The organism is Pseudomonas asiatica (assembly GCF_009932335.1).
In the GTDB taxonomy this organism is placed as follows: Bacteria; Pseudomonadota; Gammaproteobacteria; order Pseudomonadales; family Pseudomonadaceae; genus Aquipseudomonas; species Aquipseudomonas asiatica.
The window spans coordinates 2887513-2945183 of sequence record NZ_BLJF01000001.1 but is presented as its reverse complement, the minus strand read 5'-3'; the positions used below and the strand labels follow the sequence as shown (position 1 = coordinate 2945183).

Below are 57671 nucleotides of genomic sequence, written 5' to 3'. Positions count from 1 at the left end.
TGGGCAGTTTCCCCCTGCTGGCGGAGGGTCGCGCAATTGTTGTTGTCCACTGCAGACAGAAGCTCTTCGGCTTCCTTGCTCAACTGGCGGGACGAATCGGCAATGCGTCCGACTATTGCCCGGGTCTCGGCTTCGAGCATTTGCAGGGTGAAATCGATCTGGCCAAACTGGTCGCGGCGGCCGCTGTAGAGAATCTGGCTCAGCGGATTGTCGGCGATATTCCTGGCTTTTCGGGCAAGGGCGTCGAGGGGGCGCAGGCTGAAGCGCAACACGCCGCCAAGCAGCAAGCTCGATAGCGTCATGGAGAAAGCGGCATGGCTCCAGGACAACGCACCCAGCAAGCCCAAGGCAGCAAAGCACAGCAGGTTCACGCCAGTGCTGGCAAGTGCCAGACGCATGCCGACGGACAGCCGTGACATACGCAGGCAGTTGGTCTTTTTACCACTACGCAACTGTGCATAGAGATGTTCAGCAGCCTCCACCAGCGCTTTGGCCGGTAGCGTGCGAACCGATTGGTATTCCACTGTTTCGCCATTGCGCTGCATCGGCGTGACGTAGGCGCTGACCCAATAGTGGTCACCGTTCTTGCAGCGATTTTTTACCAGCCCCATCCACGAGCGCCCATCCTTGAGTGTCTGCCACATATGCGCAAAAGCTTCTGGCGGCATGTCCGGGTGGCGCACGATGTTGTGATTGACGCCGAGCAATTCGGATTCACTGAATCCGCTGATGTTGATGAAGTCGGGATTGACGTAAGTGATGGCGCCCTTTGGGTTGGTTGTTGAAAGAATGTTCGCGTTTGCGCTGAATTCGACGGCACGACCACTGACCGGAAGATTGGTTTTCATTGTTTTTCTCCTGAACTGACAGGTACGCGCCGCGTAACTGCGCTTCCTTCGAAACGGTCTTCTGTGCTGAGCAGGTGTTGTATCTGAGCGGCGGGTTGTGGCCGGCTGAACCAGTAGCCTTGGGCGTAGTGGCAGCCTTCACCGACCACGAATTCGAGTTGCGCCGAACTCTCGATGCCTTCGGCCACTACTTCCAGGCCGAGGCTACGGCCGAGAACGATGATCGCCTGGCTGATCGCGCTCTGTTTGTTCTCGTAAGGAACGCCGGTGATGAAGCTCTTGTCGAGCTTGAGGATGTGCAGCGGAAAGCGCGTGAGGTAGCCGAGCGAGGAGTAACCCGTGCCAAAATCGTCCAGCGCCAGCAGAACACCAAGGCTGGTCAGCTCATGCAGACAGGCCAGCGTGTCCATGTCGTCATGCATCAGTTGGCTTTCGGTGATCTCCAGGATCAGGCTGGCGGGAGGCAGGCCGCTTTCTTGCAGGATATCGATCAGCCGGAGGGTGAAGTCGGCTTGTTGCAATTGCGTGCTGGAAATGTTCACCGAGCAGCGCAGGCGCTCATGCCCGGCCAGTTGCCAGGCCCGGGCCTGCTGACAGGCCTGGCGCAGTACCCATTCGCCGACGCGGATGATCTCTCCCGATTCCTCCAGCGCAGGGATGAACTCCAGTGGCGAGATCAGACGTTCGCCATGGCGCCACCGCAACAGCGCTTCGACCCCGGTCACCAGAGGTGTCCCTTGGTCCAGGTGATAGATCGGTTGGTAGTACAGTTCGAATTCATTCTGTTGCAGTGCCTGGCCTAGCGCGGATTCCAGTTCCAGATGCTGCTGCGCGGTATCTTGCAATGTTTCGTCGTAGTGGGCGTACCGCGCCTTGCCGGCAGACTTGGCTCGGTAGAGGGCAAGGTCGGCAGCCTGCAGCACATCCAGGGCTTTGCCATTGTCGTGCAACGGAGCGATGCCGATGCTGGCGCTGACCACCAGGGTTCGACCGTCCATGTGCAGCGGTTGGTGCAGGTTGTCGAGGATGCGTTGGGATATCTGCTCGGCGTCGCGGTCGCAGGTGAGGTCGTGAAGCAAAACGATGAATTCGTCTCCGCCGAAGCGGAACAGTTGGTCAGTGGGGCGCAGCGACTCTTTCAAGCGCCTTGCCACTTCCACCAGCACGCGATCACCGACGTTGTGGCCGAGGCTATCGTTGATCAACTTGAAGCGGTCCAGATCGATGAACAGCAGCGCTTCGTAGTCACCGCCCTTGCGCTGCTTCCTGAAGGTCTTCTGCATTTGCTCGTCAAGCCGGATGCGGTTGGCCAGGCCGGTCAACGGGTCATGCTGGGCGGTATGCTGGAGGCGCTGCTCGGCATCCTTGCGTGCACTGATATCAGACTGCGAGCCAGCCATGCGTAGCTCGCCAGGGTTGGTCATTTCGGCGACCCCCCGCACGAGGACCCAGATGTAGTCGCCGTTGTGCTTGCGGATACGGTACTCGTGGTGAACGGATGATGTCTGCCCTTGAAGATGGGCATCGATGGCATGGCGAAAATCCGGCAGGTCGTCCGGGTGCACGCGACCGAACCAACTGGAACTGCTCTCGCCGATGCTGTCGCGGCTGAGACCGAGCATGCTGGCCCAACGCTCTGAAACGTAAAGCCGGTCCTGATCGACATGCCAGTCCCACAGCCCGTCGTTGGCACCGCGCAGCGCGCGGGCGAAGCGAGCCTCACTATCTTCCAGCGCCTTGTGCTGAGCCGCACTGTAGGTATCGATGGCCAGCGTCATGTCGAAGAACACCGCCTTCAACAGGCTTGAATAGAGCGTGGCATCCGGGCTGTCGCCGAACACGCTTTCAAGCATGTCGTCGAGGTAAAGCCGATAGCTGCCGAGATACCACTTCAGCTCCAGCCCGATCTGCTGATGGATTACACCGATGCGCAGGCGGCCGTTGACGTAGGTTTCATCGTAGGGGCCGCTCCACAAGCGCTGGTAATACTCAGCCTGGCTCTGCTTCAAACGGGCGGTGACTTCCGGCGTGCGAAGCAACGCGGACGGCGTGGAAAATTCCGCCAGGTGACGGTACAGATGGTCGACGAAAGCTTGCTGGGACGGGGCCATGTACTGAGCTGCTACGCCTAGTCGTCTGGCATCTTCGGCGCTCCAGTCGAGAAAGCGAAAGCGTTCGACAATCTCCGCATGGTCGAGACGGATACGCTTGAGTAATTCCTCGAGGTCTTTTGTCACCTTCATTCACATCCCCCGGTGTTGGAGAAGATTCCTTTTTGCTGAACAAAAAAAAGCGCCGTGGCAACAAGTTCTGCTCAAGAACTTGTTGCCACGGCGCTTCGTCTTTCAGGCCTATTATCCTGCTCGGCAAAGCCGGTTCCCGCAGGGCGGAACCTGGTGATGGCACATTCACATCACTGGGGATCTTCCGACAATTTATCCAGCAATGCAACCAGGCGTCGCCGCAGCAGCCCCAGTTCGCGGGATTTGAAGGCGTGTCGGGTCTGTTCGAGAACCTCGGTGGCATCCAGCAAGGCAGCCTGTATCTGCCCAGCCGAGCCTAACTGGGTTTCACCGAGCCAGCGGCAAAGCGGGGCGACGCTGCAATTGCCAGGCGTACTCAGCACCTCGCAATCGGGTGCTACAGGCGCCAACAACTGGCGCAATTGATCGGCCAGTTCAAGATTGTTGCAGATAATTCTGGTTGCCGGGTTGGACTCGCTCATCAAACTGCATTCCCATATGTTTGGTGTGCTGTTTACAACACCGCCTATGGCGTTTGATTGATTCAGGTCAATGCTGAAACCTTTCCACTTACCCTGTTAGGGTGATGTTGCTGTGTGCTGTCATGCACGGCAGGCCTGGTATTCCGGTGTTTGGCGGACTAGTCAACATGGGAACACCACGTTCGTGCGCGATGCCGCGTTGCGGATATGCTCCTGCATTGCACGCTGTGCTCCGGCCTGGTTGCCACGGGCAAGCTGGCGCAGGATCTTGCGGTGTTCCTGCCAGGTCTCCATGGCGCGTTCAGGGCGAATGAAAGGCAGCTTCTGGCTCTCCAGGAAAATGTCCTGGCTGGTGGTGATCACCTGCAGCATGGCGTGGTTGCCACTCGCTTCCAGCAGGCGGCGGTGAAAGGCGAAGTCCAGGCGCGCTGCGGCCTCGAAATTGCCGGCGCGCAGCTCCTGGCGCAGCGACTCGACATTGGCTTCGAGCGCATCGATGTCCGCTGCCGTCAGGTACAGCGCCGCCAAGCCGGCGGCGAACCCTTCGAGTGCATAGCGCAGTTGGAAGGTATCGACGGCGGATACCTGTTCGGCATAGGGCCAGGAGAAGCCGGTGGCGGATGGCGGCGCCTGGACGAATACCCCCTTGCCCGGTTGTACGCTCACCAGCCCCAAGGCGCTCAAGGAGGACAGCGCCTCGCGCAGGGAGGCGCGGCTTACACCCAACTGCTCTGCCAGGTCACGTTGGGAGGGCAGGGCATCACCGGGCTGGTAGTCGCCTTCCTGGATCAGTTTGCGGATAGCCTGCAAGGCGATTTCCGGAACTGCGCGGGGGAGTGTGTCGAGCATCTGTTCAGACCAGCTGGCAAGGGGTCTGCGCTTTTTAAAGGCTTTACTGGTTGCCTGGCAAGTATCGCCCCATGCTGACGCAGCGGGGCAGGTGGCTGCACGAAAGGGGGGCGATGGCAGAGGGTAGGCGCTAGCTGTTCAGACCAGTAAGACCGCGCGATGCCAAGGGGCGAAAGCGTATTCCGGGGCTGCCGGGCAACACTGGCACGGCCTGTGCTTTTCGGGCTAGGCAACTTCTTCGCATGCACCCGAGGCATTTTCCATGAAAAACATCCGTTCCTTGCTTCTGGCCGCCCTGGTTTGTGGCGGCGTCATGAGCGTTTCCCACGCCCAGGCCGATGCGCTGGCCGACATCACTGCCCGGGGCGTGCTCAAGGTAGCCGTACCCCAGGACTTCCCTCCCTTCGGCTCGGTGGGGCCGGACCTCAAACCTCGCGGCCTGGACATCGACACCGCGCAGCTACTGGCTGACAGGCTCGGCGTCAAGCTGGCGCTGACCCCGGTCAACAGCACCAACCGCATTCCGTTCCTCACTACCGGCAAGGTCGACCTGGTGATTTCCAGCCTGGGCAAGAACCCGGAGCGGGAAGCGGTGATCGATTTTTCCCGCCCCTACGCACCGTTCTACCTGGCAGTGTTCGGGCCGGCCGAGACGTCGATCGACAATATCGGTGCCGTTGCCGGCAAGACCATCAGTGTCACACGTGGCTCGATCGAGGACATGGAGTTATCCGCGGTCGCCCCTCAGGGTGCGGTCATCAAGCGCTTCGAGGACAACAACTCGACCATCGCCGCTTACCTGTCGGGCCAGGTCGAGCTGATCGCCAGCGGCAGCGTGGTAATGGCTGTCATTGCCGAGAAGAACCCGAACAAGGTGCCGGTCATGAAGGTCAAGCTCAAGGACTCGCCAGTATACGTGGGGCTGGCCAAGCAGGAGCCGGCCTTGCTCGAGAAGGTCAACGCCACTCTGAATGCGGCCAAGGCCGACGGCAGCCTCGACCGCAATGCCGAAAAGTGGCTGAAGCAGCCATTGCCGGCCGACCTTTGAACGGCCCTGGAGTCGCCGACCCATGGCCTATCAATTTGACTTTTCCCCTGTGCTGGCCCAAGGCGGCCTGCTGCTCGAAGGGGCTGTGTTCACGCTTGAGCTGACGTTGATCGGCACCCTGTTCGGGGTGGCTATCGGTGTGCTTGGTGCGGTGGTGCGCGCCTGGCGACTACGGCCGTTCGATGCGCTGTTCGGCCTTTACGTGGAACTGATCCGCAACACGCCCTTCATCGTCCAGTTGTTCTTCATCTTCTTCGGCCTGCCCTCGCTTGGCGTTCGGTTGACGGAATGGCAGGCGGCGGTACTGGCCATGGTGATCAACCTTGGGGCCTATTCCACCGAAATCATTCGGGCGGGTATCCAGGCCATTCCCAGAGGGCAACTGGAGGCTGCGGCGGCATTGGCCATGAGTCGTTTCGAGGCTTTTCGCCATGTGGTGCTGCAACCTGCACTGGCCAAGGTCTGGCCGGCCCTGTCGAGCCAGATCGTGATCGTAATGCTCGGGTCGGCGGTGTGCTCGCAGATCGCCACAGAAGAACTGTCGTTCGCCGCCAACTTCATCCAGTCGCGCAACTTCCGGGCTTTCGAGACATATCTGCTGACCACGGCTCTGTACCTGGTCATGGCTATCCTGGTGCGCCAACTGCTGGCATGGATCGGCCGGCGCGCTTTGACGGGGAGACGCTGAATGGATTTCACCTTGTGGGACATCGTGCGCAACCTGCTCGCAGGTTTGCAATGGACCTTGCTGCTGTCGCTGGTGGCGTTCGTCTGCGGTGGTATTGCCGGGCTGTTGCTGCTGTTGGCGCGAATCTCCGATAGCCGGATGCTGCGTGGCGCGGCCAGGAGCTACATCGAGCTGTTCCAGGGGACGCCGCTGCTGATGCAGCTGTTCATGGTGTTTTTCGGCATCGCCCTGTTCGGCATCGATGTTTCGGCCTGGATGGCGGCGGCCATCGCCTTGACGTTGTTCACCAGTGCCTTTCTCGCCGAGATCTGGCGAGGCTGCGTCGAGTCCATACCACATGGCCAGTGGGAGGCCTCCGGCAGCCTGGCCATGAGCCGTCTGGAGCAGTTGCGCCACGTGATCCTGCCCCAGGCCCTGCGCATTGCCGTCGCGCCGACCGTCGGGTTCTCGGTGCAGGTGGTCAAGGGCACGGCGGTGACCTCGATCATCGGTTTCACCGAGCTGACCAAGACCGGCGGCATGTTGGCCAACGCCACTTTCGAACCGTTCCTGATCTACGGTCTGGTGGCCGTGGGTTACTTCGTCCTTTGCTACCCGCTCTCGCTGAGCGCCCGTTACCTGGAGAGGAGGCTGCATGCCCCTGCTTAGAGTGTCCGCATTGCACAAGTACTACGGCGACAATCATGTGCTCAAGGGTGTCGACCTGGCGATCGAGGAGGGCGAGGTGGTCGCCATCATCGGCCGTAGCGGTTCCGGCAAGAGTACCTTCCTGCGTACCCTCAACGGCCTGGAGTCGATCAGCGATGGGGTGATCGAGGTGGATGGCGAATACCTGGATGCCGGCCGCGCCGACTTGCGCTCGCTGCGGCAGAAGGTTGGCATGGTGTTCCAGCAGTTCAACCTCTTCCCTCACCTGACAGTGGGCCAGAACGTGATGCTTGCACCCCAGGTGGTGAAGAAGGCCGGCAAGGCCGAGGCCCGCCAGTTGGCCGAGCAGATGCTCGCCAGGGTTGGACTGGGTGACAAGTTCGACGCCTACCCGGACCGCCTTTCCGGCGGCCAGCAGCAGCGGGTGGCGATTGCCCGGGCGCTTGCCATGTCGCCAAAGGTGTTGCTGTGCGACGAGATCACCTCGGCGCTCGACCCCGAGTTGGTCAACGAAGTGCTCGGTGTGGTGCGCCAACTGGCCAGTGAAGGCATGACCCTGATCATGGTCACCCACGAAATGCGTTTTGCCCGGGAAGTCGGTGACAAGCTGGTCTTCATGCATCAAGGCAAGGTCCACGAGACTGGCCATCCACGCGAGGTTTTTGCGGCGCCCCGAACAGCTGAGCTGGCGAATTTCATCGGTAGCGTGGCAGGAGGTTAGGTAGCGTCTGCAGGTTTCGTCGCCCCAAGAAAAATGCTCCGTATCGAATGTTACGGAGCATTTCTCATCATTGCCTGGATCCCAAGGGCCGCGGTGTGCCTCTGCCATGGGCCAGGTATCCATCACGCTTGCATCCGCCGCGCTTCAGGTTTGACCCACGGCTACGGTCAAAGCCATGCCTTGATCTGCCTCGATACAGCGTCAGTGGAGATCCCGTATCGGTCATGCAAAGTCGGCAGTGCCCCTGCATCGAGAAACGCATCCGGTAGCGCGATCTGGCGGAAGGTTGGTGTGACCCCGTTGCGCAGCAGTACGCCGGCCACAGCTTCCCCCAGGCCCCCTATGATCGAGTGGTTTTCCGCAGTGACCACCAGGCGACCAGGCTTGCGTGCCTCGGCGAGGATGGTCTGTTCATCGAGCGGTTTGATGGTAGGCACGTGCAGTACCGACACGTCCACTCCGTCCTTTTGCAACTGCTCGGCAGCCTCCAGCGCGCGCATGGTCATGAGGCCGCTGGCTATCAACAGCACGTCCCGGCCACCGCGCAGCACCTGTGCCTTGCCCAGCTGGAACTGGTAATCGTAGCGATCGAGCACCAAGGGTACGTTGCCGCGCAGCAGCCTCATGTAGACCGGCCCCTGATGGGCGGCGATCGCTGGCACAGCCTGCTCGATCTCCAGCGCATCACAGGGGTCGACGATCATCAGGTTGGGCATCGCCCGGAAGATGGCCAGGTCATCCGTGGCCTGGTGGCTAGGACCATAACCGGTGGTCAGGCCAGGCAGCCCACAGACGATCTTGACGTTGAGGTTCTCTTCTGCGATTGCCATGCAGATGAAGTCATAGGCCCGACGGGAAGCGAACACCGCATAGGTGGTGGCAAAGGGGGTCATGCCTTCTCGTGCCATGCCGGCAGCGGCGCTCATCAGCAATTGTTCGGCCATGCCCATTTGATAGAAGCGCTCGGGGTGGGCTTTGGCGAATATGTGCAGGTCGGTGTACTTGGACAGATCGGCACTTAGGCCAACTATATCCTGACGTTGCTCGGCAAGGCTTGCCAGGGCATGGCCGAACGGGGCAGGGCGGGTCGGCTGGCCGTCGGCGGCAATCGAGGCGATCATGGCCGAGGTGGTCAGGCGTTTCTTGGGTGAGTTCACAGTGCTCATGCTTGGCTCCCGGCGTCCAGCGCTTTCAGGGCGAGGTCCCATTCGTTTTCATCGACGCGAATGAAGTGCGTCTTGTCGCGGTTTTCCAGGAAAGGCACGCCTTTGCCCATGCGGGTATCGCAGATGATCACGCGCGGTTGCGCCCCGGCGTGGGCACGGGCCTGGTCGAAGGCGCCGACCAGCGCATCCAGGTCATTGCCGTCCACGCGTTGAACGAACCAGCCAAAGGCTTGCCAGCGGTCGACGATTGGCTCGAAGGCCAGTACTTCGCTGGAATGGCCATCCGCCTGCTGGTTGTTCACATCGATGATGGCGATCAGGTTGTCCAGGCGCCAATGGCTGGCCGACATGGCGGCCTCCCAGGTCGAGCCCTCGTTGAGCTCGCCATCGGACAGCAGGTTGTACACCCAGCTGTCCGACCCCTTGCGTTTGAGCCCGAGGCAGGCGCCGACGGCGATGCCCAAGCCGTGGCCGAGCGAGCCACCGGTGATCTCCATGCCTGGGGTATAGGCAGCCATACCAGACATGGGCAAGCGGCTATCGTCGCTACCGTAGGTTTCAAGCTCATACTCTGGGATTACGCCGGCCTCGATCAGTGCGGCATAGAGGGCAATCGCGTAGTGCCCGATGGACAGGTAGAAACGGTCGCGCTGCTCCCATTCGGGGTTGCCGGGGTCGAGGCGCAGCGCATGGAAATACGCGACCGCCAGCAGGTCGGCGGCGCCCAGCGCCTGGCCGACATAGCCCTGGCCCTGGACTTGCCCCATGCGCAATGCGTGGCGGCGGATATTGCGAGCGCGCACAGCCAGCGGCAGCGCCTCGGTGTAGGTAGGCACAGCAGTCATTGAAGTGACTCCTTTTTATCGAATCAACGATTGACCAGATGGGCCGGTACTCGCGACACCAGGAAGGCGCCAGACATGAGTACCGCCGTGATGAGATACATGCCGATGGCATTGCTGCCCAAGGTGGTAGTGACCCAGCCGATCAGGTAGGGCGAGCAGAAGCCGGCGAGGTTGGCGAAACTGTTCACCGCCGCGATGCCTGCCGCCGCCGATACACCTCCCAACAGCGTGGTGGGCAGCATCCAGAACAGTGAAGAGGCGGATAGCACTCCAGCCGCAGCGAGGCACAGGCTGAGGATCGACAACGTCAGGTTGCTGCCCAGTGCTGCGGCGAGGCTCAGGCCCAGTGCACCGATCAACATGGGGATCGCCAGGTGCCAGCGGCGTTCACGGTGACGGTCGCCGCTGCGCCCGGCCCACAGCATCGCGACGATGGCACACAGGTACGGCAGGCTGGTCAGCAGGCCGATGTGCAAAGGTTCGCTGACGCCGGCATTGCGTACCAGTGTGGGTAGCCAGAACGTGATTGCGTACTGGCCCATCACTACGCAGAAGTAGATGCCCGCCAGCAACCAGAGCCGACGGTCGCGGATGAAGTCGGCCACCGAGCCGTGGTTTACCTTGTGTTGTTCGTCTTCAGCCAGTTCCTTGCGCACCAGGGCTTTTTCTTCGTCGCTCAACCAGTGTGCCTGATCGACGCCATCCTTCAGGTAGCTCAGCACCAGAACGCCCACCAGTACCGTGGGGATGGCTTCGAGCAGGAACATCCACTGCCAGCCCGCCCAGCCGTGAACGCCGGCAAAGCGCTCCATGATCCAACCCGACAAGGGGCCGCCGATCATGCCCGACAGCGGAATCGCGATGAACCACAGCGCGGTCATCTTCGCTCGGCGGTAAGACGGGAACCAATAGGTCAGGTACAGCAGAAGCCCTGGTGCCAGGCCTGCTTCGGCGATCCCCAGCAAAAAGCGCAGGGTATAGAATTGCCAGGCTGTCTCCACCAGGGCGAACATCGCCGAGATGATGCCCCAGGTGATCATGATGCGAGCGATCCAGCGTCGAGCGCCCACTTTGTGCAGAATGATGTTGCTGGGCACCTCGCAGAGAAAGTAGCCAATGAAGAACATGCCGGCGCCCAGCCCATAGACCGCTTCGGAAAGGGCCAGGTCGTCCATCATCTGCAGCTTCGCAAAGCCGACATTGACCCTGTCCAGATAGGCGCACAGGTAGCAGAGCATGAGAAAAGGCATCAGTCGCCAGGCCGTTTTACGGTAGGCACTGCTGCGTGCGGCGGATACCGCATCGAGCGCTAATGTGGTCATTCGTTCTGATCTCTTGTTGTTATCGAACGCGTGACCTGCGCCGGGCTCGGGTGCAGGTCACGATGCACCGGGTGCTCAGTGGATCAGCATCCCGCCGTTGACATCCAGGGTAATGCCCGTCAGGTAGCTGGACAGGTCACTGGCCAGGAACAAAGCTGCATTGGCGACATCGCGCGCCTCGCCCAGGCGGCCCAAGGGGATGCCTTCGATGATGGCGTGACGGCGCTCATCCTGCATGAGGCCACCGGTGATGTCAGTGTGAATCAGGCCTGGCGTGATCGAGTTGACGCGAATATTGTCCGGTCCCAGTTCACGGGCCATCGCCTTGCCCAGACCGAGTACGCCAGCCTTCGCCGCGCTGTAGTGAGGGCCACCGAAGATGCCGCCACCACGCTGGGCAGACACAGATGACATGCAGATGATGCTGCCGGCGCGTTGCGCCCGCATGGTTGGGATCACCGCCTGGGACATCAACAATGTGCCACGCAGGTTCACGTTGAGAATCCGGTCATAGTCAGCCCCGGTGATTTCCAGGGTTTTCACCGGCTGAGTGATGCCGGCATTGTTTACCAGCACGTCGATCCGACCGAATTGCGCGAGCACTTGAGCGATGGCATCACGCACTTGTGCTTCATCGGCAACGTTGGCAGCCACGCCGAGGTGGCCTTCGCCCAGTGAAGCGGCAGCCTCGGTCGCGGCGGAGGCGTCCAGGTCCAGGATCGCGACTTTGGCGCCCTGAGCGGCAAACGCCTGGGCTGTTGCGCGGCCGATGCCGCGGGCAGAGGCCGCGCCAGTGATCACGGCAAATTTTCCTGTTAACAGCATCGAAGGTGCTCCAGATGGTTGTTGTTGTGAGCGGCGGTTCCAGGCAGAACCGATAGGCACAGCTTCGTCCCGGACAGCAACCCGAGCAACGCTGCCTCCTTCACCCGGTGCTGAAAAAAATTCAGCCCTCGACTTGTGCCTTGGGCTTACAGGAAGGTAAAAGCCTTGGTATCGCTTCGAATCCTTCAGGAAATGGTCATGAGCCTGGACATCCTCAGAAAATCGCCTCAGATCCCTTCCCTGAAAGCAATTCAGGCCTTCGAGCAAGTCGCTCGTTTCGCCAACGTTGCACGGGCCGCAGAGCAGTTGAACCTCACGCCCTCTGCGGTGAGCCACCAGATCGCTAACCTGGAAGCCTTGATCGGTCGTCCATTGTTCATTCGCGAGGCGCGCGGTGTTGCATTGACCCCGGCCGGAGAGCAGTACCTGCGCGAGGTATCAGGCATATTGCAAAGCCTGGCTACGGCCACCGAGCGCGCCGGCAACTCGGTGGGCTTCGATTGCTTGCGGCTTCATTCCGCGCCCAGCTTTGGCCTGCTCTGGTTGCTGCCGCGCCTGGACCATTTTCGTAACAGTCATCCGCAGATCCAGATCAACCTGTCGTGCTCCTACGAGTCGCTGCACTTCGGCCGCCATCAGATCGATCTGGATATCCGTCATGGCTACCCCAACTGGCCCAGCCTGGAAGTGCGTACCATCCGGCATGAACGTGCAACCGTGCTGGCCTCGCCACAGCTTCTCGAGCGTACGCCTATCAAGCAGCCGGGCGATCTGCTGGGGCAGAACCTGATCCTGTCGGAAGCCGCATTGGTGCAGTGGCCCCAATGGTTCGCCCAGCAAGGCGTGGCGTTGCCTCAAACCCCTTACGCCCTGAGCTTCGATCGCTCCTACATGAGCCTGGAGGCCGCCAGCCACGGGTATGGGGTGGCCTTGGAAAGTTCCCTGCTGGCGCAGGACTACATTGCCCGAGGCGAGTTGGTACCGGTATTTGCAGAAGACTTGGCGACGCCCGTCAGTGCCCACCACCTGGTATTTCCTCGAGGCCATGCTGAAACCCCCAGGGTTCGACAGTTCCTTGAATGGATGCAGGGCCAGCTCGGTCATGACTTCAATTACTGAGAGCAGTTTGCACAACAGATCAACTGCGCTAGGGGCCGGCTATCGAGTCAGCAGAAGGCTGGATAGCACCAGAACTCAACGGTAATAAGCAACAAGGGAAAAGCCCTACAACGCTATCGGAAGTTTCGCTGCCCGGTTCGGGTTGTACATCTTCAGGGTGTCGCTACCATCAGGGCTCGGCGCTTTCATGGAGTTTCCAGTGACTACTTCCGGCAATACAAGAAGGCGAGGTTGGTAGCGTGAATCAGCCCTTGGGTTCGCTCAGTAGCTTTGTGCGCTCGGCCTTGCTGATTCTATTGTGTCTATTGGGCGTATTCCCTCTGGATGTGATCCTGCCGTCATTCCCGGCGCTCGCAGGCGAGTTTCACGTCGAGCCACAGCAGATAGCTTACTCGGTGAGCTTCTTTGCGCTTGGTGTCGCCTTGGCGCAAATCGTGATCGGGCCATTGTCGGATGGCATGGGGCGCAAGCGGTTGTTGCTCGCTGGGTTGGGAGTGTCCATTGCAGGGGCAATGGGTTGTGTACTTTCAACCCGCTATGAGACGTTCATGGCGTTCCGTTTGCTGCAGGCCTTGGGTTGCGGGAGTTTCGCGCTGGGCCAGGCGCTCGTGCAGGATCTGTACAGTGGTAGGCAGCGCAATGCCATGCGTATCCTGCTGACCAGCGCAAGTGGGCTGTTCATCTCGTTGTCACCGGTCGCAGGCGCTTTTCTCCAACAATCCTTTGGCTGGAAGGGCAGCTTTACGGTATTCGCTTTCATCGCCGTGATCGTTTCATGCCTGTCATATGCATTGCTGCAGGATACGCCTGCATCGCGAGGCCGTACTTCGGGCATGCGCAGCTATTGGGTCATGCTGCGTGATACGACCTATCTTGCGCACTCCCTGCTGGCCAGCCTGGCGTTTGCCTGCCATTTTTCCTTCATCGTTGTCGCGCCATTGGCGTTGTTGGACAGCCTGGGGCTGACGCCATATCAATTCTCGGTGGTATTTATCGCCTATGGGCTTGCGTATATCGCTGGCGGAGCAACCGCGACCTACTTGAACAATCGCGTAACCCCGCAGTTTCAGATCAAGACGGGATTCCTGCTGATTGCTGCCGGGGGCATCACACTGGTGATCTGGGAACAGGTAGCGGGATTGACGGTGGCGGGGCTGCTGCTGCCGATGATCATTTGCACGACCGGGACAACGCTGGTGCGTCCGGCTGCAACGACCCAGGCCTTGGCGCGTTACCCGCAGCAGGCCGGTGCGGCAGCGTCGCTGAATACGACATTGTTGTTCGCAGGTGGTGGTTTGGCCGGCAGTCTTGTTGCTGGCGTCGAAAGCGAGCTGCCGGTGAGCCTGGGGCTTCTGTTCCTGGGTGTCAGTTTGTGCGGATGGCTACTGCTTGCCCGCCTGACGGAAACGCTGACCAGCACTCGAACTTGATAACAAACGAGCCATCCGCGGTGAAAACGATAACGGTGTCGCGCAGGTGTTGATCAGGCCCAGAAACCAAGCAGCACCAACGCCGCCACGCCAAGCCCGACCGCAACTGAACAGCCGCCCAACGACAGCGCCGCCCGACCTTGCCGGTACCAACCATCCTGGCCCAGTTGCCGTGCCGGTGCCAACAGGCTGCGCCAGTGCATTTCCGTGTCATGAAACGCCTGCAAGTTCGCCATGTCCGCATCCAGCCAACGGCGAAAATCGATCCGCTCGCACGCCGTCACCTGTGGGCTCTGCAAGCGCACATACCATTGCCCGGCAACACTCGCCAGCACATCCCGGCGCGAGCGACCGGCCTGCAGTGCCTGGTCCATGTGCCGCTCGATGCTCGCCAATGGCAGGTCGAGGCGGGCGGCGATGATGGCGAAGTCCAGCTGGTCGAGGCGGTTGAGCAGGAATACTTGTTGCACACGCCGTGGCAGGCGTCTCAGGGCGTGCAGCAGGGCGTCGTCGGCATGATGTTCGGCAGCAGGGTTTGGGTGCTCAAGTGGCAGCAGCAGACGGCTCATGGACAGCTCCTTGCTCTATGGAGGGGGGAGGGATGGGGGCATCTTCCGTGATGCGTGATCAGCGTAGGTGAAACGAGATTGATTCTCAAGTGCTGATTCCGCAAAGTTTTGTAATGAGCGTTCACGCCCTGAAACACCTTTGCTATCATGCGCGCCATCACGATCTTCATTAGCCTGAAGAGCCAAAAAAAAGACCCAGCAAAAAGCTGGGTCAAAAACCGTGATTAGCCTGATGAGGAGATAATCTGAGAGCGACCTAAGCTCCAGGTTATCCAGCAGATCTCGCGATCAGCTGAGTGCAATAATAATCGTTATCATTTGCCAGTCAAATGAATTTTCGGTAATCCGGTAAAAAAGTTTTACCGGTGCGCTTCCTTGTCCCGGCAATCGGGGCCTTCGCCGTTACCCGGCCATCACGTTCTCTCCCTTCTTTCTTGCTTACAAACCCGATTCCACGGTGCGTTTGTGCTCGAGCAGTGCGCGCGCCATGTCCATCATGTGCATCAGGGCAAAGGTCAGTTCGCGCTGGCTGCCGTGCTGGTGGGTGGCGGTTTCCTGCGCGGTGGCGGCGGCGCAGCGCAGCAGGGCGATGGCGTGCTCCTGGGCCTGGTCGGTGGTTACGCCCTCGTGCAGGGTCCAGATCCTGTTGTCCAAGGTGGGGCGCGGCGGGTTGGGGTTGAGGTAGTAGTCGAGAGCGCGGCGGGCGGCTTCGCTGTCGAGATCTGTTTCGTCGTTTTTCGGATGTTTCATCGCGATACCTTCTGGTTTCCCTTCAAACACGCGGGAATCACAGGATAGGTCAGTCTGTACTATCTATCGAAAAATAAATAATTCAGATTGTGTATTGCTGCGAGTAATACAGTCCGTATTGTTGCCGCTCATGGAAAACTGGAACGCATTTCTCAAGCGCTACAAGCGCGAACACAATCTCAGCCAGCTCAAACTGGCCGAGCGCCTGGGCATGACTCAGGGGGGCGTGGGGCATTGGCTGCGTGGCACGCGGCGGCCGACGCTTGAAACCATCAACGAAAAGCTCGAAAAGCTTGGGCTGGTGTTTCTGGAAGCCCAAGTCATGGTGGTGGAGCGCGATATCGTGCGCGAATCGCCTGGTCACTATGCGGCTGAACAGCCGGTTTCGGCCGAAGCGCTGCTGTATGCGAGCTTTCGCTTCCCGGTGCTGAGTTGGGCTGACTTGCAGGGACCTTTGCCAGAGACAAGCAAGGCCCACGAACAGACGGACTATATGCCCGCAGGCAATGCATTCTGGTTGATGGTAGAAAACGACTCGATGAATGCCGCCAGCGGCAAGAGCGTGCCTGAGGGCATGCGTGTGCTGGTGGATACCGGCCTGCCGGCAGAACCAGGGAGGTTGGTAATCGCGCGGCAGCCCGGGCGGCCGGCAGTATTGCGGCAGTTGGTCGAGGAGGGCGGAGACAAGATGCTCAAGCCGCTGAATACGCGCTATCCGACAGTCCTGTGTGAAGAAGGCTGCGAGTTTCTGGGCGTGGTCGTGCGGGGGCACGAGGTTTTCTAGCTTGCCGGGGGCTGCTGTGCAGCCCTGTCGCGATACAAGGCCGCTCCTACAGCGGTCGCGTCGGGTTTGATCGTGACGCACGCCTTTGCAGGAGGCTCATGGCAGCGATGAATATGGATAAATGGATCGCCCTGGTCCGTAACCGGATGGAAGAGCTAGGGCTCACTCAAGAACAGCTGGCCGAGCGCGTTGGCGTGTCTCAAGGCAGCGTGGGGCATTGGGTGAACAAGCGGCGTCAGCCGAAGATCGAGTCGATGAATCGCACGCTCGTCGAGATTGGCATGCCCCATTACAGCGTCAGCTTGCAGCTGCGCATTCAGGGGCAGGACGGGGAGCCGAGCGTTTACGAGGTGGATGGCGCCGATGACGATCTGGACCTCATGCAAGACATCGTGTGCTTCCGCTACCCGGTGCTGGGTTGGGATGAGCCAGGTGTTGCAGAGGGCGCGGAGCCTGGCGTTTTCGAGCAGACGGACTACCTGGCCCAAGGCAAGGCGTTCTGGCTGACCGTCGAGAATGATGCGATGAGTGCTGTCAGCGGGCGCAGTGTGCCGCAGGGCATGCGGATGTTGGTGGACCCTGGGGTAGATGCCGAGCCAGGGCGTCTTGTTATCGCTCGTCAGCCGGGCAAACCGGCGATCTTCCGTGAGTTGGCGGAGGAAGGTGGGCAACGGTACCTGAAGGCACTCAACAGCAACTACCCGGCGCTGTTGTGTGAGGAAGGCTGCGAGTTTCTGGGGGTGGTCGTGCGAGTGCATGGCTCCTTCTAGATTGCAGCGACACAAGGCCGCTCCTACAGGTAACGCACAATCCTGTAGGAGCAGCCTTGTGCTGCGAAGACGCCATTACTGACACACAACCTCTTCAGTCATGCCGACCCTTTCGCAGCACAAGGCTGCTCCTACAGGGGCTGCGGCACAGCTGTCAGCGATGGTTACATTATTCCGCCAGTTCGACCAACACGGTCCCTTCGCTGACCATATCCCCTTCCTGGCAGAACAACGCCTTCACAGTGCCGCCATGCGGCGCGCGAATGCTGTGCTCCATCTTCATGGCCTCCAGCACTACCAGCGCCGTACCTGCTTCCACCACCTGCCCAGGCTCCACCAGCACCCGCACGATGCTGCCGTTCATGGGCGCGCCCAGGCCGCCTTGGTGGCTGTGGCTGGCCTCGGCCTCGGCGATCGGGTCGAAGGCTTCGATGGCATGCATCTCGCCGTCCCAGTGCAAGTACAGCGTGCCACCGCGGCGGATCGCCAGATGCTGGCGACGCACGCCAGCCTGGTCATGTACCAACTGCTCGCCCAGCAACTGCCAGGTAGACGCAGCGCTGCGCTCCAAGGCAACTGCCTGGTCCTGCCCGCCACTCACCAGATGCAGGCTGCTGCGCGCCGGCAAGCCAAGGCGCAGGCCGTTGCGCTCGGCCCATGGCGAACTGTGGTCGTCCTCCCGCTGATGTGCGGCCTGACCCTGCAGCCAGGCCTCGGCCGCTGCTTCCCAGAAGCCTGCCGGCAGCGCTTGCGGCGCGGGCAGCAAAACTTCCTGGTGACGCGGAATGAAGCCGGTATCCAGTTCCGCTGCAGCAAACGCCGGGTGGGCGAGAATGCGCCGCAGGAAGGCGATGTTGGTCTTCAACCCGCCAATGGCAAACTCGTCGAGCATGGCCAGCAAGCGCAGGCGCGCCTGCTCGCGGTCTTCGCCCCAGGCGATCAGCTTGCCCAGCATCGGGTCGTAGAACGGCGACACTACATCACCTTCGCTGACCCCGCTGTCCACCCGTCGCCCTTCGCCGGCCGCCGACTCGCGGTACAGCGCCAGCTTGCCGGTCGCGGGCAGGAATTCGTTGGCCGGGTCCTCGGCATACAGGCGCACTTCGATGGCATGGCCGATCAGCGGCACCTGTTCCTGGGTGATCGGCAGGGCCTCGCCGCAGGCCACGCGAATCTGCCAGGCCACCAGATCAAGCCCGGTAATGGCCTCGGTGACCGGGTGCTCCACCTGCAGGCGGGTGTTCATCTCCATGAAGAAGAACTCGCCACGGGCATCGAGCAGGAACTCCACGGTGCCGGCACCCACGTAGCCGATGGCCTGGGCCGCGCGTACCGCCGCTTCACCCATGGCCCGGCGCAATTCGGCTGACAGGCCTGGCGCAGGGGCTTCTTCCACCACCTTCTGGTGACGGCGCTGGATCGAGCAGTCACGCTCGTTGAGGTACAGGCAGTTGCCGTGCTGGTCGGCGAATACCTGGATTTCTACGTGGCGTGGCTTGAGCACGTACTTTTCCACCAGCATGCGCGCATCGCCGAACGACGACTGCGCCTCACGCTGGGCCGAGGCCAGGGCGTCGGCCAGCTGGCTTTCTTCTTCGACCACTTTCATGCCCTTGCCACCGCCGCCGGCGCTGGCCTTGAGCAGCACCGGGTAGCCGATGCGTTCGGCTGCGGCGCGGAAGGTGTCCAGGTCCTGGGCTTCGCCGTGGTAGCCCGGCACCAGTGGCACGCCAGCGGCTTCCATCAGTGCCTTGGCCGCCGACTTGCTGCCCATGGCGTCGATGGCGCTGGCCGGTGGGCCGAGGAAGATCAACCCGGCCTCTTCGATGGCACGGGCGAAGCCTGCGTTCTCGGACAGGAAGCCATAGCCCGGGTGGATGGCCTGGGCGCCGCTGGCCTTGGCGGCGGCCAGCAGCTTGTCGACCAGCAGGTAGCTTTCGGCAGCCTTGGTGCCGCCGAGGTCGACGCGGATATCGGCTTCGCGGCTGTGCCGGGCATCACGGTCGGTGGCGCTGTGCACGGCCACGGTGGTCAGGCCCATGGCCTTGGCGGTGCGCATCACCCGGCAGGCGATTTCGCCGCGGTTGGCGACCAGCAGGGTGGTCAAAGCGGGGCGGCTCATGGGCGCGGCTCCTTCTTGTCGTCGGTTTGCCAGGCGGGGCGGCGTTTTTCCAGGAAGGCGCGCAGGCCCTCCTGGCCTTCGGCGCTGACGCGGATGCGGGCGATGGTGTTTTCGCAGTAGCGGCGCAGGGCCGGGCTGAGTTCGCCGTCGTCCACTTCGCGCAGCAGGTCCTTGGTGGCGCGCAGCGCTTGTGGGCTGTTCTGCAGCAGGTTGGCCACCCAAGCTTCGACCTGGGCGTCCAGTTCGCTGGCCGGGTACACCTCGGCCAGCAGGCCCAGCTCGCGGGCCCGCACGCCGCTGAAACGCTCGGCGGTGAGGGCATAGCGGCGCGCGGCACGCTCGCCGATGGCCTTGACCACGAACGGGCTGATCACTGCCGGGGCCAGGCCGATGCGCACTTCCGACAGGCACAGCTGAGCGTCTTCGGCACCGATGGCCATGTCGCAGCAACTGATCAGGCCCAGCGCGCCGCCAAAGGCAGCGCCTTGCACAACAGCCAGGGTCGGCGCCTTGAGGCGGTGCAGGGCATACATCAGCTCGCCCAGCTCGCGGGCATCATCCAGGTTGGTGTTGAAGTCCAGCTGCGCCGACTGCTGCATCCAGGCCAGATCGGCGCCGGCGCTGAAGTGCCGGCCGCGGCCGCGCAGCAGCACGAAGCGCAGGCTGGCGTCCTCGGCCAACTGGTCGAGGGCGACGATCAGCTCGCGGATCATCAAGGCGTTGAAGGCGTTGTTCTTGTCCTCGCGGCTCAGCCACAGGGTGGCGAAGCCGCGCGGGTCGCGGATCACTTCGAGGGTGCTGAAATCGCTCATGGGTCACATCCGGAAAATGCCGAAGCGGCTCTGTTCGATCGGTGCGTTCAGCGCGGCGGACAACGCCAGGCCGAGCACGTCGCGGGTCTGTGCCGGGTCGATGACACCGTCGTCCCACAGGCGGGCGCTGGAGTAGTAGGGGTGGCCCTGGTGCTCGTACTGGTCAAGGATCGGCTGTTTGAGCCTGGCTTCGTCTTCGGCGCTGAACGGGTGGCCACTGCGCTCGCTCTGTTCGCGCTTGACCTGGGCCAGCACGCCGGCGGCCTGTTCGGCCCCCATAACGCCGATCCGCGCATTGGGCCACATCCACAGGAAGCGCGGGTCGTAGGCACGGCCGCACATGCCGTAGTTGCCGGCGCCAAAGCTGCCGCCAATGATCACCGTGAACTTCGGCACCTGGGCGCAGGCCACGGCAGTGACCAGCTTGGCGCCGTGCTTGGCGATGCCGCCTTCTTCGTACTTCTTGCCGACCATGAAGCCGGTGATGTTCTGCAGGAACAGCAGCGGGATGCCGCGCTGGCAGGCCAGTTCGATGAAGTGCGCGCCTTTTTGCGCCGCTTCGGCGAACAGGATGCCGTTGTTGGCGAGGATCGCCATCGGGTAGCCGTGCAGGTGGGCGAAGCCGCACACCAGGGTGGTACCGAACAGCGCCTTGAACTCGTCGAACACCGAGCCGTCGACCAGACGCGCGATAACCTCGCGCACGTCGAACGGTTGCTTGGCATCGGCCGGCACCACGCCATACAGCTCATCGGCGGCGTACAGCGGTGCCACCGGGGCCAGGCGCTGCAGCTTGCCCAGCTTGTGCCAGTTGAGGTTGGCCACGCTGCGTCGGGCCAGGGCCAGGGCATGTTCGTCGTTGTCGGCATAGTGGTCGGCCACGCCGCTGGTACGGCAGTGCACATCGGCGCCGCCGAGGTCTTCGGCGCTCACCACTTCACCGGTGGCTGCTTTCACCAGTGGCGGGCCGGCGAGGAAGATGGTCGCCTGCTGGCGCACCATGATCGCTTCGTCGGCCATCGCGGGCACGTAGGCACCGCCGGCGGTGCACGAACCCATCACCACGGCGATCTGCGGAATGCCCAGTGCGCTCATGTTGGCCTGGTTGAAGAAGATCCGCCCAAAGTGCTCACGGTCGGGGAACACTTCGTCCTGGCGTGGCAGGTTGGCGCCGCCGGAGTCCACCAGGTAGATGCACGGCAGGCGGTTCTGCAGGGCGATGGTCTGCGCACGCAGGTGCTTCTTCACAGTCAGCGGGTAGTAGGAACCGCCTTTGACCGTGGCGTCATTGGCCACGATCATGCATTCCACGCCTTCGACGCGGCCGATGCCGGCGATCACGCCCGCAGCGGGCACGTCTTCGCCATACACCTCATGGGCAGCCAGTTGGCCGATTTCGAGGAACGGCGAGCCCGGGTCCAGCAGGCGGTCGATACGCTCGCGTGGCAGCAGCTTGCCACGTGAAGTGTGCCGCTCCTGAGCCTTGGGCCCACCGCCCTGGGCCACTTGGGCGAGCAGGCCGCGCAGGGCCTGGACCTGTTCGAGCATGGCCGCGCTGTTGCCGGCGAACTCCGCCGAACGCGGGTTGATCTGGGTGTGCAAGGTAGCCATGTGCGCCCGTCCCTTGTGCTCAGCGGGTTTCGTTGAACAGTTCGCGGCCGATCAGCATCCGGCGGATTTCGCTGGTGCCGGCACCGATCTCGTACAGCTTGGCGTCGCGCAGCAGGCGGCCTGCCGGGAATTCGTTGATATAGCCGTTGCCGCCGAGAATCTGGATCGCCTCCAGGGCCATTTGCGTGGCGCGCTCGGCGGTGTACAGGATCACCCCGGCGGCGTCCTTGCGGGTGGTCTCGCCACGGTCGCAGGCTTGGGCCACGGCATACAGGTAGGCGCGGCTGGCGTTGAGCTGGGTGTACATGTCGGCGATCTTGCCCTGGATCAGCTGGAACTCGCCGATGCTCTGGCCGAACTGCTTGCGGTCGTGAATGTAGGGCACTACCAGGTCCATGCAGCTTTGCATGATGCCGGTCGGGCCGCCGGACAGCACCACGCGCTCGTAGTCCAGGCCGCTCATCAGCACGCGCACGCCACCGTTGAGCTGGCCGAGGATGTTTTCTTCCGGCACTTCGACGCCGTCGAAGAACAGCTCGCAGGTGTTGGAGCCACGCATGCCCAGCTTGTCGAACTTGTTGCTGCGGCTGAAGCCTTTCCAGTCACGCTCGACGATGAACGCGGTGATGCCGTGCGCGCCCTTTTCCAGGTCGGTCTTGGCGTAGATCACGTAGGTGTTGGCGTCCGGGCCGTTGGTGATCCAGGTCTTGCTGCCGTTGAGCACGTAGTGGTCGCCGCGCTTTTCCGCGCGCAGCTTCATCGACACCACGTCGGAACCGGCGTTGGGCTCGCTCATGGCCAGGGCGCCGATGTGCTCGCCGCTGATCAGCTTGGGCAGGTACTTGAGCTTCTGCTCGTGGCTGCCGTTGCGGTTGATCTGGTTGACGCAGAGGTTGGAGTGGGCACCGTAGGACAGGGCCACCGAGGCCGAGCCACGGCTGATTTCTTCCATCGAAACCACGTGGGCCAGGTAGCCCAGGCCGGCACCGCCGTATTCTTCCGGCACGGTGATGCCCAGCAGGCCCATGTCGCCGAACTTGCGCCACATGTCGGCAGGGAACAGGTTGTCGTGGTCGATTTGCGCGGCGCGTGGGGCCAGTTCGGCGGCGACGAAGGTGCGCACCTGGTCGCGGAGCATGTCGATGGTTTCGCCCAGGGCGAAGTTCAGGGTGGGGTAATGCATGCTGGGGCACCTTGTTGTTCTTGAAATATGGGAAACACTCTGGCTCAAGGATCTGGCGCCGGACCCTGTGGGAGCGGGCTTGCCCGCGAATGCGTCAGCAGGACCACCGTCATTGCCTGAGTGATCGCATTCGCGGGCACGCCCGCTCCCACAGGGTTCGGCGTCATGCCTGAGGGGCGGTGTCGTTCATCACCTTTACGTTAACGTAAACCTGCGGAAGGTCACTGTCAATCCATTCATAACCTTTACGTAAACGTAAATCTGCGCCAGAGTATTCCCGCTTGCTTCAGTCGTGCCCAGAACAACCACAAGAAGGGACACCCATGAGTCAACCAAGCTATACCCGCGGTCGCCAGGACCAAGCCTTGCTGACCCAGACCATCGGCCAGGCCTTCGACGCCACCGTGGCCCGTTGTGCCGACGGCGAGGCCCTGGTGTCGCGCCATCAGGGCCTGCGCTACAGCTGGCGGCAGTTGGCCGAGCAGGTCGAGGTGCATGCTCGTGCCCTGATGGCCCTGGGCGTGAACACCGGCGATCGGGTCGGCATCTGGTCGCCCAACTGCGCCCAGTGGTGCATCCTGCAGCTGGCCAGCGCCAAGGTTGGTGCCATCCTGGTCAACATCAACCCGGCCTACCGCGTGGGCGAGCTGGAATACGTGCTGCGCCAGTCCGGTTGCCGCTGGCTGGTGTGTGCCGATGCCTTCAAGACGTCCGACTATCACGCCATGGTCCAGGAGCTGGCACCGGAGCTGGCCAGCGCCGTCCCCGGTGAAATGGCCAGTGAACGCCTGCCGGACCTGCGCGGTGTGGTCAGCCTGGCTGCCAACCCGCCCGCTGGCTTCCTGCCTTGGCAAGCGCTGGCCGAACGGGCAGGGCATACCTCGACCGAGGCCTATGCGGCGCGCCAGCAAGGCCTGCAGTTCGACCAGCCGGTGAACATCCAGTACACCTCTGGCACCACAGGCGCTCCCAAGGGTGCCACGCTCAGCCACTACAACATCCTCAACAACGGCTTCATGGTTGGCGAAAGCCTGGGCCTGACCGCACGCGACCGCATGGTTATCCCGGTGCCGCTGTACCACTGCTTCGGCATGGTTATGGCCAACCTCGGCTGCATCACCCATGGCAGCACCATGATCTACCCCAACGACGCCTTCGACGCCGAGCTCACCCTGCGCGCCGTGGCCGAAGAGCGCGCCAGCATCCTCTATGGCGTGCCGACCATGTTCATCGCCATGCTCGACCACCCCGCGCGCGGGCAAATGGACCTGTCGACCTTGCGCAGCGGCATCATGGCCGGCGCCACCTGCCCGATCGAGGTGATGCGCCGGGTCATCGACCAGATGCACATGGCCGAAGTACAGATCGCCTACGGCATGACCGAAACCAGCCCGGTGTCACTGCAGACCGGCCCGGACGACGACCTGGAGCTACGCGTGACCACCGTCGGCCGCACCCAGCCGCAGCTGGAGAACAAGCTGGTGGACGCCGACGGCTGCATCGTCCCGCGCGGCGAGATCGGCGAGCTGTGCACCCGCGGCTACAGCGTGATGCTCGGCTACTGGGACAACCCCCAGGCCACGGCAGATGCCATCGACCCGGCCGGCTGGATGCATTCTGGCGACCTGGCGGTGATGGACGAGCACGGCTACGTGCGCATTGTCGGGCGCAACAAGGACATGATCATTCGCGGCGGCGAGAACATCTACCCGCGTGAACTGGAAGAGTTCTTCTACACCCACCCGGCGGTGGCCGATGCGCAGGTGATCGGCATCCCGTGTAGCCGTTATGGCGAGGAGATCGTCGCCTGGATCAAGCTGCACCCGGGGCACAGTGCCACGGTCGAAGAGTTACAGGGCTGGTGCAAGGCGCGCATTGCACACTTCAAGGTGCCGCGGCATATCCGCTTTGTCGACGAGTATCCGATGACGGTGACCGGCAAGGTGCAGAAGTTCCGCATGCGGGAGATCAGTGTGGCGGAGATATCGGCTTTAACTGCTGGTTGATGTATTGATGCTGCCGGCCCTTTCGCGGGTAAACCCGCTCCTGCAGGTACAGCGCCGCGTTCGAAATCGGCGCGGTCCCTGTGGGAGATTGCCCAGTCCTTCGGGCTGCGCTTTCGCGCAGAGAACCAATATCGCTCGTCTGACGCGTCCTTTGTAGGAGCAGCCTTGTGCTGCGAAGAGGCCGGTACAGCCAATAGACAGGCTTTATCAGCCCCGGCCTCTTCGCAGCACAAGGCTGCTCCTACAGGACCTCGCCGAACCAGTGAGTCATGTGTTGTTCTATGGGAGCGGGTTCACCCGCGAAAGGGCCGGTCCTGCCTGCGTAGATCCTGGTCTACCCTTAAGCCTTCACCGGTGGTTCCTGGCTCGGCGGGTCGCCCACTGTCGGCGGCACGGTCGGTTTGATCGGCAGCTCGTCCGGCTCTTCCTCCGGCACGGGCGGCGGCAGGCTCGGGTCGTCGATGTTGGGATCGGGAGTCTCCGGTGGAATGGGAATGTTCATGGCCTGACCTCGCTTGGGTAATTGAAGAGGTGCTGCAGGCTTCGACCCCTCGCAGCTGCCGTTCGCTCAATTTTTTTGAACCCCACGCCTGTGCCCGGCTCTGAACCCTTATCGCCACCAGCCTGAGGGAGCAAGGTCCGATGTCACGAAACGAGCCCTTCGAAAGCGTGCCCATGGCCAACGATCACCCGGACCAGGCCATCAGCCTGTCCCAGGCGCTGCTGGCGCCGCGCATCGTGATCGAAGACACCCAACCCGTGCTCGAGGCCGGCACTTTCGCCGCCAAGGCCATCAGTGGCCAGCCGGTGGCGGTCAGCAGCAAGGTCTACAGCGACGGCCACGACCGCCTGGCCGTGATGCTCAACTGGCGCCAGGCCCACAGCCGGCGCTGGCATTGCGTGCCCATGCACTCGCCGGGCAACGACCTGTGGCTGGCCGAATTCACCCCCACTGAACTGGGCCCGCACCTGTTCAGCATCGAGGCCTGGATCGACCCGTTCGCTACCTACTGCCACGACCTGGAGAAGAAGTACCACGCCGGTGTCGAGGTCAGGTTGGAGCTGGAGGAAGGCCGATTGATGCTGGGCAAGGGCGTCGAGCTGTGCAACGGCGCCCTGCGCGAGGAGCTCCAGGCGTTGCAGCAGCGCCTGCCCACGCTGAATGCCGACGATCAGGTGGCACTGTTTCTCGACCCCGCTACCGCCCGCCTGATGAGCGACGCCGAGCACCGCAGCTACCTGGCCCGCAGCCGCGAATTCCCCGTTGATGTCGACCGCCCGGCCGCGCAGTTCGCCAGCTGGTACGAGCTGTTCCCGCGTTCGGTCACCGACAGCCCCGAACGCCACGGCACGTTCAACGATGTGCACGAGCGCCTGCCGATGATCCGCGACATGGGCTTCGACGTACTGTATTTTCCGCCGATCCATCCCATCGGCATGCAGCACCGCAAGGGCCGCAACAACGCCCTCACCGCTGAGCCCGGCGACCCGGGCAGCCCGTATGCCATCGGCAGCGCGGAAGGTGGTCACGAGGCGATTCACCCACAACTGGGCAGCCGCGACGACTTCCGCCGCCTGGTGGCCGCGGCGGCCGAGCATGGCCTGGAAATCGCCCTCGACTTCGCGATCCAGTGCTCCCAGGACCACCCCTGGCTCAAGGAGCACCCCGGCTGGTTCAGCTGGCGACCGGATGGCACCATCCGCTATGCCGAGAACCCGCCGAAGAAATACCAGGACATCGTCAACGTCGATTTTTACGCGCCCGAGGCCGTACCCTCGCTGTGGCTGGCTTTGCGTGACGTAGTGGTCGGCTGGGTCGAGGAGGGTGTCAAGACCTTCCGCGTCGACAACCCGCACACCAAACCACTGCCATTCTGGCAATGGCTGATCGCCAATGTGCGCAGCCGGCACCCGGAGGTCATCTTCCTCGCCGAAGCCTTCACCAAACCGGCGATGATGGCCCGCCTGGGCAAGGTCGGGTACGCGCAGAGCTATACCTACTTCACCTGGCGCAATCACAAACAGGAACTGCGCGAGTACTTCGAGCAGCTCAACCAGCCGCCATGGAGCCAGTGCTACCGGCCCAACTTCTTCGTCAACACGCCCGACATCAACCCGTACTTCCTGCATACCTCCGGCCGTGCCGGCTTCCTCATACGCGCTGCACTGGCCACCATGGGGTCGGGGCTGTGGGGCATGTATTCGGGCTTCGAACTGTGCGAAGGCACACCGCTGCCGGGCAAGGAGGAGTATCTGGATTCGGAGAAGTACGAAATCCGCCCACGCGATTTCAGCCAACCCGGCAACATCATTGCCGAGATCGCCCAGCTCAACCGCATCCGCCGGCAGAACCGCGCCTTGCAGACCCACCTGGGCGTGGCGTTCTTCAACTGCTGGAACGACAACATCCTGTACTTCGCCAAGCGCACGCCCGAGCGCGACAACTACATTCTGGTGGCAATCAGCCTCGACCCGCACAACGCCCAGGAGGCGCATTTCGAGCTGCCGCTGTGGGAGCTGGGGCTGGATGACAACGCCGAAACCCATGGTGAGGACTTGATGACCGGACATCGCTGGTCGTGGTACGGCAAGACCCAATGGATGCGCATCGAACCCTGGCATCTGCCTTTCGGTATCTGGCGCATCGAAAAGGCCCGCTAACGGTGGTTCGCGCTCCTACAGGGGCCAGAGCAACCAGAAATTGAAAGGAGTCGCACATGGCCAAGCGTTCCCGCCCGGCAGCCTTCATTGACGACCCGCTGTGGTACAAGGACGCCGTCATCTACCAGCTGCACATCAAGTCGTTTTTCGATTCGAACAACGACGGCATCGGCGACTTCGCCGGCCTGATCAGCAAGCTCGACTACATTGCCGAGCTGGGCGTCAATACCCTGTGGCTGCTGCCTTTCTATCCCTCGCCACGCCGCGACGACGGCTACGACATCGCCGAATACAAGGCCGTGCACCCCGACTACGGCAACCTGGCCGATGCCCGCCGCTTCATCGCCGAGGCGCACAAACGCGGCCTGCGGGTAATCACCGAGTTGGTCATCAACCACACCAGCGACCAGCACCCCTGGTTCCAGCGCGCCCGCCATGCCAAGCGCGGCAGCAAGGCACGGGACTTCTACGTGTGGTCGGATGATGACCAGAAGTACGACGGCACGCGCATCATCTTCCTCGACACCGAGAAGTCCAACTGGACCTGGGACCCGGTCGCCGGCCAGTACTTCTGGCACCGCTTCTACTCGCACCAGCCCGACCTCAACTTCGACAACCCGCAAGTGCTCAAGGCTGTGATCAAGGTGATGCGCTTCTGGCTCGACCTGGGTGTGGATGGCCTGCGCCTGGACGCCATCCCCTACCTGATCGAGCGCGACGGCACCAACAACGAGAACCTTGCCGAAACCCACGACGTGCTCAAGGCGATCCGCGCCGAAATCGACGCCAACTACCCCGACCGCATGTTGCTTGCCGAGGCCAACCAATGGCCCGAGGACACCCGCCCGTACTTCGGCGAAGGCGAGGGCGACGAATGCCACATGGCCTTCCACTTCCCGTTGATGCCGCGCATGTACATGGCCCTGGCCATGGAAGACCGTTTCCCGATCACCGACATCCTGCGCCAGACTCCGGAAATCCCCGCCAACTGCCAATGGGCGATCTTCCTGCGCAACCACGATGAGCTGACCCTGGAAATGGTTACCGACCGCGAGCGCGACTACTTGTGGAACTACTACGCCGAAGACCGCCGCGCCCGCATCAACCTGGGCATCCGCCGCCGCCTCGCTCCGCTGCTGCAGCGCGACCGCCGGCGCATCGAACTGCTCACCAGCCTGCTGCTGTCGATGCCCGGCACGCCCACCCTGTATTACGGCGACGAACTGGGCATGGGCGACAACATCTACCTGGGCGACCGCGACGGCGTGCGCACGCCCATGCAATGGTCGCCGGACCGCAACGGCGGTTTCTCCCGTGCAGACCCGCAGCGCCTGGTACTGCCGCCGATCATGGACCCGCTGTATGGTTACCAGACCGTCAACGTCGAAGCCCAGGCCAACGACCCGCATTCGCTGCTGAACTGGACCCGGCGCATGCTGGCGGTGCGCAAGCAGCAGAAGGCCTTCGGCCGCGGCAGCCTGCGCACCCTCACGCCGAACAACCGGCGCATCCTCGCCTACTTGCGCGAGTACACCGACGCCGATGGCAACACTGAAGTCATCCTGTGCGTGGCCAACGTTTCCCGCGCCGCCCAGGCAGCTGAACTGGAATTGTCACAATACGCCGACAAAGTACCGGTGGAGATGCTCGGCGGCAGCGCCTTCCCGCCAATCGGGCAACTGCCGTTCCTGCTGACATTGCCACCCTACGCCTTCTACTGGTTCCTGCTGGCCAGCCACGACCGCATGCCCAGCTGGCACATCCAGGCCACCGAGGGGTTACCCGAATTGACCACACTGGTATTGCGCAAGCGCATGGAAGAACTGCTGGAGGCCCCCTCCAGCGATACCCTGCAAAGCGCCATTCTGCCGCAGTACCTGCCCAAGCGGCGCTGGTTCGCCGGCAAGGAAGGGCCGATCGACCAGGTGCGCCTGTGCTACGGCGTGCGTTTCGGCACCGCCACCACGCCGGTGCTGCTCGGTGAAATCGAAGTGCTCAGCGAGGGTATGGCTACCCGCTACCAGCTGCCGTTCGGCTTGCTGCCTGAAGAGCAGATCAGTACCGCACTGCCGCAGCAGCTGGCCCTGGCGCGGGTGCGCCGTGCCCATCAGGTTGGCCTGATCACCGATGCCTTCGTCCTCGAGCCATTCATCCGCGCGGTGCTGCGTGCCTGTGAGGGCGGCATGCATCTGCCTTGTGGCAACGGCGAGGGCGAGCTGCGCTTCGAAAGCACGCAGCAGTTGGCGGGCCTGGCGTTGAACGACGAAAGCAGCGTGCGCTACCTCAGCGCCGAGCAGTCCAACAGCTCGGTGGTGATTGGCGACCAGGTGGTGCTCAAGCTGATTCGCCGGGTCAACCCGGGTGTGCACCCCGAGCTGGAAATGAGTGCCTACCTGACCGCCGCAGGCTTTGCCAACATTTCGCCGCTGCTGGCCTGGGTCAGCCGGGTGGACGAGCAGGGCGCGCCACACCTGCTGATGATCGCCCAGGGCTACCTGAGCAACCAGGGTGACGCCTGGGCCTGGACCCAGAACACCCTGGAACGGGCCATCCGCGACCAGATGGAGCCTTCCAGCCTCGACGCCGATGCGCACACCGATGCACTGGCCGAACTCACCGGCTTTGCCGCCTTGCTCGGCCAGCGCCTGGGCGAGATGCACCTGCTGCTGGCCGCACCGACCAACGACGAGGCCTTCCAGCCGCGCCCGAGCGATGCCGACGACAGCGAACGCTGGAGTGCGCAGATCAGCGCCGAACTCACCCATGCCCTCGACCTGCTGGCCCAGTACCGCGACAGCCTCGACAGCGAAAGCCAGGCGCTGGTCGACGACTTGCAGCAACAGCGCGACGGCCTGGCCCAGCACATCGCCAACCTGACCCGCCAGGCCCAGGGCGGCCTGTTGATGCGCGTGCACGGCGACCTGCATCTGGGCCAGGTGCTGGTGGTGCAGGGCGACGCCTACCTCATCGATTTCGAAGGTGAACCGGCCCGGCCGCTGCAAGAGCGTCGGGCAAAACACAGCCCGTACAAGGATGTCAGCGGCGTGCTGCGATCCTTCGACTATGCTGCTGCCATGATCTTGCGCAGCGCGTCTGCGGTCGACCTTTCCGACCCGGCGCGCCAAGCCCGGCAACGGGTTGCCAAGCAGTACCTGCACCAGTCGCGGCATGCCTTTGTCGAAGCCTATGGCCTGGCCACCGCGGCCATGCCTCACGCCTGGCAACAGGCCGAGGGCGAGCGTGCTGCACTGGAGCTGTTCTGCCTGGAAAAAGCCGCCTACGAAATCACATACGAAGCCGAGAACCGTCCGAGCTGGCTGGCCGTGCCTTTGCATGGCCTGCATGGACTGATCAGTACCTGGGGAGAGTCATAGATGAATGCAACCACGCGTGAAAACGGCGGCCTTCGGCAACGGGACCTCGACGCCCTGGCCCGCGCCGAGCACGCCGATCCATTTGCGGTACTCGGCCCCCATGGCGACGGCGCCGGCGGGCAGGTAGTCCGCGCCTTCCTGCCCAACGCCCTGAATGTGCGCATCCTGGCCCGGCATGACGGGCGCATCCTCGCCGAAATGGAGCAGGGCAGCCTGCCAGGGTTGTTCACCGCGCACCTCGATGAGGCACACCCGTACCTGCTGCAGATCGGCTGGGCCGGTGGCGAGCAGGTCACCGAAGACCCCTACAGCTTCGGCCCGCAACTGGGCGACATGGACCTGTACCTGTTCGCCGAAGGCAACCATCGCGACCTGTCCGGGCGCTTCGGCGCCCAACCCATCCAGGTCGATGGCGTCGATGGCGTGTGTTTCTCGGTGTGGGCACCGAACGCCCGGCGGGTGTCGGTGGTGGGTGACTTCAACAACTGGGATGGCCGCCGCCACCCCATGCGCCTGCGCCACAGCGCCGGGGTGTGGGAGCTGTTCGTGCCGCGCCTGGGCGTGGGCGAAACCTACAAGTTCGAGGTGCTTGGCAAGGACGGCATACTGCCCCTGAAGGCCGACCCGCTGGCGCGCGCCACCGAACTGCCGCCGAGCACCGCATCCAAGGTGGCAGGGGCGCTCAGCCACGACTGGCAAGACCACGACTGGATGGCGCAACGCGCGCAACGCCATGCCTACAGCGCGCCGCTGTCGATCTACGAACTGCACCCGGGGTCGTGGCGCTGCGAGCTGGATGAGGCGGGTGAGGTCGGGCGCTATTACAACTGGCGCGAGCTGGCCGAGCGCCTGGTGCCGTACGTTCAGGAGCTGGGCTTCACCCACATCGAACTGCTGCCGATCATGGAGCACCCGTTCGGCGGCTCCTGGGGTTACCAGCCGTTGTCGCTGTTCGCGCCCACATCGCGCTACGGCAGCGCCGAGGACTTCGCCGCCTTCATCGACGCCTGCCATCAAGGGGGCATTGGTGTACTGCTGGACTGGGTACCGGCGCATTTCCCCACCGACGAACACGGCCTGGCGCGTTTCGACGGCACCGCCCTGTACGAATACGACAACCCCCTGGAGGGCTACCACCAGGACTGGAACACGCTGATCTACAACCTTGGCCGCAACGAAGTGCGCGGCTTCATGATGGCTTCGGCGCTGCACTGGCTGAAGCACTTCCACATCGATGGCCTGCGTGTCGATGCAGTGGCCTCGATGCTGTACCGCGACTACTCGCGCAAGGCCGGCGAATGGGTGCCCAACCGCCACGGCGGGCGCGAGAACCTGGAAGCCATCGACTTCATCCGCCACCTCAACGGCGTGGCGGCCCATGAGGCCCCGGGCGCGCTGATCATCGCCGAGGAGTCCACCGCCTGGCCCGGCGTCAGCCAGCCGACCCAGCAGGGCGGCCTGGGCTTTGCCTACAAGTGGAACATGGGCTGGATGCACGACACCTTGCATTACATTCAGAACGACCCGGTGCACCGCACTTATCATCACAACGAGATGAGCTTCGGGCTGATCTATGCCTATTCCGAGCACTTCATCCTGCCCATCTCCCACGACGAAGTGGTGCACGGCAAGCATTCGCTGATCGACAAGATGCCCGGCGACCGCTGGCAGAAGTTCGCCAACCTGCGTGCCTACCTCACCTTCATGTGGGCGCATCCGGGCAAGAAGCTGCTGTTCATGGGCTGCGAGTTCGGCCAGTGGCGTGAGTGGGACCACGATGGCGAGCTGGACTGGTACCTGCTGCAGTACCCTGAGCACCAGGGTGTACAGCGCCTGGTAGGCGACCTCAACCGCCTGTACCGCGAGGTGCCGGCGTTGCACGAGCAGGATTGCCAGCCGCAGGGGTTCCAGTGGCTGATTGGTGACGATGCGCAGAACAGCGTGTATGCCTGGCTGCGCTGGAGCAGCAGTGGCGAGCCAGTGCTGGTGGTGGCCAACTTCACGCCGGTGCCGCGCGAGGGGTATCGCATTGGCGTGCCGTTTGGCGAACGCTGGCAGGAGCTGTTGAACAGTGATGCAGAGCTGTATGCCGGGTCCAATGTCGGCAACCTGGGGGTCGTGCAAAGTGACGAGATAGCCAGCCATGGGCAGCCGCAGTCGCTGGCCCTGAACCTGCCGCCGCTTGGTGTTCTGATAATGAAACCAGCCTGATGTTTTGCCAGTACCGGCCTCTTCGCGGGTAAACCCGCTCCCACAGGTATTGCACAAGCTTCAGACCCTGTGCGGTCCTTGTGGGAGCGGGTTCACCCGCGAAAGGGCCAACCCTGCCTACCACCGCATCCGCACCCCAAGGCTGCCAATCAACCCGTTCAGATCATTGTCGTCGACGTCACTGCTGTAATCGGCACTGACAAACAGCGCCACCGTGGGTGTCACCCGCGCCACCAGCCCCAACCCCAGTTCCACCGTGGTCGAGTAGCGCGAGCTGGAGATCTTGTCGACCTGGTCCAGCTTCACCTCATCGGCATTGCTGAAGTCATACCACACGTTGGTCCGCACATAGGGTTCGATCGGCATGCCGCGTACTTCATAACGCCCGGACAGCCTGGCACCGACCCGACCGCTCCAGCTCGGCTGGCTGTCGAAGGCCTGCAAGGTCTCTTCCTGCGCCCGGCTGCCGGGGAAGAACTGCTGGTTGATCAACTGCGCCTGCGGCTCGATCACCCAGCCGCCACCCAGGCCGATGGGGATGCCGCCTTCCAGCGAGAAGGTCATCGCGTGGCCGCTGTCGTCCAGTCGCTGGCCGTTCTCGCCACGGCCATTGACGTCGATGCGCGAACCCATGGCCACGGCATCCAGGTGCCAGCCCTGTTCATGGGTCATGCTCCAGTACACCCCCAGGCTTTCACCGCTGAGGTTCACGGCGTTGCGTTGCTTGTCGCCCAACAGCTGACGCATGCCGTTGAAGTTGGTCTGCAGGTTGTTTTGCCCCACGAAGATCCCCGCGCGGTGCACATTGCCCGCTGCAGTTTCACGCACGAACAGGTCCGGGCCGATCATCAGTTGCTGGCTGGGGGCCTCCAGCTGGTCTGGAGGCTGCGCGCCACTGCGCGCGGTGGTGGGGAAGAACTGCGCCCACTGGCTGGCGACCAGGTCCGGTGCAGGCTGCCCATGGCGTTCGCTCATCTTTTGCGAGAACGCGTTCAAGGTACCGATACTCAAGCCACTGGCGCTGACCGGGTCGAGCGTAAGCTGTGGTACTGCCGGTTGGTGCAGGAAGCCGGGCGAGGTCGGGTCGTCCTGCAGTTCATACGCGATAGTTTCCACCGGGGTTGCCAGAAGCAGCGACGTGGAAACCGCGTAGAAAATGCTTTCGAAGCGCAAGGGGTTCGAGGTGCTTTTCATGGCGGATCTCCTTTGTTTTTGTGTTACAGCCCTAGGACCTGGCCTGTTGTCACGAGCTGTACGGCAAAAACAGTGGGCGACCCAAACCAGCACGCCTGGCTTTTCGCAGCGCGCACGAAGGCGCGAGCTAGAGGCCCTGCGCGAGATCATTACTGCTAGATATGTTCAGCTAAGGAGAGGGCGCCGCTTGCGTCAAGAAAGCGTGAAGGATGTGTTCAGGTTCCGTGGCTTTGTTCAACTTGTTGAATCACAAGATAATTCGGCTAGGTATAGCCAGGTTCGCTATTTGCCGTGCTGCGGCTATGAAGAATGATTGCTAAGCCTGACTTCGACCGACAACGGCAGGTGGTCCGACAGGTGCGACCAAGGTTTGTGCCCCAGAATCCGCGGCCCATGGCTTTCGGCGTTGCGCAGGTAGACACGGTCCAGGCGCAACAGCGGCAGCCGCGCAGGATAGGTGCGGGCCAGGTGGCCATGGTGGCGTTCGAAGGCCTCGTGCAGGTCACGCTGCAGGCCCAAGGTGCGGTTGCCGTGGGATTTCCAGTCGTTGAAGTCGCCAGCGATGATCACCGGGGCGTCGGCGGGCAAGGATTCGAGCAGCTTGCGCAGCAGTTGCAGCTGCTTCTGGCGGTGGCTTTCCAGTAACGACAGATGCACGCAGATGGCATGCACCTGATGCTGGCCAGGCACGTCGAGGACGCAGTGCAGCAGGCCACGTCGTTCGGGGCCGGTGATCGACACGTCGAGGTTGCGATGTTCGATGATCGGGTATTTGGACAGCAGCGCGTTGCCGTGGTGGCCGTCAGGATAGACCGCGTTGCGCCCGTAGGCGAAGTCGCTCCACATGCTGTCGGCGAGGAACTCGTACTGCGAGGTCTGCGGCCAGCCGGGGTAGCGCGCGGCGTGGCGGTCGTGGCTGCCGAGCACCTCCTGGAGAAAGACGATGTCGGCCTGGGTGCTGCGCACCGCCTCGCGCAGTTCCGGCAGGATGAAGCGCCGGTTGAAGGCGGTGAAGCCCTTGTGGGTATTCACCGTCAGCACCCGCAACCGCTTCACGGCTGGGGCCTGGTTGACACTGGCGAAACCTTTACTGCCGGCTTCGGGGTTCACGGTTACTCCTCGGTCAACGGGTTTGCGCGGATCCTTGTAGGAGCGGCCTTGTGTCGCGATCGGGCCGCGCAGCGGCCCCGTTTGTCAGCACCAAGGCAAGAATAGCTGGGGCCGCTGTGCGGCCCGATCGCGACACAAGGCCGCTCCTACACAAGGGACACATACCAGCGTTTCAGGTTCACTCCTCATCACGCTGCAACACCATCAGCAGCAACGACCGCCCCTTCACCTCGAAGGTGCTGTCGAAGTGCAGATGCTGCCCCTTGCGCAGCTCTGGCCGGTCGGTGTCGACCAGGCAGCTCCAGTAATCCCCCTCGGGCACGGTCGGCAGCTTGAACGGCACGATGTCATGGTGGGCATTGACGATCAGCAGCACGGTGGCCTCGGCGCCTGGCCTGGCAATGCCGCTGACCTGGGCACGGCCATCGATCAGCATGCCCAGGCAACGCCCGTGCGGGTCTTCCCATTGCTCCACGCTCATCTCGTTGCCATCCGGTGCCAGCCAAGTCACATCCTTGACGCCGATCGCTTCATTGTAGTCGCCCACCAGGAAGCGCGAGCGGCGCAGTACCGGGTAGGCCAGGCGCAGGCGGGTCAGGCGCTTGACGAAGGCCAGCAGCTCTTCGCCCTCCTGGTCCAGGTCCCAGTTCACCCAGCCGATTTCGCTGTCCTGGCAATAGGCATTGTTGTTGCCGTGCTGGGTACGGCTGAACTCATCGCCGGCGACGATCATCGGCGTGCCCTGGGCCAGCAGCAGGGTAGCGAAGTAGTTGCGCATCTGGCGCATGCGCAGGGCATTCACGGCCGGGTCGTCGGTTGGCCCCTCGACACCGCAGTTCCATGACAGGTTGTTATCGGTGCCGTCCTGGTTGTTCTCGTCGTTGTCCTCGTTGTGCTTGTGGTTGTACGACACCAGGTCGCGCAAGGTGAAACCATCGTGGGCGGTGACGAAGTTGACCGAGGCATAGGGACGCCGGCCACGGTTGTTGAACATGTCCCCCGAGGCTGTCATGCGCGAGGCAAAGTCGGCCAGTTGGCCTTCGTCGCCTTTCCAGAAGGCGCGCACGGTGTCGCGGAAGCGGTCGTTCCACTCTGCCCAGCCCGGGGCAAAGTTGCCCACCTGGTAGCCGCCGGGGCCGCAGTCCCAGGGCTCGGCAATCAGCTTCACCTGGCTCAGCATCGGGTCCTGGCGGCAGGCGACGAGGAAGCCGTGGCGTTCGCTGTAGCCGTCGTGGTAGCGGCCAAGGATGGTCGCCAGGTCGAAGCGGAAGCCGTCCACGTGCATTTCGCCGGCCCAGTAGCGCAGCGAGTCGGTGACCAGCTGCAGCACGCAGGGGTGGCTCAGGTCCAGGGTGTTGCCGGTGCCGGAATCGTTGATGTAGTAACGCTTGTCGTCCGGCATCAGGCGGTAGTAGGAGGCGTTGTCGATACCGCGCATCGACAGCGTGGGGCCGCGCTCGTTGCCTTCGGCGGTGTGGTTGTAGACCACATCCAGGATCACCTCCAGCCCGGCGTCGTGCAGGTGCGCGACCATTTCCTTGAACTCGGCGATCTTGCCGCTGGCCAGGTAACGCGGGTGGGGCGCGAAGAAGGCGATGCTGTTGTAGCCCCAGTAGTTGTTCAGGCCCTTGTCCAGCAGGTGTTGGTCGTTGACGAAAGCGTGAATCGGCAGCAACTCGATGCTGGAAACGCCCAGCTCCTTGATGTGCTTGAGCAACTCGTCATTGGCCAGGCCGGCGAAGGTGCCGCGCAGTTTTTCCGGCACTGCCGGGTGGCGCATGCTGATGCCCCGGGTGTGGGCCTCATAAATGATCGTACGCTCCCAGGGGATCTGCACGCGCTGGTCGCGGCCCCAGGTGAATGCAGGGTCGATCACCTTGCACTTGGGCACGAAGGGCGCGCTGTCGCGCTCGTCGAACGACAGGTCACCGTCGGGGTGGCCGATGGTGTAGCCGAACAGTGCTTCGGACCATTGCAGGCTGCCGACCAGTTGCTTGGCATACGGGTCGATCAGCAGTTTATTGGGGTTGAAGCGGTGGCCGTTCTCCGGCTCGTAGGGGCCGTGCACGCGGTAGCCGTAGACCAGCCCTGGGTGAGCGTCAGGCAGGTAGCCGTGGTAGATCTCGTCGGTGTATTCGGGGAGCTCGATGCGTTCGATTTCGTGCTCGCCGGTGGAGTCGAACAGGCACAGCTCGACCTTGGTGGCATTGGCCGAGAACAGGGCAAAGTTGACCCCAAGGCCATCCCAGGTGGCGCCGAGGGGGAAAGGCAGGCCTTCGCGGATACGCGACGGGGCGACCGAGCGGGTTTTCTTCGGGGTGCGGGGGCTCATGGCGGTCCTCTGTTGCCGTGGTGGGGGAGGGAGCTGCGTAGGCCTGTACCGGCCTCTTCGCGGGTGAACCCGCTCCCACAGGTACACCGTCATCCTCAAGCCTGGCGCTATCCCTGTAGGAGCGGGTTCACCCGCTAAGAGGCCGGTACAGGCTCAACCGGCAGCCGGCTTTTTCACCGCCCGGGTTTTCTTCACTGCCACGGCCTTCTCGACCGGTTCAGCCGCTACCTTGGGCTTGGCCGGGGCCCGTTTGCGCGGCGCCGCCTTGGGTGCCAGTGCCTCGGCTTCGGCCAGCTTGCGAGCCATGTCCCAATGGCGGTCTTCCTGGCCAACGGGCTTACCCTCGGACTCCCAGATCTGGTAGGCAAATTCGCGGATACGTTTTTCATCAACACTCATCATGACGCTCCTGATGTTCAAGATTGTTGTATCAGCAGGTTGACCGGAAACTCCGCCAGCACGGCGCTCAACATCAGCTCCCTGCAAGAGCTGACCGCAGCACTGGGGAAAAGTCCCGTCGAGTTGGCAGGCGACAAGGCAAACGGCAGGTTTACCCGGGTGTCGTCCCAGTTCTGTGCCGGGATCAGGGGTATCGGTGCACCTGCCAGCAGGGTACTGGCCAGGCGTGGCGCGATGATGACGGCCCGTTCGCCCTCGCCAAGGCGAGCGAACGCGATCACCTTGTCGGAATGCCGACCCTGCACGGTCAGGGGCAGGTAGGCGCCACGTCGGAACAGCTCGGCATGGGCCTGGCGGCAGTCCAGCACCCGGGCGATCAGCGCCTGCTTGAGGCGGCCATCGCGCCAGTGTTCCAGCAGCTCGGCAACCGGCGTTGCATCGTCCAGGGTGCGACGCCGGCACGCGTAGTCCACGGCGCGCCGGTTATCCGGGTCGACCAGGCTGAAATCCCAGTATTCGTTGCCCTGGTACAGGTCCGGTACGCCCGGCGTGGTCATGCGCAGCAGGGCCTGGACCAGGCCGTTGAGGGCACCGGGGCAGGCCAGCAGGTGCGCGGCGTCGGCCAGCGACTTGCGCAGCTGCTGGTTCTCGCCGTCCAGCAGCAGGCCATCGATGTAGCGGGCACAGGCGCTTTCGTAGGCTTCGTTCGGCGCGCTCCAGCTGCTGCGCAGCTTGGCCTCGCGCAGGGCTTTCTGCTGCCACTGGCGAATGCGTTCGGCGTACTGGCCAAGGGTGTTGTCATCGTGCAGGTCGAGGTCCAGCGGCCAGCTGCCCAGCAACGTCTGCAACAGCATCAGCTCGTCGCCGGGGCTGGGCGCCGGGCCGTCATCCAGTTGCGTGCGCAATGGCGTGGCCAGTTCGCGCCAGTGTTCCATGCGGCTGGCCAGCCACGGGCCGCGCTCGCTGAGCACGGCCAGGCGCGCACGGGTGTCTTCGCCGCGCTTGTGGTCATGGGTGGCGCTTGCCAGCAGGTTGTCGGGGAAGTCGCGCAGGCGCCGCTGGGCCTCGTTGTGGAAGTGCTCGAGCGGGGCGCTGAAACGCTCGGCGTCGAAGCCCACATCGTTGCGCGACAGCAGCCGCGCGCTGCGGTAGAAGGCGGTGTCTTCCACGGCCTTGGCGGCGCTGGGCGCGGTCAGTTGCTGGAAGCGCACGCAGGCGTGGCGCAGCTGCTTGCGCGCCCGGCCTGCTGGCAGGCGGCGCCAGGCTTGCCCGCCCAGCCATTGTTGCAGGTGCTCGAGCAGTGGCCAGTCGGCTTCGCCGAGGTCGAGGCGGGCGTTGGCCAGGGCCTGCTGGAAAAACCCTTCGTCTTCTGCCGGGCGCCCGCAGGCATTGAAGTAGGTGCGATACACCGGGTAATGCGCCACCAGTGCCTGCAAGGCACGGCGAATCGCGCCCAGGGTCAGGTCGCGGGTCATCAGGTCGTTGCGCGCCACCTGCAACAGTGCCTGGGCCACCGACTCGCAGTCGCCGGCCAGGCTGGCATTGAGTACCAGGTGGCGGGCCTGACGCACTTCTTCGGGGAAGTCGGGGCGTTCGCTCACATTGGCCCACAGCTCGGTCAGCGCTGCTTCGCCCGCCGGGTCGTGCTGCAGCAGCGAAACCTGGTTCATGAATTCATAGCCGGTAGTGCCGTCGGTAAGCCAGTCGCGGTGCAGGTGCTCGTTGGCACCGAGGATCTTCTCCACGTAGATCGGGAAATGCCCCAGGGCGGCGTTCAACGGCCGCCGTGCCAGCAGGCCATCTACCCGCCGGCGCAGCTTGCGGCAGTAACCGCGCGGGTCGGCCAGGCCGTCGATATGGTCGATGCGCAGGCCGTCCACCAGGCCGCGCTCGATCAGTTCGAACAGCTTGGCGTGGGTGGCCTCGAACACCACCGCGCGTTCCACCCGCAGGCCGCCCAGCTCGTTGATGTCGAAGAAGCGCCGCCAGTTGATGTCGTCGGCGGCGGTACGCCAGCTGGCCAGGCGGTAGGTCTGGCGTTCCAGCAGCAGGTGCAGGCGCTTGAAGCCATTCTCGCTGCGGCTGTCGAACGCCACCAGAGCCGATTCGAGGTCAGCGCCTTCGCCCGCCAGGCGCGCCAGTTCAGCTTGCAGGGGCAGGGCGTCGGCCAGCGGCGTGGCCGATGCGTTCAACGCGGTGAAGCGTTCGGCCAGGGCCTTGAGCGCCGGCTCCGGGCTGAGGGCGAGAATCCAGCCATAGTCGACCGGGCAGATCGGGAAGCGGTGTTGGTAATGGGCGACCTGCAGCAGCCCATGGTGCTTGTCGAACTCGAGCGGTATCTCGCCATTTTTCAGCGCCACGCCATAGTCGCTGGCGAGGAACGGCAACAGCAACTGGCCGGCCAGCAGTGGGTCGCTGGAGTGCCACTGGATGTCGAAGAACTCTGCATACGGGCTGCGCCGACCCCAGGCCAGCAGGCTCTGCCACCACGGGTTGTCGGCACCGCCCACGGCCATGTGGTTGGACACCGTGTCGAGGATCAGCCCCATGCCGTGCTGACGCAGGGCGGCGACCAGCCGTTGCAGCGCCGCTTCGCCGCCCAGCTCGGGGTTGACGCAGGTCGGGTCGACCACGTCGTAGCCATGGCGCGAGCCGGCGCGGGCCTTGAGGATGGGCGAGGCATACAGGTGGCTGATGCCCAACTGGGCGAAGTACGGCACCAACGGCACGGCGTGATCGAGGGTGAAGTCACTGTGAAACTGCAGGCGCAGGGTCGCGGTCAGCGCTTTCATCGGTCACGCTCCCAAGCCTGTTCGCGGGCCTGGGCCAGCAGTTCCAGGCGCCGCGCAGCGTCTTCGTCGTCGAGCAGTTCACGTACCGGCCGGGCAAAGCGTCGGCGCCAGTTGGGGTGGCCGGCGGTGGTGCCCGGCAGGTTGGGTTGCTCGTCGCAACCCAGCAGGTCTTCCAGCGGCACCAGCACCAGCGGTGCGCGGGTGTGGCCAACGTAACGGATGGCAGCGTCGATCAGCGCGTCGTTGTTCGGCAGCGTGCCGTAGTTGGCCTCCAGGGTGCGGCGCAAACCATCGTGCTCCTTCTGCCGCTCGTGGCGCCAGTGCAGTTCGGTGGCAGCATCGATCAGTTGCAGGCGGTGGTTCCAGTCGATGTCGCGGTTTTCCAGCCAGCCGGCCAGCGGCGCCAGGTCATGGGTGCCGGTGGTGGCCAGGGCGTTATCCGGCCAGTCGAGAATCGGCTTGAAATGGCCGGGCTGGGTCTGCTCGAAGGGCAGCACGCGCATGCCCAGCACGGCCTTGGCCGCCAGTTGCTCGCGCAGGCCGTCCGGCACGGTGCCCAGGTCTTCGCCGAGGATGATTGCCTGGTGGCGCACCGACTCCAGGGCCAGCAGGCGTAACAGATCTTCCAGCGGGTAGTTGAGGTAGGCGCCTTCGCTGGGCTTGGCCCCCTGCGGGATCAGCCACAGCCGGCGCAGGCCCATGACATGGTCGATGCGCAGGCCGCCGGCGTGGGCGAGGTTGGCCCGGAGCATTTCGATGAAAGCGCGGTAGCCGTTGCGCTTGAGCCCTTCAGGCGAGAAGGCGCAGATGCCCCAGTCCTGGCCGGCACGGTTGAGGATGTCAGGCGGTGCACCCACCTTCAGGCCTGCCAGCAGCTCGTCCTGGCGGCTCCAGGCCTGGCTGCCGGCACCGTCGGCGCCCACCGCCAGGTCAGCGATCAGGCCGACCGCCATGCCGTTGCCGCGCGCTGCTTCCTGGGCGCGTTGCAGGCCCCGTTCGGTCAGCCATTGGCAGAAGGCATGGAACTCGACCTTGGCCGGGTAGGCGTTGGTGAAGGCCTCCACTTCCGGGTGGTATGGGTCGTGCCAGGCCTTGGGCCAGTGGCGCCAGTCGGCGCCCAGGCCATGCTCCACGGCTTGCGCCTGCAGCACTTCGAAGCGGCAATGGTGTTCCAGCGCCTGGCCACCGGCTTTGCGGAAGCTGTCGAAGTCCTTGCGTAGCGGGTGGTCGCCCTGGCTGAAGCCCTGGTACAGGGCTTCGAGCAGGCGCTGTCGGGCGCTGGCGGCACGCGGCCAGTCTACCAGCGGGCCTTGCTCAAGGTCTTCGAGCTGTTGCTCCAGGCCGCAGGCTTCGATGGCCACGCGCACCTCCCGCTCGCCCAGCAGCGCGGCTGGGCTGGCGTACAGGGTATTGAGCAGCAGGCGGCTGGAGGGCGAGTAGGGGCTGTAGTGCGTCTGGTCGATGGCCAACAGGGCGTGGATCGGGCTGATGGCCAAGGCATCGGCGCCGCGTTCGGCAGCCGCGCGGGCCAGTTGTTCCAAGGCCAGGCAGTCGCCATAGCCGCCATCGCCGGGGCGGCGCAAGCTGTACAGCTGCACCGCCAGGCCCCAGCAGCGCGGTGGCGGCTGTTGCACCCGGTCTTCAAGGCTGTGGCAGCGCAGCGGGGCCACGGCCACGGTGAAGCGGCGGCTGTCGATTTCCACCTGGTGGTAGCCGATGGGCAGCGCACCGGGCAGGCGGGCCTGGTCGTCAAGGCTGAGGGTGAGGGCGCTGTGGTCCTCCAGTGTGCAGTGCGCAACGCTGGCGGCGCTGAAGTAGCGCGCCAGTGCCAATGGCTGGCCTAGGTCGGCGGTCAGCAGCGGCGGCAGGTGCTCACTGTCTTCGGCAGCGTCCACGGCGCGCAGGCTGGCGGCGATGGCGGCGTCATCGTTGGCAGGGTGGCCAAGACCTTCAAGTATGTTGCGCAGTACCTCGTCGCTGACACGCTGGGGCCGGGCATTGGCGTCGATCCAGTCGCGGCTCAGCCCGACGCGGCTCGCCAGACGGTGCAGGGCGGTTTCGCTCATGGGCGCTCCTGGGCAGGGGGAAGCAGGCTGACCACGCAGCTGTATGCGGCCAGATGGGTATCGGGGTGCCGGGTGTCGCTGCTGTCGAACAGGCGGTTGGCCGGCGCGGGCAACTCGACCACCTGCGGGGTGGCGGCCAGGTTCAGGTCGATGCGCAGGGTGGTGCCATTGCCCAGGCACCAGCGTGCGGTCAGGGCCTTGTCGCCGTGTACTTCGGCACCCAGCGCGCGGCTGCCGGGCAGGTGCGGGATCACATGGCGGCGGCGCAGTTCGAGCAGGTGCTGGTACAGGCCGTGCCAGCCGGCGATCACTTCCCCGGCTTGCGGGCGGGAGGCCTCGAAGGTCTGTTCGGCGTTGGGGTCGGGGATGCGTTGGCGCTGCTCGGGGTCGGCGAAGGCGGCGAAATGGGCGAACTCGCCGCGCCGGCCTTCGCGCACGGCGTCGGCCAGCTGGTCATGGAAGTCGGTGAAGAACAGGAACGGCCGGCAGCTGCCATCGTCGTCGCCCATGAACAGCAGCGGAATCATCGGCGCCAGCAGCAACAGCCCGGTGGCCGCCCGCAGCGCCTGCGGTGGGCACAGACGGGTCAGGCGCTCGCCCAGGGCGCGGTTGCCGACCTGGTCATGGTTCTGCAGGAACAGCACGAAAGCGCTGGGTGGCAGGTGCGCGCTGGGCTCGCCGCGGGGCGTGCCATGGCGGTTGGCCTGGCCCTGGAACACGAAACCTTCGGCAAGGCAGCGGGCCAGCTGGTCGATGGGGCGCTGCTGGTAGTCGGTGTAGTAGCCTTCGGTTTCGCCGGTCAGCAGCACATGCAGGGCATTGTGGCCGTCGTCGTTCCACTGGGCATCGAAGCCTTGCTCCAGCAGGAAGGCCTGGTTGTGTTCGTTCTCCAGTACCAGCCATACGTGGCGGCCCGGTTCCACCGCAGCGCGTACCCTTTGCGCCAGCTCGACCAGAAAGTCGGGCTGGTCGATGGCGTGCACGGCATCCAGGCGCAGGCCGTCAAAGCGGTAGTCGCACAGCCACATCAGGGCGTTCTGGATGAAGAACTCGCGCACCTGCGGGCGACGGAAGTCGATGGCTGCGCCCCAGGGGGTCTGCCGGTCTTCGCGGAAGAACGGGCTGGCGTACTGGTGCAGGTAATTGCCGTCAGGGCCGAAGTGGTTGTACACCACATCGACCAGCACCATCAGCCCGTGGCCATGTGCCTGGTCGACCAGCGCACACAGCTGCTCGGGGCTGCCATAGGTGTTTTGCGGCGCATAGGGCAACACGCCGTCGTAACCCCAGTTGCGCTCGCCGGGGAACTGCCCCAGCGGCATCAGTTCGACGGCACTGATGCCCAGTTCGGCCAGCCGCGGCAGTTGCCGGGCGACCCCGGCGTAGCCGTCGAGCAGGCCGACATGCAGCTCCTGTATGACCGCCTCGTGCCAGGGCCGGCCTTGCCAGGGGTGTCGCCAGGCATAGCTGGCCACATTCACCACCTGACTCGGCCCCTGCACGCCATCGGGCTGATAGCGCGAGGCCGGGTCGGCCACCTTCAGTGCACCGTCGATACGGTAGTGGTAACGGTCACCGGCCTGGCACGGGGCCACGCCGGTGAACCAGCCATCATCGTCGGGCAACAGCTCGATGGCCGGCTGCTGCTCCAGTTCCACGCTCACGCTGCGCGCATCCGGGGCCCAGAGGGCGAAGCGCGCCGACGTGGCGTCCAGCAGGTGTGCGCCATGCCTGTGCATCTTCAACTCCCCGTTCAGTAGTGGCTGTGCTGCGCCTGCTTGACCAGGTCCTCGTACAGACGTGCATAGGGCTCCACGGCCTGGCACCAGTTGAACGGTTGGGTCATCGACAGGCAGCGCATGGCATTCAGCAGGTCCTTCTTGCCATATACATAGAAGGCGCGGCTGAGTGCCTCGCGATAGCTCTCGACGGTGGACTCGTTGAACAGGAAGCCGGTAACGCCGCACTCGATGGTGTCGGCCAGGCCACCGGTCTTGCGCGCTACCGGCAGCGAGCCGAAGCGCTGTGCGTACATCTGGCTGAGGCCGCATGGCTCGTAGCGAGACGGCATCAGCAGGAAGTCGCTGCCGGCGAACATGCGCCGGGCATCGGTTTCGTTGAAGCCGATGCGCACGCCGATACGGCCCGGGTGGCGTAGCGCCAGTTCGCGCATGGCCTGCTCTTCTTCCGGCTCGCCGCGGCCGATGATCGCGATCTGCCCGCCTTGCTCGACGATGTAGTCGGCCACACCCAGGGTCAGGTCCAGGCCTTTCTGGTAGACCAGGCGCGAAACTACTGCGAACAAGGGCCCTTCGGAGGGCTGCAGTTCGAACAGCGCGCGCACTTCCTGGGCATTGCGCGCCTTGCCTTCCCAGTCGTTGATGCTGAAGTTGTGCTGCAGGTGCTTGTCGGTGGCCGAGTCCCAGCTTTCGTCGATGCCGTTGGGAATGCCGCCGAGCAGGCCTTGCTGGGCCTTGCTGGCGAGGAAACCGTCCAGGCCGCAGCCAAATTCCGGGGTAGTGATTTCCCGGGCATAGGTGGCGCTGACCGTGGTGATGTGGCTGGCGTAGGCCAGGCCCGCCTTGAGGAACGACAGCTTGCCGTAGAACTCCATGCCTTCCTGCTGCATGGCGTGTTCGGGGATTGCCAGTTCCGGGCTGCAGCCGCGGCTGTACACACCTTGGTAGGCCAGGTTGTGGATGGTGAACAGGGTTGGCGTGCTCAGCCCGCGCCAGTGCATGTAGGCCGGTGCCAGGCCGGCGGGCCAGTCGTGGGCGTGCACCACTTCGGGCTTCCAGTGGATCCTGCCTTCGCCGGCGGCGATTTCGGCGGCGGCCAGGCCCAGGCGGGCGAAGCGGATGTGGTTGTCGGGCCAGTCGCGGCCGTTGTTGGCACCATAGGGAGTGCCGTCACGCTGGTACAGCTCGGGGCAGATCAGCACATAGATGACCAGGCCGTCGGCCATGTCCATGCGCCCGATCTTGCACGGCGGCAGTGCGGCGTGGCCACCCAGTTCACCGACGATGTGGATGGGGTTGTCGCTTTCCATCACCTGCCGGTAGCCGGGGATCAGCACCCGCACATCGTGCAGGTGCGCCAGGGCACGGGGCAGGGCTGCGGACACGTCTCCCAGGCCACCGGTTTTCACCAGGTCGGCGATTTCCGAGGTCACGAACAAAATCTTGCGCTTGTTGCGGTTGTGCTGGCGCTGGGCGCCGGGTGCCTTGCCTGTCGTGGCGAAGTCCGGGGTGAGCGGTTCGCGGTTGTCCGGGTTGAATGAATCTACGTGAGGCTCGACAGCGGCACTGATCATACTTCTCTCCGTCCCTATGCTTGGCCGGGTGCTGGCACCCGTGGCGATGTTTCGTGTTGGTTCTCTCTGATTCTGGATTCTGCGTAGTGCGTTCCATGCGCCAGGGTCGTGCACGCAGGCACGGCGCGATCGGCATTCCGGCCGAAGGCGATTGGGCTGGTGGGGTATGTGGGCCGATGCAGGGAAGTCCCTTTGCGTTTGGCCTACTTAGTTCCTGACCTGCCCGCGTTCCGGAAAGTTCGACTTTTTTTCGTCACTCTTCCGTTGAGCAAATGGCGGGCCGAAACCCGAGTGTAGGAGAGAAATAGATGAAAAGGTGACCCGCTGGTCACTATTGTCATGCCGCGGAATAGACGCAAACGTTGGCGTTTGTGACCGGATGTGAAAAGGTGCGGGCGGGGGTATGGGGATGGTGCGCCAAATTGTGGCTTTCAGGTGCTGATGCACCAGAGTGGGGCGCAAGGCAGATGTTGGATTCTTTCGCAGTCTTCGTGGGAGCGGGCGTGCCCGCGAAGAGGCCGGGCCTGGAAAAGAGGAATCAGAGAGAGACAAGCAGGGTGGGAGCCGTTCAGCTCCCACGAGAAGAAGGTACAATCAGAGGCTGACAGCTTTGTCTTCAGCGCGTTGTTGCGCCAGCAGCAGGTTCAGTTGGGCGACCTGCTGGCGCAGCTGGTCACGTTCGTCCTTCAGTTTACGCAGCTCATCACGGCGCACGGAGACATAGAGGGTCTGGGTTGGGGTTGCAGGCATCAAAGTACCCATGGACACACCTCGCGGTTTTGGCTGGTGACAAGTTAAAGCGTAGACGCTTCACGCGGGCGCATTCTGAATTCTTTCGCAGGTCTTGGGAACTTTTTTGTTTATCGTGGTCCCGCCGTTCGTCGCTGAACCCTCGAGCGGTACGCTGGACTAATCTGAAAAGCTGGATTGTGTTGTCATTTATTTCGAAAGGGGAGCATCGGCTCATGCAACTGGGAATCATCGGGCTGGGCCGCATGGGCGGCAATATCGCAAGGCGCCTGATGCGCGCAGGCCACCGTACTGTGGTGCATGACCGCAACCGTGAGGCCATCACCGGTCTGGAGGGCGAGGGCGCCCAGGGTGCGCACGACCTCGGTGCGCTGGTACAGAAGCTGAAAGCGCCGCGCGCGGTGTGGGTCATGTTGCCCGCCGGCGAGCCCACCGAGCAGACCATCGCCCAACTGGCCGAACTGCTGGAGCCGGGCGATGCGATCATCGACGGCGGCAACACCTTCTACAAGGACGACATGCGCCGCGCCGCCGAACTGGCCAAGCGCGGGCTGCATTACCTGGATGTCGGCACCTCGGGCGGTGTGTGGGGCCTGGACCGTGGCTACTGCATGATGATCGGTGGCGAAAAGGAAGTGTTCGAGCGCCTGGAACCGCTGTTCAAGGCGCTGGCCCCGGGCGTGGGTGACATCCCGCGTACCCATGGCCGCAGCGGCGAGCACCAGCGTGCCGAGCACGGCTACATCCATGCCGGCCCACCCGGTGCCGGGCACTACGTGAAAATGGTGCACAACGGCATCGAATACGGCCTGATGCAGGCATACGCCGAAGGCTTCGACCTGCTGCGCAGCAAGGGCGGCAACGAACTGCCGGAAGACCAGCGTTTCGACCTGAACGTGGCCGAAATCGCCGAAGTGTGGCGGCGCGGTAGCGTGGTCACCTCGTGGCTGCTCGACCTCACCGCCGATGCGCTGGTGGCCGACCCGCAGCTGTCGCAATTCAGTGGCTCGGTGTCCGACAGTGGTGAGGGCCGCTGGACCATCGACGCCGCCGTCGAGCAGGCGGTGCCGGTGCCGGTGCTGTCCAGCGCGCTGTTCGCCCGCTTCCGCTCGCGCCAGCAGCAAGGCACCTATGGTGACAAGATTCTCTCGGCCATGCGCCTGGGCTTCGGTGGCCACGTCGAGAAAAAAGCCGAATGACCAAACAGAGCACTCCGGCTGCTCCGCCATGCACCCTGTTCCTGTTCGGCGCCAATGGCGACCTGGTAAAGCGCCTGCTGATGCCGGCGCTTTACAACCTCAGCCGTGACGGTCTGCTGGACCGCAACCTGCGCATTGTTGGCGTCGACCACAACCCGGCCACTGCCGAGGAATTCGCCGAACGCCTGCACGCGTTCATGGTCGAGCGTGACAAAGGCGGCGAGGGCACGGCCAAGTGCCTGGATGAGAAGCTCTGGGCACGCCTGGCCAAGCGCCTGGATTACCAGACCGGCGATTTCCTCGACCCGGCCACCTACCAGGCCCTCGCCAAGCGCATCGACACGACCCGCCATGGCAACGCCATCTTCTACCTGGCGACCTCGCCGCGCTTCTTCCCCGAGGTGGCGCAGCGCCTGGGGCAGGCCGGGCTGCTCGACGAATCGGCCGGCGGCTTTCGCCGGGTCGTGGTGGAAAAGCCCTTTGGCACCGACCTGGCCAGCGCCGAGGCGCTCAACGCCTGCCTGCTGAAGGTGATGGGCGAGCGGCAGATCTACCGCATCGACCATTACCTGGGCAAAGAGACGGTGCAGAACATCCTGGTCAGCCGGTTCTCCAACGGCTTGTTCGAATCGTTCTGGAACAACCACTACATCGACCATGTGCAGATCACCGCCGCGGAAACCGTCGGCGTCGAGACCCGTGGTGCGTTCTATGACAGCACCGGAGCGCTGCGCGACATGGTGCCCAACCACCTGTTCCAGTTGCTGGCGATGGTGGCCATGGAACCCCCGGCCGCGTTCGCCGCCGATGCCGTGCGCAGCGAAAAGGCCAAGGTGGTCGGCGCCATCCGCCCATGGTCGGCGAAGATGGCCCTGAAAAATTCCGTGCGTGGCCAGTACGGCGCCGGCAAACAGGGGCGCAAGCAGTTGCCTGGCTACCGCCACGAGCCCAACGTCGCGGCGGATAGCCAGACCGAGACCTATGTGGCGCTCAAGGTGATGATCGACAACTGGCGCTGGGCCGGCGTGCCGTTCTACCTGCGTACTGGCAAGCGCATGAGCGTGCGTGATACCGAAATCGCCATCTGCTTCAAGCCTGCGCCCTATGCGCAGTTCCGCGAGTCGGAGCTGGAGCGGCCCAAGCCCAATTACCTGAAGATCCAGATCCAGCCCAACGAAGGCATGTGGTTCGACCTGCAGGCCAAGCGCCCCGGGCCGGAGCTGGTGATGGAGAATGTCGAGCTGGGCTTTGCCTACAAGGACTTCTTCAAGATGACCCCGGCGACCGGCTACGAAACGCTGATCTACGATTGCCTGACCGGTGACCAGACCTTGTTCCAGCGGGCTGACAACATCGAGAACGGCTGGCGCGCGGTGCAGCCGTTCCTCGATGCCTGGGCCCAGGGCGGCGAGGTGCATGAGTACCCGGCCGGTGAAGACGGGCCCGAGGCCGGCAATGAATTGCTGACGCGGGACAAGCGCGAGTGGCATCGCTTGGGGTGAGTTTTTTGTAGAGCCTGTGCCGGCCCTTTCGCGGGCACGCCCGCTCCCACAGGTATTGCACCGCCTTCACGGGCTGTGGTGCACCTGTGGGAGCGGGCGTGCCCGCGAAGAGGCCGTCACAGGCAAACACACAAAGGAGCCCCAATGCCTGCCCACATCGAAGACTATGCCCTGCTGGGCAACTGCCGCAGCGCCGCCCTGGTCAGCCGCGATGGCTCGCTCGACTGGCTGTGCCTGCCACGCTTCGACGCCCCCGCGGTATTCGCCGCCCTGCTGGGCAACGAAGAAAACGGCCGCTGGCGCCTGGCCCCCTGCGACCCGGTCGAATACAGTAGCCGCCAATATGTGGACGACACCTTGGTGCTGGAAACCACCTGGGTCACCGCCACCGGCCGCGCCCGTGTGCTCGACTTCATGCCGCTGGGCGAGGTCAACTCGCTGGTGCGTATCGTCGAGGGCCTCGCAGGCGAAACCAACTTCGAGATGGACCTGGTGATGCGCTTCGACTATGGCCGCAGCGTGCCCTGGGTAGAACGGCTGGACCCGCTGACCCTCAGCGCCGTCGCCGGCCCCGACCGGCTGATCCTGTGCAGCACCGTCCCCCCGCATGCCCGTGACCAGCACACGGTCGCCCGCTTTCGCGTTGGCGCGGGCGAACGCCAGGTGTTCAGCCTGCGCCACCAGCCCTCGCACCTGCCGATGCAGCCCGGCTGTGATATCGACCAAGCGCTGGCGCAGACCATCGACCAATGGCGGGCCTTCGCCGCCCGCTGCCCACAGGTGGGCCCATATTCCGCCCTGGTGCGCCGTTCGCTGCTGACCCTCAAGGCCATGACCTACGCGCCCACCGGCGGCATCGTTGCCGCCGTCACCACCTCGCTGCCCGAGCGCATCGGCCACGAGCGCAACTGGGACTACCGCTTCTGTTGGCTGCGCGACGCGACCATGACCCTGCTGGCCTTCATGAACCTCGGCTACTTCGACGAAGCCCAGGCCTGGCGGGAATGGCTGTTGCGCTCGGTGGCCGGCAACCCCGAGCAGATGCAGATCATGTACGGCCTGGCCGGTGAGCGCGACCTGCAGGAATACACCTTGCCGTGGCTGGCCGGCTACGAGCACTCGCAACCGGTGCGGGTGGGCAACGCAGCGTCAGGGCAGATGCAACTGGACATCTACGGCGAACTCGCCGATGCCATGACCCAGGCAATAAAGGGGGGCTTGCCCCGCCATCCACGTAGCGCCGCCATCTCACGTCTGATCCTGCCTTACGTCGAGCGCATCTGGCGCCAGCCGGACGAGGGCATCTGGGAAGTGCGCGGCGGCCGGCAGCAGTTCGTGCACTCCAAGGTCATGGCCTGGGTTGCCTTCGACCGTGCCGCAGGGCTGGCCGACACCACCGAGGAAGGCCGCGAGCGTGGGCAGCACTACCGCCAGGTGGCTGACGAGATTCGTCGTGAAGTATGCGCGCGGGGTCTGGACCCCAGCGGCCGTTTTTTCGTCCAGGCCTATGGCTCGACCGAGATGGACGCCAGTTTGTTGCAGATTGCCCTGACCGGCTTCCTGCCGGCTGATGACCCACGCTTTTTGCGCACGCTTGAACAGGTCGAACAGCGCCTGATGAAAAACGGTCTTCTGCTGCGCTATGACAGCGACAGCTGTAGCGATGGCCTGACTCCAGGGGAGGGCACCTTCCTGGTGTGTTCGTTCTGGCTGGCCGACGTGTATGTATTGCTGGGCCGCCAGGCACAAGCGCAGGCACTTTACGAACGCCTGACCGGCCTGTGCAACGACGTTGGCCTGCTGGCCGAACAGTACGACCCGGCGGGCCAGCGCATGCTTGGCAACTTCCCCCAGGCATTCAGCCATATCGGCATCATCAACACCGCACTGAACCTGCACCGCGCACAGTGCCCGGTGCGTGATCGGGCGAGTTGTGGCTAAGGTGGCGGTCTCGCCGGCAGCCCCGGCAATTCATGCAGTGAGGCTGAAATCCCGGGGGCGCTACGCACCCCTTTCGCGACACAAGGCCGCTCCTACAGGGATTGCGCTGGCTTGGAGTAAGCGGAGTAGACTAGGGCATACCCCTTCGGCACGGAGCACACATGGGCATTCGCGGTACTGATCGGCAGATCGACAACATCGAGTTCAATTTCATCTACCCAGACGGTTATGAGCTGGCGGTGTGGACGGCCCAAGCCTGATGGCCAATCACAAGATCGAAATCCGCCGGCGCAATATCGAGAAGATCCTGCAGGCGGCGGAAAAGGTGTTCGCCGAGAAGGGCTACGGCGCCACGTCGATGGGTGATATCGCCGAGCAGGCCGAGCTGCCGCGTTCCAACCTGCATTATTACTTCAGCACCAAGGACGATCTGTTCCGCGCAGTGCTGCAGGACCTGCTGGATGTGTGGAAGCAGGACGCGCTGTGCTTCGAGAACTTCGACGACCCGCGCGTGGTGCTGACCAGTTACATCCGGGCGAAGATGGGCCACTCGCGCTCGCGGCCGCTGGGCTCGAAGATCTGGGCCGAAGAGATGCTGCATGGGGCGCCGGTGCTGGGGGTGAACCTGGATGAAAGCCTGGTGCCCTGGGCCAAGTTGAAGGAAGCCAAGATCCGCCGCTGGGTGGAGGAGGGGCGCATCCTGCCGGTGGAGCCGTCGGCACTTTTGTACATGATCTGGGCCTCGACCCAGCACTATGCCGACTTTGGTTACCAGGTGACGTTGCTCAATGGCGGGGAGGCGTTGTCGGACATGGCCTTTGAAAATGCCGTGCAGACGGTGACCAGCGTGATCTTGCGGGGGATCGGGCTGGAGCCTTGAGGTCGGTGTACGCTGAGCGATTGGGGCCGCTTTGCGGCCCTTCGCGGGCACGCCCGCTCCCACAGGTGTTTCGCTGCCCTCCCAAGCGGCGCGATCCCTGTGGGAGCGGGCGTGCCCGCGAAGGGCTGCAAGGCAGCCCCAATTGCCTCAACTGGCCTCGCGGTAGGGATTACGCGGGTCCTGCGTCCAGTTCAGGTACGGCTTGCCGGTATCCTGGGCCACCATCTCGATGCAGCTCTCCACCGGGCAGGTGATCTGGCACAGGTTGCAGCCCACGCATTCCTCTTCGATCACGCTGTAGATATGCGTCCCGTCAGCCTGCAACGTACTGGCAATCGCCTGGTGCGAAGTGTCCTCACAGGCAATGTGGCAGCGCCCGCAGCCTATGCATGCTTGCTGGTCGATGTGCGCCACCGACTTGTAGTTCATGTCCAGGTACTTCCAGTCGGTGGTATGCCCCACCGCCTGGCCGCGGAACGCTTCGATGTTGGGGTGCCCGTGCTGGTCCATCCAGCGCGCCAGGCCGTCCTTCATGTCCTCGACGATGCGGAAGCCGTGCAGCATCGCTGCCGTGCACACCTGTACAGCGCCACTGCCCAGGGCCATGAACTCGGCTGCGTCACGCCAACTGCCTATGCCGCCAATACCACAGATGGGCAAGCCGAGCGTTTGCGGGTCGCGGGCGATTTCCGCGACCATGTTCAGGGCAATCGGCTTCACCGCCGAACCGCAATAACCACCATGGGTGCTCTGGTCGCCAACGATGGGGTGGGCGACCATGCGATCGAGGTCGACGCTGGTGATCGAGTTGATGGTATTGATCAACGACACCGCATCCGCCCCGCCACGGTGCGCGGCGCGGGCCGACTGGCGGATATCGGTGATGTTCGGCGTGAGTTTGACGATCACCGGCAGCGAGCAGTACGTCTTGCACCAGCGGGTGACCATTTCCACGTACTCCGGCACCTGGCCGACCGCCGCGCCCATGCCGCGCTCCGGCATGCCGTGCGGGCAGCCGAAATTCAGTTCGATGCCATCGGCCCCGGTGGCTTCCACCAGCGGCAGTATGAACTTCCACGAGTCTTCCACGCAGGGCACCATCAGCGACACGATCAGTGCGCGGTCGGGCCAGTCCTTCTTCACCTGGGTGATTTCGCGCAGGTTGATGTCCAGTGAGCGGTCGGTGATGAGCTCGATGTTGTTGATGCCCTGCACCTGGCGGTTGGGGCCGTAATGCGCCGAGTAGCGCGACGACACGTTGACTGCCGCCGGGTCTTCACCGAGTGTTTTCCACACTACGCCACCCCAGCCGGCCTCGAAGGCGCGGACCACGTTGTAGGCCTTGTCGGTTGGCGGAGCGGAGGCCAGCCAGAAGGGGTTGGGTGCCTTGATGCCGGCAAATTCGATGGACAGGTCGGCCATTTACGCAGCCTCCACGTTGAGCATGAGTTGGGCATGGATGGCTTCGGCGGCCAGCTTGCCGTGTTGCACGGCCTGGACGGTAAGGTCCTGGCCCAGGGCGGTGCAGTCGCCGCCGGCATAGACGCCCGGCAGGCTGGTCTGCATCGTTTCGTCGACGCGGATGCGCTCGCCGTCGCGCGCCAGTTGTGCGGCCACCGGGTCGACGAGGCTGGCGTCGTCGAAGCGTTGGCCGATGGCCTTGAAGATGGCATCGGCAGCCAGTTCGAAGGTTTCGCCGGTGTCGCGCAGGCGGCCGTCTGCCAGCTCGGTGCGGGCAAAGCGCATACCGCGCACCTTGCCGCTGTCGTCCAGCAACACGGCATCGGGGCGGGCCCAGGTATGCAGGCGCACCTGGTTGGCCTTGGCGATGTCCTGCTCGTGGCCGGTGGCGCCCATGTCGGCATGGCCACGGCGGTACACCAGGTTGACGTCGCGGGCACCCAAGCGGCTCATCTGCACGGCCATGTCGATCGCGGTGTTGCCGGCGCCGATCACCAGGCAGCGGTCGGCGAGGGGCAACTGGTTCAGGTCGTCGGCCTGGCGCAGTTCGCGTATGTATGCGGTGGCGGCGAGCAGGCCGGGGGCTTCTTCATCAGGCAGGCCGAGCTGGCGCACGGCATTCAGGCCCAGGCCGAGGAACACTGCGTCGAATTGGTCGCGCAGCTCGCCCAGGCCAAAGTTGCTGCCCAGGCGCTGGCCATGGCGGATCTCGATGCCGCCGATGCCGAGCAGGAATTCCACTTCACGCTGGGCATAGTCGTCCACCAGCTTGTAGCGGGCGATTCCGTACTCGTTGAGGCCACCGGCCTTGTCGCTGGCCTCGAACACCACCACATCATGCCCGTGCATGGCCAGGCGGTGGGCACACGACAGCCCGGCAGGGCCGGCACCGACCACGGCGATGCGCTTGCCGGTGGCCGGCGAGCGCTGGAACGGGTGCTCGGTGAAGTGGGCGTTGTCCAGAGCATAGCGCTGCAGCTGGCCGATCAGCACCGGTGCGCATTCCTGCGCGTTGTTGCGCACGCAGGCTTGCTGGCAAAGGATTTCGGTGGGGCAGACGCGGGCGCAACTGCCGCCGAGGATGTTGGCCGAGAGGATGCGCTCGGCGGCGCCTTGCAGGTTTTCGTCGCTGATGCGGTGGATGAACGACGGGATGTCGATGTCACTGGGGCAAGCGTTGACGCAGGGGGCGTCATAGCAATACAGGCAGCGTGCGCTTTCGACGGCGGCCTGGCGGGCGGTGAGGGGTGGGGCCAGGTCGCTGAAGCGCTCGGCCAGCTGGTCGGCGCCGGCCCGTGGGCGCGGCAAGTGGTTCAGGGCGTCGATCACGGTTGTAGCCTCTCTATTTTTTATGGATGCAGGCGACAAGCATTGCGGTGGTTTCTGGGGCCGCTGCGCGCCCCATCGCGACACAAGGCCGCTCCTACAAGGAACCGCGCACTCCTGTAGGAGCGGCCTTGTGTCGCGATGGGCTGCGCAGCAGCCCCAATGGCTTCAGCGCTGTACGGGCGTCGGCCGCTGCACTTCGGCCCTGCGCCCCAGCACCTCGTACACCGACGGATACGCCGGCCGTTCCACATACCGGCCCGCGCCTTTTTCCGCACGCAGGTCGCCATCGGCCCAGAGCACCTTGCCCTGGCTGATGGTATGGCTGGGGATGCCGCGCACGGTACGGCCTTCGAAGATGTTGAAGTCCACCTGCTGGTGGTGGGTCTTGGCCGAGATGGTGCGCGTGCCTTGCGGGTCCCACAGCACCAGGTCGGCGTCGGCACCAACACGAATGGCACCCTTGCGAGGGAAGAGGTTGAAGATTTTCGCGGTGTTGGTGGAGGTCAGCGCAACGAACTCATGCATCGACAGGCGCCCGCTGTTGACCCCTGCATCCCACAGCACCGCCATGCGGTCCTCGATGCCGGCAGTGCCGTTGGGGATACGGCTGAAATCGTCGCGCCCCATGGCTTTTTGCTCTGCGCAGAAGCAGCAGTGGTCGGTGGCGGTGGTGTGCAGGTTGCCCGATTGCAGCCCACGCCACAGCGCCTCCTGGTGTTCACGCGGGCGGAACGGGGGACTCATCACGTAGCCTGCGGCGGTGGCCCAGTCAGGGTCACGGTAGACGCTGTCATCCAGCAGCAGATGGCCGGGCAGGACTTCGCCGTAGACCGGCTGGCCCTTGCCTCTGGCATAGGCGATTTCATCCAGCGCTTCGCGGCTGGAAACGTGCACCAGATACAGTGGTGTGCCCAGCGTCTCGGCAATGCGGATGGCTCGGCTGGCCGCTTCACCCTCGACCTGGGATGGGCGTGACAGCGGGTGGGCTTCCGGCCCGGTCAGGCCCTGGGCCAGCAGTTTTTTCTGCAGGTGGTACACCAGCTCGCCGTTCTCGGCATGCACGGTGGGCACTGCACCCAGTTGCAGGCAGCGCTCGAAGCTGGCCACCAGGGTGTCGTCGGCGGCCATGATCGCATTCTTGTAGGCCATGAAGTGCTTGAAGCTGTTCACCCCATGTTTGGCCACCAGTTCGCCCATCTCTTCGGCTACCTGCTCGCTCCACCAGGTAATGGCGACATGGAAGCCGTAGTCGCTGGCGCTTTTCTGCGCCCAGCCGCGCCAGGTGTGGAAGGCCTCAAGCAACGACTGCTGCGGGTTGGGGATGACGAAGTCGATGATCGAAGTGGTGCCACCGGCCAGGCCCGCGGCGGTGCCGCTGAAGAAATCCTCGCTGGCCACCGTGCCCATGAACGGCAGCTGCATGTGGGTGTGCGGGTCGATGCCGCCGGGCATCAGGTACTGGCCACTGCCGTCGAGGATCTGGCAGTCGGTGGGCGGTTCGAGGTTTTGCCCAATGGCACGGATCAGGCCATCGGCACACAGGACATCAGCGGGGTAACTCTCTTCGTGGGTGACCACGGTGGCGCCACGGATCAACAGGGACATGCCGTTTTCCTCGCAGGCTGACCGGTCTGGGCCGGTTCTTGGAGTTTTCTTGATGCAGGGCGGGCAGGGCGGTTAATCCTGTCAGGCCTGACAAGATTCGAGGCTAGATGCTGATCCGGGATTCAGCAAGAAAATTTTCCCATTAATTTTGTGGTTTTTAAGTGATTGAAATTAATGGGTTAATTTAATTATTAGTGCTGACTGCGTAGCTTTCTGATGCTTTGACTTACTTGACAAGATGAAAATCTGGTCGAGATTTTCAAGCACATGAACCGTGAGTACTCCGGCCATCGCATCAGCCCGATGGGCAACAACTAGAAGAAAATCTGGAGAAAGCCCCCATGCAGCAGAGCAGATCGGAAGTGGTCGAGCGCGATGGCCTGTTCGAGCTGTCCGAAGGTAGCGATGTCCTCGACAGCCCGCGCTACAACCACGACATCGCCCCGACCAAGGTGCACCAGCGCACCTGGAACAAATGGCACATCACCGCCCTGTGGGTGGGCATGTCCATCTGCGTGCCCACCTACACCCTCGGCGGCGTGCTCACTGCCTACTTCGGCCTCAGCGTGGGCGAGGCCTTGCTGGCTATTCTGCTGGCCAACCTGATCGTTCTGATCCCGCTCACCCTCAACGCCTTCCCTGGCACCAAGTATGGCATTCCGTTCCCGGTGCTGCTGCGTTCGTCGTTCGGCATACTCGGCTCAAACGTGC

General features: G+C 63.6%; 44 protein-coding genes (2 of these 44 only partly in view). 17 read left to right on the top strand and 27 right to left on the bottom strand.

Going from position 1 to position 57671, the window contains the following annotated elements; translation table 11 throughout:
* The 4 genes from GYA95_RS13665 to GYA95_RS13650 all read right to left on the bottom strand — a co-directional run.
* Nucleotides 1-848, bottom strand: partial view of a methyl-accepting chemotaxis protein gene (locus tag GYA95_RS13665; protein ID WP_015271024.1) — the 5' portion only. 742 nt of this gene lie to the left of the window's left edge; the window shows 848 of its 1590 coding nt (coding positions 1-848); the start codon lies at nucleotides 846-848; its stop codon lies beyond the left edge, outside the window.
* A complete protein-coding gene (locus tag GYA95_RS13660) occupies nucleotides 845-3091 on the bottom strand; it encodes a putative bifunctional diguanylate cyclase/phosphodiesterase (protein WP_043935746.1) in 2247 nt (748 codons plus the stop codon). Before GYA95_RS13660 ends, GYA95_RS13665 begins: the two co-directional genes overlap by 4 nt.
* 170 nt (nucleotides 3092-3261) lie before the next feature.
* A complete protein-coding gene (locus GYA95_RS13655) occupies nucleotides 3262-3573 on the bottom strand; it encodes a hypothetical protein (RefSeq protein ID WP_015271022.1) in 312 nt (103 codons plus the stop codon).
* A gap of 162 nt (nucleotides 3574-3735) precedes the next feature.
* On the bottom strand, nucleotides 3736-4422 hold the full coding sequence (locus GYA95_RS13650) for a FadR/GntR family transcriptional regulator (protein ID WP_015271021.1): 687 nt from the start codon (nucleotides 4420-4422) through the stop codon (nucleotides 3736-3738).
* 262 nt (nucleotides 4423-4684) lie between these two features.
* Here GYA95_RS13650 and GYA95_RS13645 point away from each other — a divergent pair, with 262 nt between their 5' ends.
* From GYA95_RS13645 to GYA95_RS13630, 4 genes are read left to right on the top strand one after another with little or no spacing between them, the layout of a single operon-like run.
* The gene (locus GYA95_RS13645) at nucleotides 4685-5470 is read left to right on the top strand and encodes a transporter substrate-binding domain-containing protein (RefSeq protein ID WP_013973355.1); all 786 of its coding nucleotides are present in this window, start codon (nucleotides 4685-4687) and stop codon (nucleotides 5468-5470) included.
* 22 nt (nucleotides 5471-5492) lie between these two features.
* The gene (locus GYA95_RS13640; RefSeq protein ID WP_003258372.1) at nucleotides 5493-6158 is read left to right on the top strand and encodes an amino acid ABC transporter permease; all 666 of its coding nucleotides are present in this window, start codon (nucleotides 5493-5495) and stop codon (nucleotides 6156-6158) included.
* On the top strand, nucleotides 6159-6806 hold the full coding sequence (locus tag GYA95_RS13635) for an amino acid ABC transporter permease (protein ID WP_013973354.1): 648 nt from the start codon (nucleotides 6159-6161) through the stop codon (nucleotides 6804-6806).
* A complete protein-coding gene (locus GYA95_RS13630; RefSeq protein WP_015271020.1) occupies nucleotides 6793-7527 on the top strand; it encodes an amino acid ABC transporter ATP-binding protein in 735 nt (244 codons plus the stop codon). The genes GYA95_RS13635 and GYA95_RS13630 overlap by 14 nt, the downstream gene beginning before the upstream one ends.
* Nucleotides 7528-7694: 167 nt before the next feature.
* On the opposite strand, the gene GYA95_RS13625 is transcribed toward GYA95_RS13630, so the two are convergent.
* The 4 genes from GYA95_RS13625 to GYA95_RS13610 form a co-directional block, all read right to left on the bottom strand.
* Nucleotides 7695-8693, bottom strand: a complete 999-nt coding sequence (locus GYA95_RS13625) for a transketolase family protein (protein ID WP_015271019.1) — start codon at nucleotides 8691-8693, stop codon at nucleotides 7695-7697.
* Complete coding sequence (locus tag GYA95_RS13620; RefSeq protein WP_015271018.1) at nucleotides 8690-9538, bottom strand: transketolase; 849 nt, start codon at nucleotides 9536-9538, stop codon at nucleotides 8690-8692. Before GYA95_RS13620 ends, GYA95_RS13625 begins: the two co-directional genes overlap by 4 nt.
* Before the next feature lie 23 nt (nucleotides 9539-9561).
* Nucleotides 9562-10860: an MFS transporter gene (locus GYA95_RS13615; protein WP_015271017.1), complete on the bottom strand. Its 1299-nt coding sequence runs from the start codon at nucleotides 10858-10860 to the stop codon at nucleotides 9562-9564.
* A 75-nt stretch (nucleotides 10861-10935) separates the two neighbouring features.
* Nucleotides 10936-11685 (bottom strand): SDR family NAD(P)-dependent oxidoreductase, encoded by a 750-nt coding sequence (locus tag GYA95_RS13610; RefSeq protein WP_013973349.1) that lies wholly within the window; start codon nucleotides 11683-11685, stop codon nucleotides 10936-10938.
* A 198-nt stretch (nucleotides 11686-11883) separates the two neighbouring features.
* On the opposite strand from GYA95_RS13610, the gene GYA95_RS13605 reads away from it, so the two are divergent.
* Together GYA95_RS13605 and GYA95_RS13600 are read left to right on the top strand one after the other, a co-directional pair.
* Nucleotides 11884-12804 carry a LysR substrate-binding domain-containing protein gene (locus tag GYA95_RS13605; RefSeq protein WP_015271016.1) on the top strand — a complete coding sequence of 307 codons (921 nt, stop codon included), beginning with the start codon at nucleotides 11884-11886 and terminating at the stop codon, nucleotides 12802-12804.
* A gap of 239 nt (nucleotides 12805-13043) precedes the next feature.
* A complete protein-coding gene (locus GYA95_RS13600; protein WP_015271015.1) occupies nucleotides 13044-14234 on the top strand; it encodes an MFS transporter in 1191 nt (396 codons plus the stop codon).
* Nucleotides 14235-14287: 53 nt separating this feature from the next.
* On the opposite strand, the gene GYA95_RS13595 is transcribed toward GYA95_RS13600, so the two are convergent.
* The gene (locus GYA95_RS13595; protein ID WP_015271014.1) at nucleotides 14288-14803 is read right to left on the bottom strand and encodes a DUF4880 domain-containing protein; all 516 of its coding nucleotides are present in this window, start codon (nucleotides 14801-14803) and stop codon (nucleotides 14288-14290) included.
* 438 nt (nucleotides 14804-15241) lie between these two features.
* Nucleotides 15242-15553 carry a DUF6124 family protein gene (locus tag GYA95_RS13590; RefSeq protein WP_015271013.1) on the bottom strand — a complete coding sequence of 104 codons (312 nt, stop codon included), beginning with the start codon at nucleotides 15551-15553 and terminating at the stop codon, nucleotides 15242-15244.
* 130 nt (nucleotides 15554-15683) lie between these two features.
* Between GYA95_RS13590 and GYA95_RS13585 the strand changes: the two genes are divergently transcribed.
* Together GYA95_RS13585 and GYA95_RS13580 are read left to right on the top strand one after the other, a co-directional pair.
* The gene (locus GYA95_RS13585) at nucleotides 15684-16337 is read left to right on the top strand and encodes a LexA family protein (protein WP_015271012.1); all 654 of its coding nucleotides are present in this window, start codon (nucleotides 15684-15686) and stop codon (nucleotides 16335-16337) included.
* A gap of 107 nt (nucleotides 16338-16444) precedes the next feature.
* A complete protein-coding gene (locus tag GYA95_RS13580) occupies nucleotides 16445-17107 on the top strand; it encodes a LexA family protein (protein ID WP_043936214.1) in 663 nt (220 codons plus the stop codon).
* Nucleotides 17108-17276: 169 nt separating this feature from the next.
* Here the strand turns inward: GYA95_RS13580 and GYA95_RS13575 are convergent, their stop codons facing one another.
* From GYA95_RS13575 to GYA95_RS13560, 4 genes are read right to left on the bottom strand one after another with little or no spacing between them, the layout of a single operon-like run.
* Nucleotides 17277-19229 carry an acetyl/propionyl/methylcrotonyl-CoA carboxylase subunit alpha gene (locus tag GYA95_RS13575; RefSeq protein WP_015271010.1) on the bottom strand — a complete coding sequence of 651 codons (1953 nt, stop codon included), beginning with the start codon at nucleotides 19227-19229 and terminating at the stop codon, nucleotides 17277-17279.
* A complete protein-coding gene (locus GYA95_RS13570) occupies nucleotides 19226-20041 on the bottom strand; it encodes a gamma-carboxygeranoyl-CoA hydratase (RefSeq protein ID WP_015271009.1) in 816 nt (271 codons plus the stop codon). The genes GYA95_RS13575 and GYA95_RS13570 overlap by 4 nt, the downstream gene beginning before the upstream one ends.
* A 3-nt stretch (nucleotides 20042-20044) precedes the next feature.
* Nucleotides 20045-21652: a carboxyl transferase domain-containing protein gene (locus tag GYA95_RS13565; RefSeq protein ID WP_015271008.1), complete on the bottom strand. Its 1608-nt coding sequence runs from the start codon at nucleotides 21650-21652 to the stop codon at nucleotides 20045-20047.
* 19 nt (nucleotides 21653-21671) lie between these two features.
* On the bottom strand, nucleotides 21672-22835 hold the full coding sequence (locus GYA95_RS13560) for an isovaleryl-CoA dehydrogenase (RefSeq protein ID WP_013973339.1): 1164 nt from the start codon (nucleotides 22833-22835) through the stop codon (nucleotides 21672-21674).
* 323 nt (nucleotides 22836-23158) lie between these two features.
* Here GYA95_RS13560 and GYA95_RS13555 point away from each other — a divergent pair, with 323 nt between their 5' ends.
* Nucleotides 23159-24841 carry an AMP-binding protein gene (locus tag GYA95_RS13555; RefSeq protein ID WP_015271007.1) on the top strand — a complete coding sequence of 561 codons (1683 nt, stop codon included), beginning with the start codon at nucleotides 23159-23161 and terminating at the stop codon, nucleotides 24839-24841.
* A gap of 340 nt (nucleotides 24842-25181) precedes the next feature.
* Here the strand turns inward: GYA95_RS13555 and GYA95_RS27670 are convergent, their stop codons facing one another.
* A complete protein-coding gene (locus GYA95_RS27670) occupies nucleotides 25182-25343 on the bottom strand; it encodes a hypothetical protein (RefSeq protein WP_015271006.1) in 162 nt (53 codons plus the stop codon).
* 140 nt (nucleotides 25344-25483) lie between these two features.
* Between GYA95_RS27670 and GYA95_RS13550 the strand changes: the two genes are divergently transcribed.
* From GYA95_RS13550 to glgB, 3 genes are read left to right on the top strand one after another with little or no spacing between them, the layout of a single operon-like run.
* Nucleotides 25484-27502 (top strand): alpha-1,4-glucan--maltose-1-phosphate maltosyltransferase, encoded by a 2019-nt coding sequence (locus tag GYA95_RS13550; protein WP_015271005.1) that lies wholly within the window; start codon nucleotides 25484-25486, stop codon nucleotides 27500-27502.
* 56 nt (nucleotides 27503-27558) lie between these two features.
* A complete protein-coding gene (treS, locus tag GYA95_RS13545) occupies nucleotides 27559-30876 on the top strand; it encodes a maltose alpha-D-glucosyltransferase (protein ID WP_015271004.1) in 3318 nt (1105 codons plus the stop codon).
* Nucleotides 30877-33087, top strand: coding sequence for a 1,4-alpha-glucan branching protein GlgB (gene glgB, locus GYA95_RS13540; RefSeq protein WP_015271003.1), 2211 nt, complete (start codon nucleotides 30877-30879; stop codon nucleotides 33085-33087).
* Nucleotides 33088-33204: 117 nt separating this feature from the next.
* Here the strand turns inward: glgB and GYA95_RS13535 are convergent, their stop codons facing one another.
* From GYA95_RS13535 to GYA95_RS27665, 9 genes are all read right to left on the bottom strand, one after another.
* Nucleotides 33205-34281 (bottom strand): autotransporter domain-containing protein, encoded by a 1077-nt coding sequence (locus GYA95_RS13535; RefSeq protein ID WP_013973333.1) that lies wholly within the window; start codon nucleotides 34279-34281, stop codon nucleotides 33205-33207.
* 300 nt (nucleotides 34282-34581) lie between these two features.
* Entirely contained in the window at nucleotides 34582-35391 is an 810-nt protein-coding gene (locus GYA95_RS13530) for an endonuclease/exonuclease/phosphatase family protein (RefSeq protein WP_015271002.1), read from the bottom strand.
* A 178-nt stretch (nucleotides 35392-35569) separates the two neighbouring features.
* Nucleotides 35570-37723 (bottom strand): glycogen debranching protein GlgX, encoded by a 2154-nt coding sequence (gene glgX, locus GYA95_RS13525; protein WP_015271001.1) that lies wholly within the window; start codon nucleotides 37721-37723, stop codon nucleotides 35570-35572.
* Between the two features lie 153 nt (nucleotides 37724-37876).
* Nucleotides 37877-38125, bottom strand: a complete 249-nt coding sequence (locus GYA95_RS13520; RefSeq protein WP_043935743.1) for a DUF2934 domain-containing protein — start codon at nucleotides 38123-38125, stop codon at nucleotides 37877-37879.
* Nucleotides 38126-38139: 14 nt separating this feature from the next.
* Nucleotides 38140-40914 (bottom strand): malto-oligosyltrehalose synthase, encoded by a 2775-nt coding sequence (locus GYA95_RS13515; RefSeq protein ID WP_015270999.1) that lies wholly within the window; start codon nucleotides 40912-40914, stop codon nucleotides 38140-38142.
* Complete coding sequence (gene malQ / locus GYA95_RS13510) at nucleotides 40911-42980, bottom strand: 4-alpha-glucanotransferase (protein ID WP_015270998.1); 2070 nt, start codon at nucleotides 42978-42980, stop codon at nucleotides 40911-40913. Before malQ ends, GYA95_RS13515 begins: the two co-directional genes overlap by 4 nt.
* Nucleotides 42977-44719, bottom strand: a complete 1743-nt coding sequence (gene treZ, locus GYA95_RS13505; protein ID WP_161551408.1) for a malto-oligosyltrehalose trehalohydrolase — start codon at nucleotides 44717-44719, stop codon at nucleotides 42977-42979. Before treZ ends, malQ begins: the two co-directional genes overlap by 4 nt.
* Nucleotides 44720-44733: 14 nt before the next feature.
* Nucleotides 44734-46293 carry a glycogen synthase GlgA gene (gene glgA, locus GYA95_RS13500; protein ID WP_013973326.1) on the bottom strand — a complete coding sequence of 520 codons (1560 nt, stop codon included), beginning with the start codon at nucleotides 46291-46293 and terminating at the stop codon, nucleotides 44734-44736.
* A gap of 594 nt (nucleotides 46294-46887) precedes the next feature.
* Entirely contained in the window at nucleotides 46888-47055 is a 168-nt protein-coding gene (locus tag GYA95_RS27665) for a DUF6026 family protein (RefSeq protein ID WP_015270996.1), read from the bottom strand.
* 152 nt (nucleotides 47056-47207) lie between these two features.
* On the opposite strand from GYA95_RS27665, the gene gnd reads away from it, so the two are divergent.
* The 4 genes from gnd (at nucleotide 47208) to GYA95_RS13480 (ending at nucleotide 52565) form a co-directional block, all read left to right on the top strand.
* Complete coding sequence (gene gnd, locus GYA95_RS13495; protein WP_137109124.1) at nucleotides 47208-48242, top strand: phosphogluconate dehydrogenase (NAD(+)-dependent, decarboxylating); 1035 nt, start codon at nucleotides 47208-47210, stop codon at nucleotides 48240-48242.
* Nucleotides 48239-49744 carry a glucose-6-phosphate dehydrogenase gene (zwf, locus tag GYA95_RS13490; protein WP_015270994.1) on the top strand — a complete coding sequence of 502 codons (1506 nt, stop codon included), beginning with the start codon at nucleotides 48239-48241 and terminating at the stop codon, nucleotides 49742-49744. The genes gnd and zwf overlap by 4 nt, the downstream gene beginning before the upstream one ends.
* Before the next feature lie 144 nt (nucleotides 49745-49888).
* On the top strand, nucleotides 49889-51685 hold the full coding sequence (locus tag GYA95_RS13485) for a glycoside hydrolase family 15 protein (RefSeq protein WP_015270993.1): 1797 nt from the start codon (nucleotides 49889-49891) through the stop codon (nucleotides 51683-51685).
* A gap of 259 nt (nucleotides 51686-51944) precedes the next feature.
* Nucleotides 51945-52565: a TetR/AcrR family transcriptional regulator gene (locus GYA95_RS13480; RefSeq protein ID WP_015270992.1), complete on the top strand. Its 621-nt coding sequence runs from the start codon at nucleotides 51945-51947 to the stop codon at nucleotides 52563-52565.
* Nucleotides 52566-52712: 147 nt separating this feature from the next.
* Here the strand turns inward: GYA95_RS13480 and preA are convergent, their stop codons facing one another.
* The 3 genes from preA to hydA all read right to left on the bottom strand — a co-directional run bounded on the left by preA (nucleotide 52713) and on the right by hydA (nucleotide 56960).
* Nucleotides 52713-53987, bottom strand: coding sequence for an NAD-dependent dihydropyrimidine dehydrogenase subunit PreA (gene preA, locus GYA95_RS13475; RefSeq protein WP_015270991.1), 1275 nt, complete (start codon nucleotides 53985-53987; stop codon nucleotides 52713-52715).
* Nucleotides 53988-55355 (bottom strand): NAD(P)-dependent oxidoreductase, encoded by a 1368-nt coding sequence (locus GYA95_RS13470; RefSeq protein ID WP_015270990.1) that lies wholly within the window; start codon nucleotides 55353-55355, stop codon nucleotides 53988-53990.
* Between the two features lie 165 nt (nucleotides 55356-55520).
* Complete coding sequence (hydA, locus tag GYA95_RS13465; protein ID WP_013973312.1) at nucleotides 55521-56960, bottom strand: dihydropyrimidinase; 1440 nt, start codon at nucleotides 56958-56960, stop codon at nucleotides 55521-55523.
* Between the two features lie 341 nt (nucleotides 56961-57301).
* Here hydA and GYA95_RS13460 point away from each other — a divergent pair, with 341 nt between their 5' ends.
* Nucleotides 57302-57671, top strand: the 5' portion of a protein-coding gene (locus GYA95_RS13460; protein ID WP_015270989.1) for an NCS1 family nucleobase:cation symporter-1. 1121 nt of this gene lie beyond the right edge of the window; the window shows 370 of its 1491 coding nt (coding positions 1-370); the start codon lies at nucleotides 57302-57304; its stop codon lies beyond the right edge, outside the window.

What these genes read in the sequence shown, in the direction of transcription:
- treS (WP_015271004.1), top strand. Translation starts at nt 27,559, where the DNA reads ATGGCCAAGCGTTCCCGCCCGGCAGCCTTCATTGACGACCCGCTGTGG.
- treZ (WP_161551408.1), bottom strand. Translation starts at nt 44,719, where the DNA reads ATGCACAGGCATGGCGCACACCTGCTGGACGCCACGTCGGCGCGCTTC.
- GYA95_RS13660 (WP_043935746.1), bottom strand. Translation starts at nt 3,091, where the DNA reads ATGAAGGTGACAAAAGACCTCGAGGAATTACTCAAGCGTATCCGTCTC.
- preA (WP_015270991.1), bottom strand. Translation starts at nt 53,987, where the DNA reads ATGGCCGACCTGTCCATCGAATTTGCCGGCATCAAGGCACCCAACCCC.
- GYA95_RS13480 (WP_015270992.1), top strand. Translation starts at nt 51,945, where the DNA reads ATGGCCAATCACAAGATCGAAATCCGCCGGCGCAATATCGAGAAGATC.
- GYA95_RS13645 (WP_013973355.1), top strand. Translation starts at nt 4,685, where the DNA reads ATGAAAAACATCCGTTCCTTGCTTCTGGCCGCCCTGGTTTGTGGCGGC.
- GYA95_RS13595 (WP_015271014.1), bottom strand. Translation starts at nt 14,803, where the DNA reads ATGAGCCGTCTGCTGCTGCCACTTGAGCACCCAAACCCTGCTGCCGAA.
- GYA95_RS27670 (WP_015271006.1), bottom strand. Translation starts at nt 25,343, where the DNA reads ATGAACATTCCCATTCCACCGGAGACTCCCGATCCCAACATCGACGAC.
- GYA95_RS13575 (WP_015271010.1), bottom strand. Translation starts at nt 19,229, where the DNA reads ATGAGCCGCCCCGCTTTGACCACCCTGCTGGTCGCCAACCGCGGCGAA.
- glgB (WP_015271003.1), top strand. Translation starts at nt 30,877, where the DNA reads ATGAATGCAACCACGCGTGAAAACGGCGGCCTTCGGCAACGGGACCTC.
- zwf (WP_015270994.1), top strand. Translation starts at nt 48,239, where the DNA reads ATGACCAAACAGAGCACTCCGGCTGCTCCGCCATGCACCCTGTTCCTG.
- hydA (WP_013973312.1), bottom strand. Translation starts at nt 56,960, where the DNA reads ATGTCCCTGTTGATCCGTGGCGCCACCGTGGTCACCCACGAAGAGAGT.
- GYA95_RS13565 (WP_015271008.1), bottom strand. Translation starts at nt 21,652, where the DNA reads ATGGCTACCTTGCACACCCAGATCAACCCGCGTTCGGCGGAGTTCGCC.
- glgA (WP_013973326.1), bottom strand. Translation starts at nt 46,293, where the DNA reads ATGATCAGTGCCGCTGTCGAGCCTCACGTAGATTCATTCAACCCGGAC.
- GYA95_RS13605 (WP_015271016.1), top strand. Translation starts at nt 11,884, where the DNA reads ATGAGCCTGGACATCCTCAGAAAATCGCCTCAGATCCCTTCCCTGAAA.
- GYA95_RS13615 (WP_015271017.1), bottom strand. Translation starts at nt 10,860, where the DNA reads ATGACCACATTAGCGCTCGATGCGGTATCCGCCGCACGCAGCAGTGCC.
- glgX (WP_015271001.1), bottom strand. Translation starts at nt 37,723, where the DNA reads ATGAGCCCCCGCACCCCGAAGAAAACCCGCTCGGTCGCCCCGTCGCGT.
- GYA95_RS13570 (WP_015271009.1), bottom strand. Translation starts at nt 20,041, where the DNA reads ATGAGCGATTTCAGCACCCTCGAAGTGATCCGCGACCCGCGCGGCTTC.
- GYA95_RS13635 (WP_013973354.1), top strand. Translation starts at nt 6,159, where the DNA reads ATGGATTTCACCTTGTGGGACATCGTGCGCAACCTGCTCGCAGGTTTG.
- GYA95_RS13485 (WP_015270993.1), top strand. Translation starts at nt 49,889, where the DNA reads ATGCCTGCCCACATCGAAGACTATGCCCTGCTGGGCAACTGCCGCAGC.
- GYA95_RS13610 (WP_013973349.1), bottom strand. Translation starts at nt 11,685, where the DNA reads ATGCTGTTAACAGGAAAATTTGCCGTGATCACTGGCGCGGCCTCTGCC.
- GYA95_RS13555 (WP_015271007.1), top strand. Translation starts at nt 23,159, where the DNA reads ATGAGTCAACCAAGCTATACCCGCGGTCGCCAGGACCAAGCCTTGCTG.
- GYA95_RS13625 (WP_015271019.1), bottom strand. Translation starts at nt 8,693, where the DNA reads ATGAGCACTGTGAACTCACCCAAGAAACGCCTGACCACCTCGGCCATG.
- GYA95_RS13590 (WP_015271013.1), bottom strand. Translation starts at nt 15,553, where the DNA reads ATGAAACATCCGAAAAACGACGAAACAGATCTCGACAGCGAAGCCGCC.
- malQ (WP_015270998.1), bottom strand. Translation starts at nt 42,980, where the DNA reads ATGAGCGAAACCGCCCTGCACCGTCTGGCGAGCCGCGTCGGGCTGAGC.
- GYA95_RS13620 (WP_015271018.1), bottom strand. Translation starts at nt 9,538, where the DNA reads ATGACTGCTGTGCCTACCTACACCGAGGCGCTGCCGCTGGCTGTGCGC.
- GYA95_RS13585 (WP_015271012.1), top strand. Translation starts at nt 15,684, where the DNA reads ATGGAAAACTGGAACGCATTTCTCAAGCGCTACAAGCGCGAACACAAT.
- GYA95_RS13630 (WP_015271020.1), top strand. Translation starts at nt 6,793, where the DNA reads ATGCCCCTGCTTAGAGTGTCCGCATTGCACAAGTACTACGGCGACAAT.
- GYA95_RS13560 (WP_013973339.1), bottom strand. Translation starts at nt 22,835, where the DNA reads ATGCATTACCCCACCCTGAACTTCGCCCTGGGCGAAACCATCGACATG.
- GYA95_RS13550 (WP_015271005.1), top strand. Translation starts at nt 25,484, where the DNA reads ATGTCACGAAACGAGCCCTTCGAAAGCGTGCCCATGGCCAACGATCAC.
- GYA95_RS13535 (WP_013973333.1), bottom strand. Translation starts at nt 34,281, where the DNA reads ATGAAAAGCACCTCGAACCCCTTGCGCTTCGAAAGCATTTTCTACGCG.
- GYA95_RS13515 (WP_015270999.1), bottom strand. Translation starts at nt 40,914, where the DNA reads ATGAAAGCGCTGACCGCGACCCTGCGCCTGCAGTTTCACAGTGACTTC.
- GYA95_RS13655 (WP_015271022.1), bottom strand. Translation starts at nt 3,573, where the DNA reads ATGAGCGAGTCCAACCCGGCAACCAGAATTATCTGCAACAATCTTGAA.
- GYA95_RS13640 (WP_003258372.1), top strand. Translation starts at nt 5,493, where the DNA reads ATGGCCTATCAATTTGACTTTTCCCCTGTGCTGGCCCAAGGCGGCCTG.
- GYA95_RS13520 (WP_043935743.1), bottom strand. Translation starts at nt 38,125, where the DNA reads ATGATGAGTGTTGATGAAAAACGTATCCGCGAATTTGCCTACCAGATC.
- GYA95_RS27665 (WP_015270996.1), bottom strand. Translation starts at nt 47,055, where the DNA reads ATGGGTACTTTGATGCCTGCAACCCCAACCCAGACCCTCTATGTCTCC.
- GYA95_RS13580 (WP_043936214.1), top strand. Translation starts at nt 16,445, where the DNA reads ATGAATATGGATAAATGGATCGCCCTGGTCCGTAACCGGATGGAAGAG.
- GYA95_RS13650 (WP_015271021.1), bottom strand. Translation starts at nt 4,422, where the DNA reads ATGCTCGACACACTCCCCCGCGCAGTTCCGGAAATCGCCTTGCAGGCT.